Consider the following 57671-nt stretch of genomic DNA (forward strand, 5'->3'; position numbering starts at 1 on the left):
TTCAACCGTATGTACCAGGACATTAACATATACGATAATAACGTATCGCTGTTAAGCAACCAACTGCTGAGCCCTATTGCCGATCACTCGCCTGATTTTTACAAGTTCTTTATTACCGACACGCTTAAAGATCAGCAGCCTAACCTGATTGAGCTTAGCTTTACCCCAAGAAACACCAACGGTTTGCTGTTTGAAGGCAAAATGTACGTAACCATGGATGGCAACTACGCAGTTCAGGGGGCAGAGCTTACCGTAAATAAAAACATACAGCTGAACTTTGTTAGGCGTATGCAAGCGAATTTAGTGTTCGAAAAAAACAACGACGGACGTTACCATTTAAGCCAAAGTAATCTCAAAATAGACTTCGGCTTGAACAAGGAAAAAGGCGGAGGTGTATTTGGCGAACGTTTGGTAACCATCAACAACTTTGTTACTAATTCACCACGTACTGATGCTACTTACAAAGGCCCTGCACAGGTTTACGCTACTAACAGCGAGGATAAGGACGATACTTACTGGATGCAAAGCCGCCCTGACACACTGGACGCTGTAGCTGCCAAAATATATAAGAACATCGATAGCTTGCAAACCATTCCATCTTTCAAGAAAACGATGGACATTGCAACCCTGTTGCTTGCCGGCTATAAAAACTATGGCAAGTTTGAGGTAGGTCCGGCAAATACTTTTTACAGCTTTAACCCTGTAGAAGGGTTCCGCGGCCGTTTGGGTGGCCGTACCACGCCGCAATTAAGCAAACGTTACTACTTTGAGACCTATGGTGCTTACGGTACCCGCGACCAGCGCTGGAAGTATTTCTTTAGCAGTACTTACTCGCTTAATAATAAGTCTATCTACTCTTTCCCTCAAAATTACGTACGGGCAAGTTTCCAGCACGATACCAAAATACCAGGACAGGAGCTGCAGTTTGTACAGGAAAGTAACTTCTTGCTATCCTTTAAACGTGGCGAAAACGACCAGTGGTTGTACAACGATATATTCAGGCTCGACTACGTTAAGGAGTTCCTTAACCACCTTTCTTATGGCTTTGGGTTGAAGAAATGGAACCAGAGTCCTGCAGGTTCGCTGCAGTTCCAGAATCTATTACCCGGTGGTGTTATCAATAATGTGAACACTATACATACTACTGAATTGTCTGCACAGCTGCGTTGGGCACCACATGAAAAATTCTACCAGGGTAAACTTTACCGCACCCCAATACCTGACCGTTACCCGGTGTTTACGTTGAATTACGCACAGGGTGTTAAAGGCCTGTTAGGTGGCGATTACAACTACCAGAACGTTACCGGTAACATCAGCAAGCGGTTTTATATGTCACAGCTAGGCTTTACCGATGTAAGCACCGAAGGTGGTTATCTGTTTGGTAATGTGCCTTTCCCATTGCTTGACATCCACCATGCTAACCAGACTTACGCCTTTCAGTTATACAGCTATAACCTGATGAACTTTCAGGAGTTTGTGAGTGACCATTACGCCAGCATAGCTATAGATCATAACTTTAACGGATTCCTGTTTAACCGCGTGCCTTTGCTTAGAAAGTTGAAATTACGCGAGATAATAGACTTTAAAGCCCTTTGGGGTGGTGTGCGCGACGAGAATAATCCGGCATTGCATAATGATCTGTTACGTTTCCCTAATGGTGCTTCAGGTGGTACATATTCACTTGGTTCTACACCATATATGGAAGGTAGCGTTGGTGTGGGGAACATCTTCAAAATATTGCGTATAGATATGGTAAAGCGCTTTACCTACCTGGACCACCCCGGTGCACCGGAGTACGGCGTTCGGTTTTTTGTTAAGTTTGATTTTTAACCTAAATTCGTCTAAACCAGTTAGACCCAACTATTGTTAATATCTTATTATGGCAGCAGAGAGTATAGATAACCTCGATGTTTCTAAGCGTATTACCTGTAAACTGGTGTACCTGCTTAAAAGATCGATTGACGAATGGAGCATGAAAAAGCTCTGCCGTATGGATAATCCTGATTTCAACAACGCTCATATACCTTTCTTTATGAGTATTGGCACCACGGGTATTACTAATAACTCGCTGGCCTCCAAGCTGAATGTAAGTAAGCAGGCTGCCAGCAAGATAGTTAAAGAACTGGAAGCTACCGGTATGGTCAGGAGCGAGAAAAGCCCCGAAGATGCACGCGCGGTGATGCTATACCTTACCGATAAAGGCGAGAAGTTCTACAACCATCTTAAGAACCAGGTGGAGCATCTCGAAAACGAGTACAAGAAAGTAGTAGGGGTAAAAAACTATGAAGCAGCCATAGACGTGATGCTGAAACTCGTGAAGTTTCATGAAAATTATAACTGCGGGGGCGAGTAAAAAACTTGCCCTCGCGTTTTATGCAAACCTCAATAATAGCATCAATAAGGCGGTTTTTGGCCTGAAATCTTAGCATAAATCTGCAAAAACCACATTTTTTCATTTGCCTAACTCAAACATTTTTCTGTGTTGATGTCGTTTGTGTTTTCAAGGGTCGACGCCGGTCCACTGCCGCTATTCGTCCTGTACTTTGCCGCGATGTAATTTAGAAATCTTAAATTGCGGCATGGATTTTTCACCTATCCTCGCAAACGTTTCTAAGCACATAGCTCTTACCCCGGAGGAGACCGATCTGTTCACTTCCATTATCCATTACAAAAAAGTAAAACGCCGCCAGTATATATTGGAACAAGGCGAGATAAACAACCGGGTAACTTTCGTTACCAGCGGTTGCCTGCGCAGCTATGCGGTAGATAAGAATGGCGGCGAACACGTTTTACAGTTTGCACCCGCAGGCTGGTGGATAGTAGACATGCGTAGCCTGCTTAACCAGGAACCTGCCCGACTGAACATTGATGCGATAGAGGAGAGCGAGATCTTTTTTATTTACAAAAAGGACATGGATGAGCTTCGCGAAAAGATCCCCGCGTTTGAACGTTTCGGGCGCATTATTGCAGAAAAAGCAATGGCCACTTACCAGCACAGGCAGATTGATAACATGATACTAAATGCAATGGAACGCTATACCAACTTCTGCCAGTTGTACCCTTCACTTATTGTGTCGTTGCCCCAAAAGCAGGTAGCCTCTTACATTGGTGTTACGCCGGAGTTTTTAAGCAAGATGCTGAACACCGTGGTAATGAAGTAGGCGTAGAGCTTACCATAGAGCTTTGAGGTTAGCTTTGCCGCCCCGGTAAACTCTTAATCTACATTAAGTATTTCCCTTAATCAACCTTATAGCTAAAGGTCTGCCGCCGATATACCTTTGTTTTACACCATAAAGGTTCATCAACATGAAGAAGAAGATACAGCACATACTTGCCGGCCGTGAAAAACAGATCACCAAAGAAGAGTCTGTGTTACAGCCGCTGCCACACCAGGATTTTAGGTTTGCTAATCCCTTTATCGTGTTGCATCACATGCGGCCAAAGCAGATAGAGCCGGGGCAGCAGGTACGCCTGCACCCGCATCCGCACCGGGGTTTTGCGCCTGTTACATTCATGCTGCAGGGCGAAGGTTATCATAAAGACAGCATCGGCAATAATGAGTTGATCAGTGCCGGCGGGGTGCAGTGGATGTTTGCCGGTAAGGGCATTCTCCACAGCGAGGGCCCGTCGGAACGTGTTTCGCGTGACGGAGGCATTAACGAACTGCTGCAGCTTTGGATAAATGTACCAGAGGTACACAAATTTGATGAACCTTTTTATCAGTCGGCCACAAAAGAACAGCAGCCTGCAGTATTGCAGCAGGATGGGGTAGACCTAAGGCTTGCAAGCGGCAGCTTCGATGGGCAAACCGGTCCGCTAAACAGTTTCACACCGGTTGTTAGCATGGCAGGTAATATAGCCAGAGGAAAAACGGTACAGCTTACGGCAACTCCCGGCTACTGGACACTGTTATACATTGCCAAGGGCAGCCTTTGCATTAACCAGGAAAGTATAAAAGCGTATAACCTTATTGTATTTGAGAAGGACAACGACGAGATCATTCTTACTGCAGAAGAGGATGCTACTATACTTTACCTCTCCGGCGAGACAATTGAAGAACCAGTATCTGCACGCGACAACTTTGTAATGAACACACCTGCCGAGATAGATCAGGCAATTGCCGATTATAAAAGCGGGGTGTTTGGTACGCTGGAGTTTTGATGATCTACTTCTTCTTCCGGATCAATCTCTTTTAATAGTTCGTCATAGGTATAGCACTTCTTTTCGGGCAGGCTGCTTTCATAACATATTTTTACACGCAGTGCTTTCAGGCCCGAAATACCCTGCAGGTCTTCAACGTCCAGCATTTCTACCTCACTGTCCAGCATGCCTTTTTTCTGTAGAAAACGGATGTAGTTAAGGTATTCCTTTTCCTCATCCTTGTTGGTATAAACAACGGTGAGTTTACCAATAGAAGTTATGCGTTCGTGTGTACCTTTAATGCAAGCCTTGTCTATTCTTTTCTTAACTATTTCAAAGCGCGCGTTATAGGTTCCATCAACATCAAACCGCTTTTCGTCCATACGGAAGCGAATGGAGAGTGGGTTGCTAAAGGCCAGTATCAGCGATGTAACTTCCAACGGATACGGCAAAATTTCACGGTTGAAATGATGCTCCAGTTCCATTTCGCATAAGACCTGTATTTGCCACAGGCGCAGGTTGTAAACCTGTTTCATATCAAAGTCCACAGTAGGCGCTATTTCTTTACCTATATACAGGTTGTGCTCTACGCCGTCTGTTTTAAAACGCTCGAAGTAATGCGGATAGGTTGCTTGTGCTTCTACCTGCCACCTGTCGAGCATGGCCGACATGCGCGAATTAATAATAGCTACCGTAGTCTCGTATTTACGGCGCTGCAAATGGAAATCGCCCATTTTGCCTGCATCTTCAAAATATTTTTCAATGCGTGCGCAGTGTTCTGTTTTAAGTATCAGCGCCTGCTCAAAAATAGGGTGCACCTGCTTTTCAAAGTAGTTTTGTATCTGTTGTTCGGTATCTGCTTTAACGGCAGTTTCCAGTTCAATCCGGTAAGCTTTAAGCCGTTGCGCCACTGCTGCCAGCAAATCTATCCCCGATGATTTTTTTAGTTTCTCTATCAGGCTTATTGCCGATTTGAGCTGGTTCTGCAGGTCGGCCTGTAAGCTGTTGTTTCGTGTTTCAGACGATCCTTTGATATCTATCTGCCCGTACAGCGGATACACGTTGTTAAAGGTGATCTCCTTTAAGTTATATGGTTTGTGCTGCCGTTTAAATTGCAGGTACTTGTTTACCTCGTTCTTAAACTTCCAGTGTACGCTTGGGTGTATACTGGTGTATTCGTCCTGTATAATGGCCTGCACCTGGTTTTGCAGCTCGGTAAACTTGCGGTCGATGGTATCTGTTATAAACGGCATTACCACATCAAGCTGGTTAGCGTTTATGCTGTTCAATTCGCCCTTATGGCTGGTAACAAGCTCCAGTATGCCAAGCATCTTTCCGTCTTTAATAACGGGTGCAAGTATAAAGCTGTTAATGTTTTGGCTCTTAAACCGGTGCGCCAGGATACTGGTAGGATTTTGCGCCAGAAATTTGGTCACATCAGAAACCGCGAAGTAAACTTTATCGTCTACCACGTTCCTGAGCGAGTTCATACAAAGCGAATCATTGCAAAATTCTTCCTCCAGATCATCTGGCAGCAAAAAGCTGGTCATCTGATCACTAAAAGTTGGCAGGCTAAACTTGTGTTCGTCCGGATCAAAGCATATAAAGCCCACCCGCAGATCGGGTATACGGTAAATAGAGCGGAATACGCTTTGTACTTCGTCGTAAGCGCTGTTGCCGCTGTTTATGCCTTCGCGCCCAAGCAGGGTGCCTTTTAATGATGATACGGCGCTTTCTACAGTGGAGTCGTACAGGTTAACTATAGCAAACCCATTTAACAACCAGCTGTTGGGCGGGAACTTTTCTTTCCAAAGGTCAATATTGTTGTAATTGTCCCTAAGCGTCTCTATATCCTCCGGTGTAAGCGTTACAGCTTTTTCAGTGGGGGTAATTTCAAGAAATTCGGCATTGTAAAGTATGCGGTAATGTTTTATAATGCCGTCACCGGTTGGTATATCAAAATACAGGGGCTTGGAAAAGTTAAAGTGCGTACCGTAAAATTCATCCAGTATAATACAGCACGAAAGGATGTAAAACTCGTGGTCGTTCAGTTCTCTGAAATCAATCTTGAATTCTGTACCTGCGTTTTTCAGAATATTTTTGAAACGTTCGGATTGGTTGAATAGAATATCCTGAAAAGGAATACTTACTGCCTTTATCTCGTTATTGCTTAACACAGGCGGGAACAAGCTTTTAAGAAGCTGTTCAATAACATCAATGTTTTTAACAATTTGATCTTTATGCGTAATGCCGTCGCGTAGTTCAGGGTAAGGGGCTATCTCTTTCAGTATAGCCCGGGCATAATCTGCCGAAGCACCGCTTTCTTTAGCGGCAATCTCCTCAAAGTGCTCAATAACCTTGTGAAAGGATATTTGCAGTTTAAAAGGACTTTCTGATCTGAGATTGAGATTCATACTATGTAAATGTTCGCTCAATAGAGTACCGTAATTTCTAATTTGTTACAACAATAAAACATCTATGCGGTGGGCGTGTACCATCTGCATGTCTTCAGACCATGCAAATACCGTGAACTGCCCATCCTGCGAAGCTACCAGTGCAATAGCATCGTTCTGGTCATACACAAATTGTGCCGCAGCCAAATGCCGTGTGCCGCCGTTTTGCGCCGGGTGCAGTTTTGTCGCTTTGGCACCCGCAACCGGTTCCGTCACGACAATTTGTCCAACCGGCATGCTGTTCTCTGCCCTGGCTATCTTTGCGCCAAAAGCCAGCAGGTCATAATCATTGGTAATGATGGTTGCACCATCTACCGCTGTAAAGCCACCTATAAGATCAATAGCCTGCAGCAATGCTTCCTGCCACTCCAGGTTTTTCTTTTCACTTTCAGGCCGCATCATCAGGTCGGGTATGGCACCGTAAGGCGGCAATACCGGGTACTTTACCGGGTGCACAACAGATTCTTTCCACTTGTTTGTACCTGTAGGGACTATGCCCACCAAGCCGCCTTTACCATGCACGCGCATAGATGCGGCAAGCTGTACCAGCACGTTAAAAGATTCGCCCATGAACGAGGGCAGGGGCATATTCGCCAGTGATTTAAGCAACACGGGGCAATCTGCAACGCCCATGGTTACTTCATCCAGTACCTTTATCTGATCGCCCTGCAGCACGGCCACGTTTACATACTTGCCAAAGCCGCCAATGCGCTTGTGTTTAACAACCAGCAAGCCGGGTTCTACCACTTCCAGCACAAAACAAATTGCGGGTATGCTGTGCGTAGTACCCCAAATAAACAGGTCGTCACCTTCGGGCCATACCCCAAGGTGGATGCCGGGCTGCTCTACCGCCGGCGCAAGCTTTATGAGGTTTTGTGGTGTAAGCCTTAGCTTTTGGCCAAAAATAAGCGGCTTTTCCGACTGATCAGGACTTAACAACGCCAGCGAGATCTGTGGGGAGTGGCCCTCCTCACGACGAAGGCTGGCCCAAAAACCAATATCTATTACTGCCTCTATTATTGTACTATCCGGTGCGGTAGCAATATTAACGGCGTCAGTACCAACGGCCTTATCAAGATGTGTTTTAAAGTGGTCCTCTATAACAGATGCCACCATGCGGGCAGGAAGATAAGTAGGTTCAGACAGCATGCAGATGTATTACGTTGATACAAAAATAAGTATAATGAGGGCGTAACGCTTGTTAAAATATTCTTTATGACTTAATTGCGAAGAAATCGTTTAAGGCTGCTTTAGCGGCCCCTTAAGCAATAAGGCCGAGCCTGTACCCAATACCGCTCCGCCCAGTACATCGGTAGGGTAGTGCACACCCAGGTACATGCGCGAGTAACTGGTTGCACCTGCCCAAAGGAACGATGGAGCTATTACATACCACTTAGGGTAAGCGCTGGATAGGGCCGTTGCCGTAGCAAAGCTGCTGGATGTATGGCCGGAAGGAAACGAGCTTTCGCCGGCAATGTATACCGGTACTATACGCAGGTTACGCACAAACGGTCGGGGCCTTTTTACTAATGTTTTAACCAGCATGGTAAAGCCGTAGCTAATAAGCGTACTGCTGGCAACGTAGCCGGCATTCTCGCGCATGTTGCGGTCGTTGCTCAGTATGCCGCCTATAAGCAAACCGGCCGGTACCCCAACTTCAAAATAGCGGTAGTTTGTAGACAAAAAGCGCATTACAGGTGTTTGAGCCGGTGTTCTGCTCAGTGCAAGGCTTATCAGCGTTCGGTCATCAAACCGTTGTATATAATTATCTTTAGGTGCAACCACAACGGCGGGTTTATTAGTAGGGATGGTATCTGCCTGTGCCCGGGCTTTGCTGTAAACTGCTGTAAGTACAACGGCCTGAACAACAAGTTGCAGAAAAAAGGAGCGGATGCGAAAAGTAACATTCATTGGTAAACAGCGGTGTTTTATCTACATTTATAGCAAAACCTTTACGCCTTAAGCAAAGTACTGCAAAAAAATGTTTGCACGCTGTGCTATTTTAACACATTTTAAGGCGATGGTTGTTTAGACAGCATCTTTTATATGAATTACCAACATCTGTTAAAACAGGTTAACGAGTATGTGTTAGCCTATTATAGTGCCCATGCCGATCCCCGCCTGATCTATCACGACCTGAAGCACACCGAAACTGTGGCCAGCCGCGCCATTGAAATTGCTAACCATTACCAGCTTAACGACCGCGACTATTTTGTAGTTGCCACCGCTTCGTGGTTTCATGATACCGGTTATATGCTGGACATAAAACAGCACGAAGAACACAGCGCGCTGCTTGCAGAAACCTTTTTGAAAACCATAGGTGTAAGTGATAGCGATATTAAGGATGTTAAGGGTTGCATAATGGCTACAAAAATGCCGCAATCGCCTAACAACCTTATGGAAAAGATAATTTGCGATGCGGACCTTTATCATTTAGGCACAGCCGAATTTGATGAGACCGATAAACTACTGCGCAAAGAAACCAACATTTTGCACGGTACCGACCTGAGCAAACGCGAATGGCGACGTAAAAGTATTGGCTTTTTGGCCGCCCATCATTATCATACCGATTACGCCCAGGTGTTGCTTAACGGTGCAAAGCAACGCAAGATTGAAGAGCTTAAAGAGAAAGTAGCACTAGCTGATAAAAAATCCCCCGAAGAAAACATAGTAGAAGTGGCAAAAAAAGACGATAAGAAGGACGACAAAAAGGACGATAAAAAAGAAGATAAGAAGAGCGACAAACCTAAGGTTACCGTAGAGATTGACCCGGTGACCGGCCTTAAAAGGAGGCTGGAAGAACCTAAAAAAGGTATAGAGACAATGTTCAGGATCAGCTCTACTAACCACCAGCGTTTAAGCGATATGGCCGATAACAAGGCACATATCATGATAACAGTCAACTCAATTATCCTTTCTGCCATTATCAGTTTGGTGCTGCGCAGATTGAGTGATAACCAGTTTCTTATTGTACCAACCTTTATATTGCTGGCTATCAGTTTACTAACCATCATATTCTCCATACTGGCTACCAGGCCATCTATCCCTGAAGGAGTTTTCTCCCGTAAAGATGTGGACAACAGGAGCGTGAACCTGCTGTTCTTTGGCAACTTTTACAAAATGTCGCTGGAAGAGTACAATTATGGCATGGAAAAGATGATGGATGATAAAGAGTTTCTGTACGGCAGCTTGATTAAAGACCTTTATGCCCAAGGTGTTGTGCTGGGGAAGAAATATCGCCTGTTGCGCATCGCTTATAATATATTCATGTTCGGGCTTATCGTATCCGTACTGGCCTTTATACTTTCCTCAACGTTTTTTGCTGATAAACCTATTATATAAGGTTAGCTATGCATAAGTATTTCGACCGCGATCTCAGCTGGCTCAAGTTTAACGGGCGCGTGCTTGAAGAAGCGGCAAACCCCGCTGTGCCTTTGCTGGAGCGCATTAAGTTCCTTGCGATATATTCATCCAATCTGGATGAGTTTTACCGGGTGCGCATGCCGGTGCTGCGTGCGCTCCGCAAAATTGGTGAGAAAAAAAGCAACGACATAGATGCCGAAAAGCAGGAAGACCTGTTGCAGCAAGCGTCGGATATGATCCTGGCTCAGCAAAACCATTTTGGCCATTTGCTCACCACGGAACTTATACCACAGCTAAGGGAGCGTAAGATAGAATTGTTGTATAATCAGCCAATACCGCAGCAACTGCAGCAGGAGGTAAGCAGTTACTTTCTTGCGGAGGTGCTTGCGTTCCTGCAGCCGGTGTACCTTAAAGATGGCGGCAGCTTTTTCCCGGAGAACAACAAGCTTTATTTCCTGGTAGAACTTGAAGAAGAAGGTAAGGAGAAGCTGGTGCTGTTAAATGTACCGTCTGAAAGTTTGCCCCGCTTTTACTCGCTTAAGGCTGATGGCACACAGTACATCTGTTTCCTGGATGATGTTATCCGCACCAACATGGACAAGCTGTTCCGCAAAGCGGAGGTGAAAAATTGTTACAGCTTCAAGATCACCCGCGATGCCGAGCTGGATATTAAAGATGAATACCCAGGAGATTTATCTGAGCAGATAGAGCGGCAGCTCGCCAAACGCGATCAGGGTTACGCTACCCGGTTTTTATACCAGGCAGATATGCCTATGCGTATTATAGATGCGCTAAGTAATTTCTTAAACCTTAATAAGCCCACAGCTGTAGAAGGCGGACGGTACCATAATCTAAAGGACTTTAATGCGCTACCTATTAGTGACGGTGATTTATCCTACCCTAAATGGCCCGCAGCAGCCGTCGCCGATGTTTCCACTGAAGAGCCGCTGATTGATGTGATCTCAAAGAAAGATCTGCTGGTGAGCACGCCTTACCAATCTTATGACATGGTGCTGCGTTTTTTTAACGAAGCGGCAAACAACCCCGATGTAGAGGAAATAAGCGTTACGCTATATCGCGTGGCAAGCAACTCCCGCATCGTCAATGCCCTTATCAGCGGAGCTAAAAATGGTAAGAAGGTGCGTGTAGTAGTGGAGCTAAAAGCCCGTTTTGATGAGGCGAACAACCTCCGTTGGGCCAAGAAAATGAAAGCCGCCGGTGTGGATATCATCTACAGTGTTACTGCTTTAAAGGTACATGCAAAGATAGCCCTGGTGAAAACCCGTAAAAACGATCGTACACAATATTCCGGTTTGCTGGCCACCGGTAATTTTAACGAGGGCACCGCAAGATTTTACACAGATCACATTCTATTCACCACCAGCCACAAGCTGCTGCGCGAGATGGAGTTGCTCTTCATTTTTTTGGCAAAGAGAGAAAAGCCGTCCAAAGAAAACTTTATAAAATTCGAACATTTGCTGGTTGCTCAGTTTAATCTGCAGGACCGCTTTCTGGAGTTGATAGACCGCGAGATAGCCAACGCTAAAAGCGGTTTACCTGCAGGCATCGTCATCAAGATGAATAACCTGGAGGAGGCGGATATGATCAAGCGGCTGTACAAAGCCTCACAGGCAGGAGTGAAGGTGCAACTTATCGTACGCAGTATATGCCGGCTTATACCAGGTGTAAGCGGTTTCAGCGAGAATATTACGGTTACCCGGATTGTGGATCGCTACCTGGAGCATGGCCGTGTGTTTTTGTTTGAGAACAATGGTATGCCTGAGCTTTATATGGGATCTGCGGATTGGATGAACCGCAACATTCACAATCGTATAGAGGTGTGTTTCCCCGTACTTGACGAAACAGTTAAACAGCAGGTAATCGATCTTATTAATCTCCAACTGAATGATAATGTACAGGCGGTATCAATAGACAGTAATTTAAATGATGTAAAGCCATCTGCAGGTACTGAAATGGTTCGTTCGCAGGAAGCCATATATCATCACCTTAATAGCAAGATATAAACAAAGACTCATGAAGAAGTCAGTATTATTTTTACCCGTACTGGTAGTTGCCATTGCAATTGGCTCATGCAGCCAGGGCGACGGTAAGGGAACAGATAAAAAGAAAAAAGATAAAGAAGAAACCGAAGGTCCGGTTTCGCCGCCGGGATACGATTTATCGAGCGGAGTGGATTACAATATGCCTAACGAATTGCTCGAGATCTCTGGTATAGCCTTTAACAACGGCGACAAAAACCGTATTTACGCCGAGCAGGATGAGGATGGCAACATCTATTACATGAAGCCCGGTGATAAAGACGCAAAAAGTGTTAAATTTGGTAAACACGGCGACTATGAAGATGTAGCTATAGGCAATGGCCAGGCTGTGATACTCAGAAGCGACGGCGAGATCCGTACATTTTCGTTACAACAGGTAGAAGCCGGTACAATTACAGGCCAGCAAGTATTTAAAGGCCTTTTGCCCGAAGGTGAATACGAAGGAATGCACTTTGATAACATCACCAAAAAGCTGTACATCATATGTAAACAGTGTCAGGACGAAAGGACGTTAAAAGAAGATGGAGGCTTTATCTTCGATCTCGGTACTGATGGTAAGGTCACCAAAGCCGGTGAGTTTAACATTAATGTAAAGGAAATAAGCAAAGAAGAAGGCAAAAAGATAAAATTCCGCCCGTCAGCGCTTGCAAGAAACCCGCTCACAAAAGAGTGGTACATTGTATCATCCGTAAACAAGCTGTTGGTTGTTACGGATGCCGGCTGGAAAATAAAAACCTCTTACAAGTTGAACAAGGGATTTCTGCAGCCAGAAGGCATAGCTTTCGATAGCGAAGGCAATTTATATATATCTAACGAAGGAGACGAAATAAGCAGCGGGAACATACTGTTCTTTAAATATCTCAAATAATACGATCAAACTAAAGCACATAGCGCAGGCCATTTGCTTTGCCATACTTAGACCCTACTATAATGATTAAACACCTACTTATCTTATCGGCCCTCGGGTTGACGGCTTCGAGCGCCGTTGCGCAGAAAACTGCCGACAAGCCGTTGCCAGATCCGCAAATTAAAGACAGCATTACTGTTAAAGTACATCCATCATATAACAATGTAACCGGTATTCACCGCTGGCTCTTTGGCGAAAATTACCGTACAGACTGGGCGGCGCCCGTAAAGCTGCCTGTCATCAGGATATCGCAAATTTACGGCGGTCTTAAACCCACTAAAGAGGGTGGCGGCATGCAGTCTAAATCACTCAGGCTGGTTGATAAAAATGGGCGCGAGTATGCTTTGCGCAGCGTAGAAAAAACCCCTGATAAGTTACTCCCCAAAGAATTGCAGGGTACCTTTGCTGTGGACTGGCTGGATGATGCACTTAGCGGACAGCACCCTTACTCGGCACTTATTGTACCGCCGCTGGCAAAAGCCGCTAATGTTCCGCATACTCATCCAATAATAGGTATGGTGGCGAACGATCCCGCGCTTGGGGAGTTTAGCAAAAAGTTTGCAAATACCGTTTGTTTGCTGGAGGAAAGGGAGCCGCTGGGCGAATCTGACAATACGGAAAAGGCGTTAAACAAGCTGATTGAAGACAATGATAACCACTTTGATGGACCGGAGTTTCTCCGCGCGCGTTTACTCGACCTTTTACTTGGCGACTGGGATCGGCACGAAGACCAGTGGCGCTGGACAGATACAAAAAAGGGCGATGGCAAAATGTATGAAGCCATCCCCCGCGACCGGGATCAGGTGTTTCACGTGGTACAAGGCTTATTCCCGAGCATCGCTTCACTGCCATATGTAAACCCGGCTATTGATGATTTTAGCGGCGGCCTACCTCATGTTAAATATTCGTTGTTCAAAACTCGCTTCATTAAATCTTATACAGATGCACAGATGAGCTACGATGAGTGGATGCGCATCACCAACGAGTTTGTTGCGGCTGAAACTGACGCGGTGTTAGAAGAAGGGCTGCGCCTGCTCCCTAAAGAAAGCTACAAGCTTAGGCATGATGAATTGCTTACCAAACTCAAGAACCGCCGTAACGCTATCCCCAAAGCAATGGATGAATACTACCGCTTTATTTACAGGCTGGTAGACATACAGGCAAGCGACAAGAATGAATTGGTGACCATTACCGACGGGCCGGACAAAGGTATGCTGGTTACCATCAAGAAAATAAAAAAGGACGGCAGCACCGGCGACGTACTGATGGAAATGAACTATAAGCCGGAGTTTACTGAAGAGGTAAGGCTTTATGTATCTGGCGGAGACGACCATGTAGTAGTTAATACCTCATCAACCCCGGTTAAACTGAGGCTTATAGGCGGGCACGGTACCAAAACATACGAAGGGATAAAGGCCTCAAGCTCGGTAAAACTTTACGATAAGCCCGATAGCCTTAACTTCACAGGCGATGCGGGTGTTTTCAGCAAGCATTTATCACGCGATACCAACAACATACGTTTTGTGCCAACATTCCCTTACAACGTATGGATGCCGCTTGCCACGGCGGCACTTAACCGTGATGATGGTTTCTTGTTTGGTGCAGGTGTACAGTTCCTTAAGAAGGATGGGTTCCGCAAACTGCCTTATACCAGTTTACAGCAGTTAATGATTACTCACTCTTTCTCTACCGACGCGTTCCGCATCAGGTACAGCGGCGAATGGATAGATGCGCTGGGTAGTGCCGATATAACCATGAAGGCCTATATACAAGCGCCTGATAACACGCTTAACTTCTTTGGTTTTGGTAATGGTACCCCGCTGGTTAAAGTGGGCGATTACCGCACCTTTTATCGCACCAGGTTTGATACTTACCAGTTTGATCCTGCAGTGCGCTGGCGTGTAAACGATAGTACCTCTACCATAAGCATCGGTCCGTCATTCCAGTATTACCATATGGATCCTATGGATAATGTGGGGCGCTTAATTCAGCAGCCGCTGCTGGTGAACTCTTATGACAGCCTTACTGTTGCTAATGATAAGATGCACCTGGGCCTCGCGTTCAACTACACCGATAATCACCGTAAGGGCGGCATATTTGTAAGCGGTGGTTACTACTTCACCGTAAGTGTAACCGGTTACAAAGGCTTAAACAATTATTCAAAGTCATACGCGCAAATACGCCCGGAGTTTACCTTTTATACTAAGCTTACCTCGAACGGGAGGTTAATCCTGGCTAACCGTACAGGCGGCGGTGTTACTATTGGCCAACCGGCATTTTACCAGGGCATGTACCTAGGCGGGCAGGGTAATTTACTAGGCTACTTGCAAAACAGGTTCGCAGGCAAGCATATGGTGTACAACAACCTGCAGGCAAGGCTTAAGCTGGCTAATATAAAAGGATACATTTTACCAGGACAATTAGGACTAACCGGGTTTTATGATGCCGGTCGTGTCTGGTCTGGCAACAATACCAACGACTCCGACAAAATACACACCGGTGTTGGTGGCGGCGCCTATTTCTCGCCGGCAGCACTTGTTGTTGTGCAGGCTCTGGTGGGCCACTCTAATGAAGGCTGGTATCCTTATATCTCTTTTAACTTCAGGCTCTGATAAAACCATTTTATGGTATATAGCCCGCAACGTTTACCAGGTAAGCCTTGCGGGCTTTTCGTTTGGAGTGTTTTGTGTACTACTCTTAACCTACATTAACTTTTCGCTTTAAGGTAGGTTAAGTGAGATTTTGCAGTTTGTACCGACATTTGAAGTATCAAAACAAACAACATGAAATTAATATCAAACATCATTGCCTTAATGCTTCCGGATGCTAAACCCCTCCAGATAGCGGCAGTGCTGGCAATAGTGCCATTATACATAAAAGCAGGAATCAGCTTTTTGAAGGATAGTCATAGGGAAAGTGAGACAAATAATCATCAGTTCCCATGCTATATGCAGGCATGTTAATTTCAGTTACAAAAAACACAAACCACTAACATATTAAACAAACAACATCATGGAAAATACAATAAACGGCATACACCACATCACTGCGATAGCAGGAAACGCCAAACGTAATTATAATTTTTATACTAATGTATTGGGATTAAGGATGGTTAAGAAGACCGTTAACTTTGATGACCCTAACACGTACCATTTTTACTACGGTGACGAGCAGGGTACTCCAGGCAGCATTTTGACCTTTTTTCCTTGGGAAGGTATACAAACCGGAAGAAGAGGGGCCAGGCAGGTAACAGAGATAGGTTACTCTGTACCCGAAGGCAGCTTTGATTTCTGGTTGAAACGTTTCGAAAAACACAACGTCATCTTTAACAAACCTGCCGAGAAGTTTGGCGAGCAATATTTGACTTTCTTAGATCCGGATGGATTGAAGTTTGAGCTGGTGGCATCCAAAAACGCTGACGATCGCTTACCATGGGAAACTGACGAGGTAAAAGCTGAAAATGCAACTAAAGGCTTTCACGGTATAACGATTACCACCAACAAAATGAAACCTACAGCCGATATACTTACAAATGTATTTGGTTACAAATTGCTGGAAGAGCATGTTAACCGTTACCGGTTTGTAACTGATGCAGTTGATAACGCTAATATAGTTGATCTGGTAGAAGTTGCCGGCGAGGTAGCCGGGCACGTTGCCGGCGGTAGTGTTCACCATGTGGCATTCAGAGTTAAGAACGATGAAGTATTAATGCAATACCGCGACAAAATTGCCGCGTTGGGCCTGCACATTACCGAGAAGATAGACCGCAACTATTTCTACTCATTATACTTCCGCGAACCGGGTGGCGTTTTGTTTGAGATAGCAACTGATAATCCGGGCTTTGCAGTAGACGAGTCATTAGAAGAATTAGGTACAAACCTTAAGTTACCTGCACAATACGAAAGCCGTCGTGCCGATATTGAAAAGGTGTTACCAAAATTAGTTTAAAGATGTACACACACGATAAAGAAATTTTGATGGCCGGTGTTAAGCCGGCAGATGCTAAGGGTGCTTTGATCATGTTACACGGCAGGGGGAGCTCTGCCGGTAACATTGTCGGGCTTGCTAATAACCTGAATGTTGGTAATATGGCCATTTATGCTCCACAGGCCACCAATAACAGCTGGTATCCATATAGCTTTATGGCACCTGATGAAGACAACCAGCCGGCACTTAATTCGGCATTGGAGATGGTGAACAAGGCTGTAAATACCGCTTTAGCAGATGGTATTTCTCAGCATAAAATTTACTTTTTGGGTTTCTCACAGGGAGCCTGTTTAACGCTGGAGTACCTGGCACGACACGCGCAGCCTTTTGGCGGTGCAGTAGCCTTTACCGGCGGCCTTGCAGGCGAAAAATTGAATATGGATAGCTACAAAGGCGACTTTATAGGCATGCCAGTCTTGATAACCACCAGCAACCCCGACCCGCATGTGCCGCTTACGCGTGTACAGGAGAGTGTAAAAGTGCTAAAAGTGCTGGATGCGGCTGTTACTTTAGAAGTTTACAACAACAAATCGCATAGTATTAGCTATGAAGAGATTGAGCTTGCAAACAAAATCATTTTCGCATGAACAAACTAATCGCGTGGCTGTTGGCGGTATGGACAGCCAGAAATTTTAAGAAAATACGCAGATAATGAACTACGACGATATTAAACTGATCAATAACACCGCATTACACAACTTTGAACTTTTTGTAGATGAGCACCGCTCATTTATAGATTACAAACAGAAAGGCGATAAAATGTACCTGGTACATACCGAAGTGCCCAAAGAATTGCAGGGGCAGGGTGTAGCAGAGGCCTTGGTAGCTAAAGCATTCGAGTATATAGAACAACATCATCTTACGCTAGTGCCGCTTTGCAGCTACGTGCAGGCGTTCTTACAAAAGCACCCCGAGTGGGACAGGATATTGGCAGCCTAACTAATGAAAGAATTTAAAGTAACCCGGGTGTACGCTGACGAAAATGGCGATAGTCGTTTCGGTGAGATCAGCTATCCTTTGACTGATGGCGGACCAATTGGTTTTCTTTCACAAGGATTGAGCGTTAGCAAACTTGTTTTCAGAGAGGTGCCTGCAGGTTATAACGATCTGCATAATGCCCCCGCAAAACAATACGTGGTACTGCTGGATGGCGGTGTAGAGATTGAAACGTCCTTGGGTGAGAAAAGGACATTTCAGCCGGGAGAGATATTGCTGATGGAAGATACAACCGGCAAAGGGCACCGCAGCAGCAACATTGAGCCGAAGCCTCGCCGCTCCTTATTTATATTGGTTTAGTGAGGGTTTAAAACTCCTGAGCAATCTTTCGCGCCGGGTTATCTAACCTGGCGCTTTTGCGTGTGCCGGCTACTGTCATGTGTACAATATTAAGCTGATCGTTATACAAGCTTTGCAGGATGGTTACATCCGCCTCAATTTTTTTAGGAGTAGCAATCTTGGCTGATTCCAGATACACGTTAACAGCTTCCCGGTTTATCTCAAAACCAATATAATTTAATCCCACGTTTGCATTGCCTGCTTTAACCTGCAGATGCGATGCTATATAGCCCTTCACCAAAGCATCCATAGCAGTATGCATCTCCGGTTTGCTCAGGTCAACCTTCGTTTTAAATTGCTTCTCCAGCACTGTTTCAAAATCATCTGTAAATATGGTGCAGATCACCTCCATTTGCCCGTCTTTAGCGTTATAGCTAATGTCGCTTGTGCTTACGTGCAGCGGGTGAAATGCAACTGCAGCAGGTTTATCTGCCGATAGCGAATTCAAAAAAATGTAACAATATAGTAGCGGTTTAAACAGAATAGCAATCATCTTTAAGCACAAGTTTTATTAATTATTAAAACCTGCTAAATTTACGCTTTCAACCCCTGATTATTGTGATGTCTGATCTGGTTTTTTATTTCTCGTTAGGGTGGCAGCATATAATCAGTCTGGACGCGCTCGATCACCAGTTGTTCATCCTTGCGCTTGCAGCTGTATTTACCTTTAAAGATATCAAGCAGGTACTTATACTTGTAACCGCTTTCACCATTGGGCACAGCCTTACCCTTGCACTTAGCGTTCTAGACATTATTCGTTTCAGCAGCAAATGGGTGGAGTTTTTGATACCATGCACCATCTTTATTACCGCGCTGAACAATATATTTCAGTTAGATAAACAGGGCAGGAGCGCACGTATAAACTATTACCTGGCGTTGGGTTTCGGGCTTATACACGGGATGGGTTTTGCCAATTCTATTCGTATTATGCTCGCCCAGGATCAATCGGTAGGGATGGGGCTATTTGGCTTTAACATAGGGCTGGAGGCCGGGCAGATTGTAGTAGTAGCTGTAATACTTTTACTGTCACAGCTATTCATCAATATGCTTAAAGTGCCGCGCCGCGACTGGATATTTTTTTTATCTTCGGGAGTATTTGCACTCGCCGTTAAAATGGCTGTAGAACGGCTCCCATTAAACTGAACAACACAAACACCAAAAAGCAATATGAAGCGAATATTTACCGCACTATTATTTACCGCAGCTACTTCCGGAGCGGTCTGGGCGCAAGACATCCAGAATAACCCCGGCAGCAACCACGGTAACAAATTTGAGCAGTTGGGCACTATTTTGCCAACCTCAAATGAGCAGCGTACTGCCAGCGGCGCCCCCGGCGTTAAGTACTGGCAGCAGCGCGCCGATTACAACATTAAGGCCGAACTCGACGAAAAGAACCTGCAGTTAAAAGGCAGCGAAACCATTACCTACTTTAACAACTCGCCGGATCCTTTGGATTATATCTGGCTTCAGTTGGACGAGAACGAGCATAGCACGCTAAATAACGCTAATTACCAGAGCAGCTCGGGTATGCCGAAGAATTCTACCATCCAGAACATTGACAGGGTAGAAGGCCGCAATGGCACTGCTGATAATGGTTTGGGTGATATGATTACCAAACTAACCGATGCAACCGGCAAAAAGTTAAGCTACACCATCAACAAAACAATGATGCGTATAGACCTGCCTACACCATTAAAACCAGGTGCGCAGTTTATCTTCAATATCGACTGGACTTATAAGATAACCGACCGTATGACGGTTGGCGGCCGTGGTGGTTACGAATACTTCCCTGAGGATGGCAACTACCTTTTCACCATGACACAGTGGTACCCGCGCCTTTGCGTATACAGTGACTTCCAGGGCTGGCAAAACCACCAGTTCACTGGCCGTGGCGAGTTTGCACTGACTTTCGGTAACTTCCGTGTGCAGCTTACTGTTCCTGCCGATCACGTGATTGGTGCTACCGGCGAGTGCGTTAACTACAGCGCGGTATTAAGCGCAGATAAACTTGCCCGTTACAACAAAGCAAAAACATCAAACGTGCCTGTGGAGATCGTCACCCTTGCCGACGCAAAAAAGGCAGAGAAAGCGCCTGCTACAGCTAAGAAAACCTGGGTATTCCAGGCGAACAACGTACGCGACTTTGCATGGGGATCATCACGTAAATTCGTTTGGGACGGCATGAATCAGAACGTAGCCGGAAAGAACGTGATGTGCATGAGCTATTACGGGAAAGAGGCTTACAACCTGTACAGCAAATATTCTACAAGGCTGGTTGCGCATACTATTAAAAGCTACTCTAAGTTCAGTATCAACTATCCTTACCCAGTCGCACAATCTGTAGAAGCATCAAACGGTATGGAGTACCCGATGATCTGCTTTAACTATGGCCGCACAGAAAAAGACGGAACTTATAGCGAAGCCACTAAGAACGGTATGATAGGTGTTATCATCCACGAGGTTGGTCACAACTTCTTCCCGATGATTATCAACAGCGATGAGCGCCAATGGACATGGATGGACGAGGGCTTGAACTCTTTTGTTGAATACCTTACAGAAGAGCTTTGGGACAACAAATTTCCAAGCAAAAAAGGTGCTGCGTACACCATTGTTGATTACATGAAGCTGAACAAGAACGAACTGGAGCCGGTAATGACTAACTCTGAGAACATTGTTCGCTTTGGTCCAAATGCATATAGCAAGCCTGCCACTGCCCTGAACATTCTCCGCGAAAGCATCATGGGCCGTAAATTGTTCGATCATGCTTTCAGGGAATATGCTAAACGCTGGGAGTTTAAACACCCTACACCTGCAGATCTGTTCCGCACAATGGAAGATGCCAGTGGCGAGGATTTGGATTGGTTCTGGAGAGGCTGGTTCTACGGAACTGATCCCGTAGACATTTCTCTTGACTCAGTTAAGGTTGCCAGAGGTGATCTGAAGGATGAATACAAAGCACAAGGTGGTGGCAACCGCATTGCGCCTAGAGTTGCAGCTCCTGCTGTGAATTCATTCGAGGACATTTCTAAAGTGCGTAACCGCGAGGACAAAACCATTAAATTCCAAACAGACATTGATACCGCGACTCATGATTTCTACTGGAAATACGACAGGGGAATGGCATCAGTAGATACAGCTAAGTTTAACTCACTTGTAAAAGCGCAAACTCCTCCAACGTTTGCTACCGAAGCCATGACTGCGGAAGACAAAGCCAAATATGGCAGCAAGTGGTTCTACGAATTAACCTTCACCAATAAAGGTGGTTTGGTAATGCCGATTATAGTTGAGTTCACCTTTAAGGATGGTACTAAATTGATCGACCGTATGCCGGCACAGGTTTGGCGTTTAAACGAGAAGACTGTTACCAAGTTCTACATACAGGACAAAGAAGTAACCTCAATTAAGCTGGACCCAATGCGTGAGACAGCAGACATTGATGAAAGCAACAATTACTGGGGTAAATTGCCTGAGCCAACAAAGTTTCAGCTGTTTAAGCAGAAAATGGCAAATGGCGCGCCAGTTAGAGGTCAATCTACAGGTGTAAGCCCAATGCAGGCAGGAAAATAACGTCTGCTGATATTAAACAACAAAGGCCCGGAAAAAACCGGGCCTTTGTTGTTTAAATGCGCTTAGAGAGAAGCAGGTATTATTTAATGATAGTTACGTCGCCAGTTAGCACAGGCTGCTTGTCCCTTGTATCAATAACGTAGTAGTATACTCCTGCAGGTAACGGCTTCCCGTTGTAGGTGCCATCCCACGGCTTGTTGTACCCGTTAGATGACATGATCTGAGTTCCGTTCCGGTTAAAAATACTTACCAGGCAATTTGGATACGATACAAGAGCCGGGATGCGCCATACATCGTTTATGCCGTCGCCATTTGGCGTGAAGGTGTTAGGTATCGATATAGTTGTTGGAGTGGGTAATACTGCTACTATAACCGGCCCACCTGTAGACGGAACAATACATCTGTTTGTAAACGTAACAACACAGCTCACGCGGTCACCGTTTTGAAGGGTGTTGGTTGTAAACTTTGAAGCATTATTGTTTACGGACAAGCCATTTACCATCCAATCATAATTACTTACCTCACCGGTAACACTTGCATTAAAGGTGACGCTTTGGTTTTCGTAAATTGCTGCAGGTGATGTTATTGTAACTTTTGGCCCGGGTAGGGTGCTTCCTGTACCAACAACCAATTGCTTTTCCACCACAGGTGCTGCATTGTATAGTGCAGAGGCATCCTGATAAGCACTTAATGTAGTGTTGCCTGCCGAAAGAATCTGTACCAATCCGTTTGGAGAAATGGTAGCAACTAACGGATTGCTGCTGTTGTATATAACGGGTGTTTGGCTATTAAGGCTTGTTGCAATTAGCGTAAAATCTTCACTACACGTAGTTTTGTCTGCTAAATTAGCAATGGTAAGCATCGGTGCTGCTTTTTTTACTACTACTTGCCTGGCAACCGGCTGGGCTGGCAAATAGTTGTCGCTGCCTTCTTGTGTGGCTGTAATGGTTACTTCACCAATGTTGATGATGTGTAATTTATTGTCGTTATTTATCGTCACTATACTTTCGTCGCTGCTTTTCAGCGTGACAGGAGTTTCATTCTGGGTACTCTTAACCTCCGGATCATAGTTGTAATTCTTGTCCCATACCAAAGGCGTCGTAGGCTCGGGGAAAGTTATAACAGATGGTTGCTTTACCTCGCTTATCACCACTTTTAGATTGAGGGTAGTTGTAGAACTACCGCCGGAGTTATAGGCAGTTATGTGATAGTCTGCAGCCGGGCTGAGGACAGTGGGCTTACCCGATATTACACCTGTGAGCTTATTAAAAATTAACCCTTGCGGCAGGGGCTTATCAATTGTAAACCTGTCGAACGACAATGATTGTATAACATTATTAGACGAAGGCATATAAATAAGGCCGTCGGCAGAAAAGGTTATAGAGTTTGGGCCGGATAGGTACACTTCATTGCCGCTTGCGTTTACTATATGTACCGTTGATACAATGTTGTTTTTATCTATTCTTCGTAAAATGGCATTACCCTCGTTAAGAACATTGTTGCCTATATCAAGAATGTATATATCTCCGAATTCGTTTATCCCAATGCTTACGGCATTGCCGAAAGTAGCTGATGATGCAGGCCCGTTTGTTACACCGCTGTTGCCGTTACCCGCTAGTGTTGTAACCTCTCCTGCCAGGGTAACTTTCCTAATGGTAACATAATCTGCTACGTAAAGGCTGCCACCTTTGTAAAATAATCCCTGCGGTGAGTTAAATTTTGCGGTAGGGCCCATGCCATCTGCATTGCCCCGTGAGCGGTTACCGGCAAGTGTGGTTACTATACCCTGTGGTGTTATTTTCCTGATAGTGGAATTATTTAGGTCCGCAACGTAAAGATTGTTATTCTCGTCAATCACAAGATCGGCCAGTCCGTCGAAGCGTGCTTTGCTGCCTGTATCGTCAACATAACCAGCGGTAGCACCGCCTGCCAGGGTTATTACTTTTCCGCTTGGGTCAATCTTTTTCACTGAGACCTGATCGGTGATGTACACATTCCCCTGATTATCGGTGACAATACCTGATAGGCCATTTAAAAAAGTGTTGATCCCGGGGCCAACTACTGTGCTCACGATGCCTTGTGGTGTTATCTTTCTAACAGAATAATTGTTACGATCGGTAATGTACATATTGCCCGCCGTGTCAAACGTTACTTTCAGGGGCGAATCAAATTGCGCATTTGCTTTAGGCCCGTCCTCCCGCCCTGCCTTCCCGCTGCCCGCATAGTTGCTTATCAAGCCATAAGAGTATTGTTCCACACTTCCCCCTGTATTATATGGGGCCAAGGTAACTTCGGCATTGAGGATTAGCTTCTGCGGTGTATCGTAGGAGATTGCGGGCGCTGCCGGTATATTTAATATTTCACTGGCAACTTTAATGTTGATTGTAGCCTGGCTGGGCCCTCTAGCGTTTACTGCTGTTACCGTATATATGGTTGCCGGCGAAACGGCAGTTGGTGTACCGCTTATAATGCCTGTATTTGGGTCTAAGTTTAGCCCTGCAGGTAAAGGTTGGTCAACACTATAGCCATTTGGCTGCACGGCACCGCCTGAGTTTGTTGGCTGTAGCGGCGCTATAGCGGCATTCAGGATGTAAATTTTAGGTGTTGGATAACTTATTTTTGGAGCTTCGGCAGGAGGTGGCAGGTCAATGTCTTTAACTACTATTTTAACTGTGGTGCTGCTCGCACCGTCTTTATTTACAGCTGTAATAATGTAATCTGCAGCAGCAGACGTTTCTTTTGGGGTACCTGTAATTTCACCAGAAGAAGAATTAAAAGTAAGCCCTTGAGGCAATGGTTTGTTGATAAAGTAACCATATAGATTTACCTGGTATATCCGCCTGACACCCCCTACAAACAAAATCCCCGAAGGCCCTATACTAATATGATAACATTCTGAGGTTGAGGCAACGGTGCTTACCGTCAGATCCGTTGCAATCTTCCGTATCCCTCCAAAAAGCTCGCCCACGTAGATATTTCCTGCAGGGTCACAGGTTATTCCAACCGGATATTTAAAAGAAGCTGATAACCCAACACCATCAACAGAATTTTGAGTGCCATTGCCTGCAAGGGTGGTTACATCGCCGGCAGGGGTTATCTTCCTTATCAGGCCGTTAAAATAGTCCGCAACATAGATATTGTCAGACTTGTCTGTAGCAAGCGCTATCGGAGAATTAAACGCTGCGTTTTTGCCGTTGCCGTTTGTGTACCCTTTCAGGCCGTTCCCAGCCATTGTTGTTACATTGCCATACTGGTCAATTTTACGTATTCTGTTACCTTCTGTTTCGGCGACGTATATGTTGTTTCTTGTATCAACCGCAAGGCCGGATATTTCGTTGAAAGATGCCGTAACTCCGGGGCCATCCTGATAACCTTTCGTGCCATTACCTGCCAGAGTAATGACGATACCTGCGGGCGTTATTTTTCGTACCAAACCGTAAAAGTTGTCGGCAACGTATACATTCCCGGCATCATCAATCGCTGTAGCCCTGGGGTAAGCAAACTGTGCTGTTGCTTTGTCTCCATCTTGCATGCCGGCTACCCCACTTCCTGCAAAGGTTATAACATCACCGTTTGCCGATACTTTTCTTATCACATTGTTAAAGTAGTCAGCAACAAACAAAGTTCCTTTTCTGTCGGCGGCAACACCATATGCACCATTAAAGGAGGCGACATCAGCTGCACCATCGTTTTTACCTATGTCGCCGCTTCCGCTAAAATTTTGCACCGTTCCCGGCCCGCCGGCAGGAACATTACCACCTTTGTTACCAGGCAATAGCGGCGTAATGGCGGTGTTTACGGTATAGCTTTGAGGTGTTTGATAGGTTATAACAGGCGCCTGTGCATTACTTAGCTTATACATGACCGACAAAAACAACAGCACTGAAGCCTTTGTAAATACTCTGATCATGATGTGTGCTAAATGCATTTATATTGGTTCGCTAAAATAACTTTTTTGCACCACGTTCATCCACTTAATTCAGAAGAAAAATACTTATTAACAGCACTTTCGCCAATCAATCGAATGTGGTAAATTGCGCCTATGCCGGTGTATATTGCGTCATTGAATTCGGGGAGTAACGGCAATTGCTATTACGTTGGTAACGAGAGCGAAGCCATTTTGGTAGATGCAGGCATATCTTGCCGCGAAACCGAAAAACGTATGCTCCGGCTCGGGCTTTCCATGCAAAGGGTAAAGGCCATTTTTATTTCACACGAACATTCAGATCACATCCGCGGACTTGAAGTACTGTCCAAAAAGTACAACCTGCCTGTTTACGTTACCGAAGCAACATCAGCCTACTGCGGATTGATACCGCCGGGTTTGTGTGTACATCTTAATGCTTATTCGCCGGTATGGGTTGGCAGGTTGCAGGTTACAGCTTTTCCTAAACATCATGACGCTGTAGATGCACATAGTTTTATGGTAAGCGATGGTGACATCCGGATAGGGGTATTTACTGATATAGGTGCACCTTGTGAACATCTGGTCCGCCACTTCTCGCAATGCCACGCGGCTTTTTTGGAAGCCAACTATGACGAGCAAATGCTGGAGGCCGGGAGGTACCCTTACTTTCTCAAGCGCCGCATCAAAGGAGGGAAGGGGCACTTGAGTAATGCCCAAGCGCTGCAGCTTTTTATAGATCATCGCCCCCATTACATGACACACGTGTTATTAGCACACCTGTCCAGAGATAATAACGACCCCGAGCGTGCTTTAAAGTTATTTAAGCCACATGCAGGCAACACCCATGTAAGTGTTGCATCAAGAAATGTGGAAAGTGAAGTTTTTTGCATTGACCCGACCGGTACAACAAGGCATTTCGACCTTAATCAGGTAACCGGTCAGTTTCAGTTCGCCTTAAGCTGATGCTGGATATTTTGTATCAGGATGAGCACCTCGTTGCCGTAAACAAACCACATGGCCTGCTGGTGCACCGTTCATCTATCGCTGCTGACGTTTCGGAGTTTGCTATCCAAATATTACGCGACCAGATAGGGCAGCGGGTGTATCCTGCACACCGTATAGACCGAAAGACCGGAGGTGTGTTATTGTTCGCCCTTGATAAACCTACGGAAACACATATGCAACAGGCCTTTATGCAGAACCATATTAAAAAAAGGTATGTGGCTGTTGTGAGAGGCTATGCTCCGGTTGAGGGTGTGATAGATTACCCGCTGAAAAAAGAGAACGGTACTTTGCAGGATGCCATAACATATTATAAAACACTGAAATATGCGGAATTAGATGTACCACTTGGCAAGCATGCCACCTCCCGCTATTCGCTGGTAGAAGCGCAACCTCAAACCGGACGCATGCATCAGTTAAGGAAGCATTTTGCTCACATCTTCCATCCTATAATTGGCGACCGCACACATGGCTGCAACAAACAAAACAAGTTGTTTAAGGAGCGCTGGGATATGGACACCATGCTGCTGCATGCAAAGGAGTTAAACTTCACACATCCTGCAAGCGGAACAACCCTTACAATAGAAGCGCCGCTCCAGCCGGAGTTTACCGCTGCAATGGCGTTAATGGGCTGGTAAAAAAAATAACAAATACTCAAATACTGTGTTACTTTTGCATCGGCTATCTAGAGCCTATTATTGTTAATGAAAAGAGTTGTAGTTACCGGCATGGGCGTTTTCTCTGCCTGCGGCACCGACATCGCCGGATTTTGGAACACTATTGTTGAAGGCAGGAGCCCTGCTATACCGATTACCCGGTTTAATACCGAAAAGTTTAAGACACGTTTTGCTACCCAGATACCTGAGTTTAACGCTGCAAACTACCTTGACCGCAATGAGATAAAGCGAAGTGACCTTTACACACAGTATGCGCTTATTGCAGCCGATCAGGCTATAAAGGATGCAGGTGTAGATGTAAGCACCATGTCGCCGTTTGATATAGGCGTGATATTTGGAACGGCTCAGGGTGGTATGGACACCTTTGAACACCAATACCGCGAATTTGCCGAGAAGGGTTACGAACCACACTTTAACCCCTTCTTTATTCCTAAAACATTGGTGAATATGGCTGCCGGACTAATATCCATCAAGCACGGCTTTATGGGGGTTAATTTTTCGGCTGCCTCGGCTTGCGCCAGTGCAAATACAGCTATAATGGATGCTTTTAACTACATTAAGTGGGGTAAGGCGAAAATCATCATTACCGGGGGCTCTGATGCGCCTATTTCAGAGGCGTCAATCGGCGGTTATAATTCACTAAAAGCGCTGTCTACCCGTAATGATGACCCTACAAAAGCAGCGCGCCCGTTTGATATTGAGCGTGATGGTTTTGTAATGGGCGAGGGGGCTGGTATATTAGTGTTGGAAGAGTACGAGCATGCAAAAGCCCGCGGGGCGCACATCTATGCAGAAGTGGGCGGTGCAGCTATGACCTCTGATGCCTACCACATTACGGCAACACACCCGGAAGGTAAAGGGGCAATACGTGCTATGCATCTGGCGATGGAAGATGCGGGTATAAATACGACAGATATCGGCTTTGTTAATGCGCACGCTACGTCTACACCTGTTGGTGATATCAGCGAAGCTAAAGCAATTAAATCTGTTTTTGACGGACACGATGTTATGGTAAGCGCAACAAAATCTGTTACGGGGCACCTGTTAGGGGCAGCTGGTGCAGTAGAGGCTATAATTAGCGTAAAAGTAATTACCGACGGTATTATACCTGCAACCATTAACACAAAAACCATTGATCCGCAAATACCGCAGGATCTTCATATTGTTACGGGTGAGTCTATAAATAAGAAGGTAAATGCGGCATTAAGCAATACATTTGGCTTCGGTGGCCACAACGGTGTGGTAGTATTTAAAAAGATATAGCATGAGCAATAATGAAGTAATGAAAAAACTCCGCGTAGCGCTTCAGCTACGCGATGACGACATTATTGAAATTTTAAAGCTAGTAAACTTCAGGACGACTAAGACAGAGCTAAGCGCCATCTTCCGTGCCGATGATCATCCAAATTTTATGCCTTGTAAAGATCAGCTGTTACGTAACTTCCTAAACGGACTGGTTATTTACAAACGCGGCCCGATGCCAGACAAACGCGAGAAGCCAGCGCAAGAGAATTAGTGGCTGCTTACGTCTTTTTGTATCAGCCTGTATTTTCCTTGTTTAATAAGCTTTTGCTGTTCGGCAGAAAATGATTCGCGACCGCCGAAGTCCTGTACCCAGTACTTGTTTACTTCGGCAACACCAACTTCGTGAAAGCCCGGATTCATCAGGTTTTTGCAATGGCCTTCACTTTTAAACCAGCCAGCCATTACTTCATCAATACTGGTCTGACCAAAAGCAATGTTCTCACCGATCATAAAGCTTTTAAATCCTTTAAAGTAGTACCCAGCAAATACTATGCGGTCCTCCATGCTACGGCCATCTTTACTGGTGTGACTAAAATAGCCGCGTTTAGACATGTCTTTAGCATGGTCTTCTGCCGCTTTCTCCAGGTTGTCGTTCCACACCAACGGCGCTGCAGGCGGGTAGTACGTGTTACCGCAATTACACCCTTTTTGCCTTGTCTCATTTATCAGGCGTAAAAAATCCTGTTTAAAGTTGTCATAGCCATTATCTTCTTGCTGGTATGCAAAACTGCTTACTATTACCACAATGGCTAATAAAGTTAAACCTAAAATGTATCTTCTCATCACGTATATAGGACAACGTGAAACTTTTATGGTTTAGTTTAGAACAGCTGATTATGTATTCCTTTTTCTGTAGCTAAATATTACAACAAGGATAACAATGATAGAAAAGACTATAAAGATGCTACCAATTTTTTGACCGGAGCTTTGCGAACTGCTTTCTTTGTGGACGATGCGAGTAGTTTTTTTTTCGTTATCGGCTTTACTTTCTTATTAGCAGAGGTATCAGGTGCTACTTGCAGCGCAGTCAGTTTAGCTTCTTCATCTTTTTTGATGCTGTCAAGTATATCATCTGCACGCTTCATGGCAATGGTGCCTTTTTCATAGTCCTTCATTCTGTTGTACAGAAATCCGTAATTCTTTTGTACAAGGGCTTCCATTTGCGGTGTGCGGATCTTTATTGACATACCAAGCGCTTCGTTGAGGTCGCGCATTGCCAGCTTATAATCTTTAATAAGCATTTTTATGTTGGCCAACTTTACAAGAGACGAGATGATGTTTGTAGTGTCGTTCCTTAATCTGGAAATACTGTTGCTTTGCAGGATAAACCATTTGGCCTGTGCAAACTTACGCTGTGATGTGTATACCTTGGATAGCGCTTCGAATGCGGTACGCAACCCTAATGTGTCGTCATAACGGCTGTACAAGTGCAAAGCCATCATGCTGTAGTTTATAGCTTCGTTTTGATATCTCAACCTCATACCGCGGTTGGTTATCGTATCATATTTTAAATACTCGTTAGCTATTTCGGTATATACAGGAGCTTTTAGTGAATCATAGGCAATTAATTGCAGCTTTTGTTTCAAACTGTCAAGATCACTATGCTGCGCTGCTTTTAGGCTGGATACGGCAAATAGAAGTACGGTAAGGATAAATAGTTTTTTCATCTGGTTGCAGATATCATACATACACCATTGTTATTCAAATTGCATGCCCGAATAAGCGTAACAAGCTTCTAAGTTCATCCGGCGCTTGCAATCTGAGGTATGGATGATATAACCCGCTGATTTGCAGGTAAAAGTGCATAAATTATATTTATCAACAGTATGCTTAATGTAAATACTATTAAATAATTGTACACAATACTATTCACAATTGTGAATATAGCCTACTGGATGATCTTTTCGTAACGATCAAGTGACCTTTTGATAAGCTTAGAAGAAGAGAGAATTAAATTAAATAGTATTATACCCAGTATTGCGCATATAATGCCGGCGAGTACATCCAATACGTAGTGGTGACTGGCATATACAGCTGTAAACCAAATACCTACTGTGACTATGAAGAAGAAAATATTTGCCAGACCAAGCTTGTTCTTTATGCCGTAATAAAGCACTATAACTGGGTATGATGAATGTAACGACGGCATTGCCGCAAAAACATTAGACCCTTTGGAGTAAATGGATTTAAACACATTTACGTTGAAGTACTTGTCAAAACGGTCCAATCCGGCTGTGCTACCACGAGTTAAAGGGTGGAAGTTAAAACCATGTGCCTGTATATACCAGGGTGGTGCAGCAGGGTAGGTATAGTACACCACAAAGCCCAGCAAGTTTACCACAACAAACGTGAGAGAAAAGTATAAAAATTGCTGCTTATTTTTAAAGAACAAGTAGGTTGCAAAACCAAGAGGAACCGGTATCCAACACAGGTAAAAAAGACCGGCCATTACATCTATGAAAGATGTACTCCTGATCAAAAAGTATTCGTTTGGAGTTAACAGTTTACCGTCAACGTAAATGCCAAACAAACTTTTTTCTGCGTTGTACAGGTCATCAATAGCTACAGGATTATAATTGTAGTTTGGAAACGCCTTCATATAATCGAAGATGATCCAATAGACAATGAAGATAGTAAAACCCAGGATGAATTTACGGGTAACTACGGATGCATAAAAAAGTACATTGAAGATGCCTATAAGCACCAACTGATCGCTTTTGAAGCCGACCAGAAAATAGGAGATAATCAGGTATAAAACCGACAGCCCCGTTACAACACTTACACTTTTAAGATTGATACGGATGCTGCCATTAACAGCATCAGCCATTCTGCTTTTTGATAAAATCTGAATTGAACACTTTATCCCAAAGGGGAGAGCTCACACCGTAACCTTTGGTTGGATCCTGGTAATGGTGCAGCATATGGTGTTGTTTAATCCTCTTCCAAAAGCTTCCTTTAAAGTTGAAATGATGTATAGCGTAGTGCGATATATCATAAGCAAGGTAGCCCAGGATAAAGCCAGGGAAAAAGCCAAAAATGTAATTGGTAGGCAGTAAAGCATTAAACAACAGGTAAAAAGCGGTAGCCAAAGGTATGCTGGCAGAAGGCGGCATTACCAAACGCTTTGCGTCGCTGGGGTAATCATGATGTACACCGTGGAATATAAAATGCAGGCGTAGTGCCCAGGGCGCCTTTGGTACAAAGTGAAACACAAAGCGGTGCATAACATATTCGGTAAGCGTCCATATGAATAAGCCTGCTAAAAACAACCATATGTAGTTACCAACACCAATGTTGTTTGTGTAGGCAAAATAGCTGCAAACCAATATAACAGGTACAAAAATTATAATCGGCACAAAGTAGTGCACTTTAGACAACCCTTCTAAAAGGTCGCTTTTGAACATCCTTACGGATTCTTGCGAGTTAGAAACAAAATTCCTTGCCATAAAACATCAGGGTTTAAAACGTTCTGTAATTTCTTTTCCGGTTACCGGGTCGTTGCCCCTCATCTCCACATACACAATATTGGGCAACCAGAAAGAACCTCCCTCTATTTTAATAAATATATAACTAAGCGCCATTAACTTTTGCGCAACAGTTGCGAAGATATGATATTTTCCGTCAGCACCCTTCATAAGGGTAAGCGGAAATTTTTTGTATGACACAAACCTGATATCATACTTGTCTTCACCGGCTTTTTTCTGCACCAGCCCATAAGCAAACTTGCGTTGTACATAGTTCAGCTCTTCTTTCTGCCCTTTATCTGCATAACGTATCCAGTAGGGGTGTACCGGTGCATCCTCGTCGGGCTTGCCTGTTTTCTTGTCAATGTTAAGCTCGTATATCAGCGTGTTGGTGTTAGGCATACGCTGTACGTAGAACAACCTGCTGAGGTCTGCAGGAGGTGCTGGAAAAACAATCGGCTTGTCGCCTTCGTAAGCATTGTTCAGCCTTAAACGACTGTCCGGGGCGGTAATACTTGTCGCCTGTGTACGTGTTGCGCAAATAACTAACCCTACTAAAAGTAACGGTAATCTTAAACTTTTGTACCAGATCATTGCTCGTTCTCTGACAACGCCTTTTTGGCGTCTACTAACCTCTTAAAGGCAGTAAAATTTGTTAATACAGCAAGTATTGCAATAGGAAAGGTGAAAACCGACATGGTTTCAAATACATGGAAGCGGATTCCGGGTACAAACAGCTTATAATCGCCACCAATGTATGATGATGTAATGCCACAAGCTATAGCGAAAACACCTATAGTGATAACACGTTCGGGACGCTGCATTAAGCCACCTTTTGATTCTACCCCAAGGCCTTCTGCACGCGCTCTTACGTAACTCACCATCATAGACCCTATAAGCGCTATAAACGCGAATATAGAGCTCAGAAAGTAATGGTGGGCCACCAGGTAGTAACATATGCCCAGGAACATAATAAGTTCGCTATAACGGTCAAGCACCGAGTCGTATAAAGCGCCAAACACAGATTTCATATTACCCAAACGTGCAACCTGTCCGTCCAGCATGTCAAATAATCCTGCAAAAAGGATAAGGGCACCTGCCCATCCTACATAAGTAAAATCCCCCCGGTTTCCGTCCTCAGCTCCAATAATGAAGATGGCCGCAACGCCTACGTTCAATACAAAACCAATTGATGTAACCGCATTTGGTGTTAAGCCCAGTTTAATCAGCAGCTTAACAAACGGATCAATAATCTTGTATATCCCCAGCTGTAAACTGGTGCGTATTGATGTTTGCTGTTCCATTATATAATAAAAATAAAAAAATTCAACAATAATTAAAAATCGAACTTGATTTTGACCCTTAAGCCAATCTTCGCAATATCCGGGTGGTCCAGGTACGATAGTCTTTTTACAACGTCAAGCCTGATAAACTTGAAAATATTTTCTACACCAACACTGGCTTCCATATAAGGAGTATTGCCAAGTGTGTAGGTAATAGGCGCACCCGCAGCGTTAACCGGGAACTGAAAAGTATCCGGATTGGTGGCCGGGTTATTTTGCGTGCTTATTCCTCCCCATAGTGCCTTGAAAGATGCTGTTTCGCGCAGCTTTAAACGTTTTAGCAAAGGTACTTTATTAAAAAAGAAACCACCGAAATGCTGGTCGATATTTACACTTGCTGACCTGTCGCTTACAAATTCAAGAAAGTTCATCAGGTTATAAGAGTCGATAACATAGGCAAAGGTTTGATTTGCCCTATGAATATTTAATAACGGATAGGGTACATTGCCAAATATCCGTGAACCTTCAACAGTTACGTCTGAAAATCCAAATGGAGCTATATAAAAGCGTTTATCAAATCTTGCCTTTATGTCCTGGTAATTATATTCTCCGCCTAAAAAGTTCTTTAAACCTGCTGTAAAGTCGAGCGATACAATTGGATATTTGTTAATAATAGGTGTGCGGAACATTTTACCCTGGTAGTATTGCTCATTTGGTGCAAAGCGGATGCCTGCAGATACCTCTGACGTGGTAAGGTGGTAAATGATATTATTGCTGTTATCAACAAACGGGAACAACGTACCTGTAGGTGTTTGCACCCAGTTACGATAACCGAGTTTATAAGAAAAGTGGTTTTCAAACTCGCGCACGTAATCAATTTTAAACTGATCGTTATACAAGTACTTATCATTGGTGCCGCGTTTAAAGGATAACAATACGTTATCTTCCTGTATAAACTGCAGCTCCTGGCCAGGTATTTTGGTATCACGCTGATAACTTACACGCAGGTAGTTTTGCGGGAAACGGTAAATGCTTTTACTGTTAAGCGAGTATGTTGCCGCTAGAAAGTACTTCCAGCGTTCGTCTTTGAAACCGTACGCACCATATCCTTCAAAATAATAACGTTTGCTTAGCTCTGTTGTAGTACGGCCACCAACACGCAGCCTGAAACCTTCTATGGGGTTGAAGCTATAAAACGTACTTGCAGGTCCCACTTCGAATTTCCCAAAACCTTTATATCCTGCCAATAAAAGGGTAACTAGGTCGGCAGTACGGCGAAAGGATGGCATGTGGGTAAGGCTGTCGATATTTTTATACACCTTTGATTCTGCTGTGGTAAGTGTATCCAGCCTGTTCTCGCGCCAGAATTCTTCGCTTCGGTGCTTCACATCGTCGTTTACCTCCATATTTGGGGCGTACATAAATTCAGGCTCCTGTTTGTTTACAACATAGTTAGCAAACGTAACGGTGCGAACGCCAAAAAGCCCGCTTTTGCGCTTTTGTGTGATACCAAAATCCGCAAAAGTGTTGCTCCGGCTTAGGTGATAACGACCGTCTGGATTGGCCTCAAAGCTAAGGTCGACATGCATCATGCGAACAAAGTTCACATTAATGTTTTTGTTGATGGTGAGAGCTGCCTTTTGTACAGCATAATTGCCGTCAAGCGTAATATATATATCACCTTCAAACAAGATGTCGTTGGTATTACGTGGCGTAAAGCTTAGCTGTACCAGTTTCTTGTTGTCGGCAGTTGTAATTGTATCTGTGATGAAGAACTTGTAGTAAGATGGAGCAGCATCAGCAATAGGGCTCAGGAACTGTCGTCCTAGCAGGTAGGAGCTGTTAGCATAAATATCAACATCTGCATATAGGTGCTTAAAGTATTGACCCACGCCTTCGTTATCAACTGCAGGGCCGAAGTTTACGCTCTTTTCTCCCAAAGGTACTTCCTTTTTAATCTCCGGGCTTTTGCGATAGTATACCTGAGATAGCTTTTCTACCAGGTAAATAGGCAGTAACGATTTGCCAGGATAGCTTACGCTGTCTTTATTCTCGAAAAGGAAGTTATACTTCTTAAAGAATTTACGCTCTGTTATCTTTTCTGACAAGTTGCTGAGCGAGAACTGCATCTTATCGTATTGTTTATATTCTACAAAATTGTAAGCTTCGGGCCGGTTCCTATCTTTATTAGCAATAACCTTGCGTATTAGTTCTACCGCAGGATTCTCTTTATTGGTGTACCGGGCGTTCTTTTTCCCTTTTACTGTAACTTCAGTAAGCGATTTCGCAGACGGAAACATGCGGATGTTAATCACCTGCTGCTTGCCCGGCGTAACCTGAAGTATGGCATCCTTATAGCCAAGGTAACTGGCTTTAAGTTGAGTATACGGCTGAGAAGATCTTATAGAAAACTGGCCCTGGTCATTTGTGTTAACACCTATTGTGCTACCCGGGAAAGTAACGGTTACAAACGGAAGCGGTTGTTTATTCCCGGCATCGGTAACAGTGCCGGTGACAATGGTTTGAGCAGATAACGCTGAGCTTACAAACAAGAATAGTATTAGCAGTAAATACTTGGTATTGATCTTATTATTCATTTATAAACTTGCTGTTGGCGGATACAACCTACGTTGCTGATAATTTAACTTAAGGGGGATATTTTTATTTTACTGCTATCGATAATTAGTAGCAAGTAATAATTTGGAATTTGCGTGCTACTTAAGGTGCAAATGTAGCAAAAATTCGCTACAGACTATTGTGGTCAAAAAGTCAAATGTAATTGTTGCTTTTAATTCCAGTTGAATTGACTTTATTGTTTGTGATCTCATCTGTGTATCAAATAATTTAGCTTATTGCTGATGTAGACGTGCTAGGTTGGTAATTGTTACCATGTACGATAAAAATTGGAGGGTGGTAAGTTAAATACAAAATAAACTTGTATCTCAACTATTTATCGTAATATTGCGATATATATGGGAGTTACCAAAACAGAGATGTATACTAATGAGCAGAACCAATTGGCTGTTCAGTTAAAAGCTATTGCCCACCCGGCACGTATTGCCATTCTGCAAGAGCTAATCAAAGCCAATGCCTGCATATGCGGCGACCTGGTCACTGAACTAGGTTTAGCACAGGCAACTATTTCACAGCACTTAAAAGAGCTAAAAAACGCCGGCCTTATACAAGGGACTATTGAAGGTGTAAGTGTTTGTTATTGCATCGAACCAAAAGCATGGAAGAACCTTCAGGAGAAGTTTAATGTGCTGTTTTCTTCTTATCAGGAAAGCGGCACTTGTTGTTAATTTTCATTTGATAAAATCAATCGTAATATTACAATAATATGGAAACAGATCAGCAATTAAAAGAAATTGTAAGGCAGAAGTATAGCGAGATTGCTTTACAGAACAAGGAAACCAATCAATCGTCTTGCTGTGGTGCCGGAGGATGTTCTACGGAAGTATACAACATTATGACGGACGACTACACGCAGGTAGCTGGCTACAATGCTGAAGCAGACCTGGGGCTTGGTTGTGGGTTGCCAACACAATTTGCGTTAATAAAAAAGGGGGATGTGGTTATTGACCTTGGGAGCGGCGCTGGTAACGATTGTTTTGTGGCCCGAGCGGAAGCAGGGGAAACAGGCAAGATAATTGGAATAGATTTTACTCCCGCTATGATTGATAAAGCACGTGCCAATGCAGAAAAGCTGGGCTTTAATAATGTTGAGTTCAGGCAGGGAGATATTGAGAAGATGCCCGTTACCTCCAATATTGCCGATGTTGTTGTAAGTAATTGTGTGCTTAACCTGGTTCCAAATAAAGACGGCGTTTTCAAGGAGATTTATCGTGTGCTGAAGCCAGGTGGCCACTTTAGCATATCTGATGTGGTGTTAGTAGGAGATCTGCCCGAAGCATTACGGCGCGACGCAGAGATGTACGCGGGTTGTGTGTCCGGTGCTATCCAGAAAGACGCCTATCTCGATTTGATCGTTGCTAACGCTTTCACAGGTATGACGGTACAGAAAGAAAAACCGATAATTATCCCGGATGATATCTTAACTAAATATTTGAATGAACAGGAACTGTCATCATTTAAAGGAGGGAATACAGGAATATTCAGCGTAACAGTATTTGCTCAAAAGCCGATAATTGAATCCCAAGCCTGCTGTGCACCTTTTTGTTGCAGCTAAACTTAATAATCAGATGAAGAATATACTAGTATTATGTACAGGTAATAGTTGCCGTAGCCAAATAGCTGATGGCTACCTGCGCCATTTTACAAAAGGAAAAGCAAATATCTATAGCGCAGGCATCGAAACACATGGTGTTAATCCTAGAGCGATAGAAGTTATGAAGCGAGACGGCATAGATATTAGCAATCATACGTCAAATAACGTAAATGAGTATCTAAACATCCCGTTCGACTTCGTAATTACTGTTTGCGATAACGCTAAAGAAAGCTGCCCTCACTTCCCGACGAATGCTGTTAAGTTGCATGATAATTTTCCGGACCCGGCAAAAGCGAGAGGAACTGAAGAGGAGATTATGGAACAGTTCAGAATCGTGAGGGAGATGATCAGAAATTATATCCAGAACTTTGTAAACGAAAACCTGAAAGATAGCTGACCTAATAAATGCATTAAACGAATAAAGCCGGGTATTTACCCGGCTTTATTCGTTATTATAGATATGTAATGTTACTGTTGCTGACCTGCAAACATGTCATCATAGTAATCAAGACCCAGGTGTGTGATAAGGTCTTCGCCCATCAGGTAACGCAGGGTGTTTTCCAGTTTTATCAACTGTTTGAAGATGTCGTTTTCTGCGTGTAAACCAGGTGCAGTTTGAGGCGACTTCAAGTAGAATGATAACCACTCCTGTATACCGCTCATGCCTGCACGCTTAGCCATATCGCTGAAAATAGCAAGATCTAATGCAATAGGCGCGGCAAGAATAGAGTCACGGCAAAGGAAGTTGATCTTTATCTGCATTTTATAGCCTAACCAGCCAAAAATGTCGATGTTGTCCCAGCTTTCTTTGTTATCACCATGAGGAGGGTAGTAGTTGATGCGGATCTTGTGGAAGATCTCACCATACAACTCAGGGTTTTCATCCGGGCGAAGGATATCTTCCAATACGCCAAGTTTCGAAACTTCCTTAGTTTTAAAGTTATCCGGATCGTCTAATACCAAACCATCACGGTTACCCAGGATGTTGGTAGAGAACCAGCCATGTACGCCCAATGCGCGTGCAGCAAGGCCCGGAGCCAAAACGGTCTTCATTAAAGTTTGACCGGTCTTGAAGTCTTTACCTGCAATTGGGGTTTGTGTTAACTTAGACAGTTCAATCATCGCAGGGATGTCTACTGTAAGGTTAGGAGCGCCGTTAGAGAATGGTACACCTAGCTTTAAAGCTGCATATGCGTAGATCATACTAGGGGCAATACGTTTGTCATCGTCCTTTAATGCCTGCTCGAAAGCAGCAAGGGTTTCGTGTATTTCCGAACCTTCAAAGTAAACTTCCGTAGAGCCGCACCAAACTAACACCACGCGGTCAAGTCCGTTCTGCTCTTTAAAGTTTTTAATGTCTTCCATCACTTGCTCGGCAAGTTCCTGGCGAGTACCGGTTTTAACGTGGGTACCATCAAGGTTCTTTGCGTAGTTCTTATCAAACGCGGCTTTCATCGGTTTAATAGACTCTAAGCCTTCACGTACCTGGTTCAATAATGTTGGCTCAAGTACTTTTGCGTTCATTGCCGCTTCGTACACGTTATCTTCATATACGTCCCAACCACCAAAAACAATGTCTTCTAACTTAGCCAAAGGCACGAAGTCTTTGATTTTTGGGTGACGGTTCTCAGTCCTTTTTCCTAAACGGATGCTTCCCATTTGTGTAAGTGAACCCACAGGCTGAGAAATGCCTTTCTTAACGGCTTCAACGCCGGCAATCAGGGTTGTAGCTACCGCTCCTAAACCTGGTATTAAAATACCAAGTTTACCTTCGGCAGGTTTAATGTTGATCTTCATTATCGTAATTAGTGTTAAATGTATAATGAAACTATCCTAAGCCGGCTGAAGAAGCAACCCACGATAGTTATCATTTTCTTGTTTTTCATAATGGTTAAAGCCATGTCTGATGTGTAACCGGTATTAGTTGACCGGTCTGCGGCGCAAAGAACTCGTTTTTACCTTCACGCAAGCAATAATATTTATAAAGTTTACAGGCAGATGAAACTAGGATGTATGCCTTGCAGTATCAAAAATGCATTGGGCTTTGGTGATTGCCGCTGCATGGCTATCGTGTCTAATTCTTTTACCCTCTGAAATTCAGAATGGCATCTCTTATATTTCCTTTTCGTAAATCCTGTATGTTTTGTATTGGTCGCCGCCGATAGCCTCAATAGCACGGTTTACCATGTCGTTCTTTTCCAAAGTCCATGATGCTTCTGCATATTTCAAGCCCTTACGTCGATATTCTTTTATAATGCTACCATAAAGGCAAGCCTCTATGCCCATCTTGCGATACCCGTCTATAACTCCTAAAAGCATAATACGGATGCCCTGTATCTTACTTTTATTCAAAAGAAGCTTGAAAATACCGATAGGCAATAAGCGGCCTTTTTTTATTGTTTTTAGTATTTGGTTAATGTCTGGTATGGCAACACCAAAACCTACTATCTTCCCATTCTGCTCAGCAACAAGGGCGAAATCCGGGTCAAGTATCATCTTAAGATCTTTAGCCGTATAATCAAATTCCTCGTTGGTCATCGGGAAAAAACCAAGGTTTTTATCCCATGCCTTGTTATATACGTCACGCAGGGCGTCAGCTTCCTGCTTAAATTTTTTAAGGTTTATTTTCCGTATAGTAATGCCGCTGTTGCGTGTCAGGCGCTCCTGCAGCCTGTCCAACATCTGTAACGACTTATCGTTGTAATTTCCGCCTTCCCAGTACCAGGCTAGTAAGTCTGTCTGTTTCTGCAGACCTGCTTGCTCTAGCAACGTAACATAATACTGGGGGTTGTACGGCATCATAACAACCGGCGGCTTATCAAAACCCTTGATCAAAAGCCCGCAGGTTTCGTTGGTAGACGGGTTTACCGGGCCTACTAACTTAGTAGCACCTTTTTCTTTAACCCACTTAACCGCAGTAGTTAACAGCAGATCGGCAGTTTCCTGGTTGTTCTCACAATCAAAAAAGCCAAAAAAGCCATCGTTAACATTGTTGAATTTGTTATGATTGGTGTTGTAAATAGCAGCAATACGCCCAACTATCTTGTCTCCGTCATAAGCCAAAAATGTTTGCAGTGATGAGTGCTTGTGAAAAGGGTGCGTGGTTAGCAAATCCTTTTGAGCTATAAATAATTCCGGTACGTAGTTTGGATCGTTTTTGTACAATTCATGCGGAAAATCAATAAAAGAAGCAAGCTCCTTTTTTGATTGAACCGGGACTATTTTTTTCATCATGAGGTATTAACTCCGGGACACAGCTGGGGCAATGAACAGAAGCAGGGCTTTTACAGAAGGTTGATAATTGGTTATATATTTTCTTTAATGGTGTTTACACCAACTTCTTTACATACCGCTATCAACTTTTCTACAGCTTCATCTATCTGCTCAAATGTGTGCGTAGCCATTAAAGAAAAACGCAGTAAAGATGAGTCGGAAGGTACAGCAGGAGAGACAACCGGGTTAACAAAGATACCTGCCTTTTGCAAGTAATTTGTCACCAGGAAAGTCTTTGCATTGTCGCGTATATATATAGGTATGATCGGGCTTTCGGTAGCGCCTACATCAAAACCTTCGTCGGTAAGCAGTTTCATGGCATAATTTGTATTATCCCAAAGCTTCTGTATACGTTCAGGTTCAGATTCTATAATATCCAAAGCAGCAATAACACTGGCAACTGAGCCAGGGGTCATGCTCGCACTAAACATTAACGAACGCGCACGGTGTTTAATGTAATCTATAGTTTCGTAGTCGGCAGCAATGAAACCGCCAAGAGATGCCAGAGACTTGCTAAAGGTGCTCATTATCAGGTCTACCTGGTTTGTCAGCCCGAAGTGAGAAGCAGTGCCAGAGCCATTTTTACCAATAACGCCTAAACTGTGGGCGTCGTCAACCATAATGTTAACACCGTATTTATCAGCTAGCTCAACAATTTCAGGCAATTTAACAATATCGCCTTCCATGCTGAAGATGCCATCCACCACAATAACCTTTACCGCTTCTTCCGGCAGAATGCTAAGCTTGCGCTCCAGATCTGCCATATCATTGTGAGCGTATTTAATTACTTTAGAGAAAGACAGACGGCTGCCGTCTATGATAGAGGCGTGGTCGTATTCATCAAGTATCAAGTAATCGTTACGGCCCGTAATGCATGATAGTACGCCCAGGTTCACCTGAAAACCGGTGCTGAAAAGCACAGCAGCTTCTTTGCCGACATAATTTGCCAAACGGTTTTCCAGCTCAATATGGATATCAAGTGTACCGTTCAAAAATCTCGATCCGGCACAGCCAGATCCATACTTATCAATGGCTTTTTTTGTAGCTTCTTTGATTTTGGGGTGGTTGGTTAATCCCAGATAGGAGTTAGAACCAAACATTAAAACACGCTGGTTATTTATAATAACTTCTGTATCCTGGCCGCTTTCTATAGGCCTAAAAAAAGGATACAGTCCCTGTGCCCGGATCATATTCGCATCCTGGAACTGGGCTATCTTCTCGTGTAACTTTTTAACCATTTATTAACACTTCTTTAAATTTTTGTAAAAATACCATGAATAAGCAAAACTCGGGCATACAACGTGCAAAAAAATTTACACACATTTCATTAAAGCCACGCCACGGCATACTACTTCATCAGGCAAATTAATTAAATTTTTATTTAATCAATGTCACCAATTTTCAATTTCTATCAAAAAGATGAACAATTATGCTGTTTTAAGCCTAAATATCTTTACTAAGTAAAAATTCTGTTGCCAACTTTATATTGTTTTATAATTGTTTCATCTTCGCAGCGCTATACTTAATAAATCAAAAATCAATGGGAACTTTCGGTCCCTATTTTGGTTGTAATATTCGAACTGTATTCCTCTATGAAAAAATTCTGCTTTCTATACCTTACTAATATACTATTTTTTTTACCAATTGCGGTATTTGCTCAAAGTTCCTCAGTTGATACGGGAGTAGCTGTTGTAACATTAAAACAAAGTGTACAGTACGCGCTGCGCAACCAGCCTGTATTAAAGCAGGCTTATATTGATGAGCAGATCAACGAGCGCGACATCCGTATAGGTTTGTCAGGATGGCTGCCACAGGTGAACAGCAGTAATAGTGTTCAGCATTATTTTCAGCGTCCCAACATCATTGGGGGCGGTGTTGCAACAGGTGTTGGTACCGGCACCGGCGGTACCGGTACGGGTGGAAACGGCACAGGTGGTACAGGTACAGGGGGAACAGGCACCGGCACTTCACAGCAGAACCTGGCTATAGCTAAAAATGTATCTACACTTGGTGTATCTGCTAGTCAAACTATATATAACAATGATGTGTTGCTAGCTTCGCGTGCATCTAAATATTCAAGGCAGTACTACAAGCAAAATACCGAAAGCAACAAAATAGACCTGGTATCTGATGTAAGTAAGGCGTTTTACGATGTGTTGCTTTCACAGCGCCAACTGGATATTATTAAGGAAGATATTGTACGGCTTCGCCGCAGTTTAAAGGATGCTTACTCGCGCTACCAGGCAGGTGTAGTTGATAAAACAGATTACAAACAGGCAACTATCGCCTTAAACAACGCCCTCGCATCACAAAAGCAAACTCAGGAAGCTATTAAAAGTAAAACTGCATTCCTAAAACAAACGATGGGTTTCGACCCAAACAGACGGATAGTACTATCTTATGATTCTGCACGACTTCAAAACGATGCAGTGGCAGACACCACTCAGATGTTGAATTACGGCAATAGGGTTGAATACCGTTTGTTAGAAAGCACTAAAAACCTGCAAAACCTCAATGTGTCTTATTACCGTTGGGGTTTCTTGCCTTCATTATCTGCTGTAGGCGCTTATAGCCTTGCTTATTTTAATGATAGCTTTAGTGGTTTGTACGATAAAGGCTACCCAACATCTTACGTTGGCCTCTCATTAAACATTCCAATTTTTACCGGTACAAAAAGGTTACAAAACTTAAGCAAGGCCCGCTTGCAGGTTAAACGTACAGACCTCGACCTTGAAAATACCCGCAACGCCATTAACACCGAGTATGTGCAGGCGCTTGCAAATTATAAAAGCAATTACACCAACTGGCAGCTGCTAAGCCAAAATGTGCAGCTTGCGCAGGATGTGTATAAGGTAGTGGATCTGCAATATCGGGAAGGCATTAAAACTTACCTTGACGTTATTGTTGCTCAGGCCGACCTTCGCACCGCCGAACTTAATTACTACAACGCCTTATTCCAGCTGCTGTCAGCAAAAATTGATCTTCAAAGAGCTTTAGGAACCTTGCCACTTGAATAGAATATGACCATGATAAACAAATACAATTCGTTTTTAGCCGCTGTTGCGTTACTTGCTGTAACGGCCTGCGGTGATAAAAGTAAAAAAGATGCTGCCGCGGCTGCACCGCCGCCTACGCCTGTAAACGTTGTTGCTGCCGAAAAAGCATATGCAACCTATTACGATAACTACCAGGGCGTGGTAACAGCTATTAATACCGTAGAGCTTCGCAGCCAGGTAAGCGGCTTTATCACCGGCATATTCTTTAAAGAAGGTGATGTGGTTACGAAAGGAGCACCTTTGTACGAAATAGACAGGCGCAAGTATGTTGCTGCTTACGAGCAGGCGCAAGCTAACGTTTCCAGCGCAAAGGCTAACCTGGTAAAAGCACAAAAAGACGTAGACAGATATAACATGCTGTTGAAAAATGATGCTGTTGCCCGCCAAACTGTTGACCAGGCTACCGCGGCTTATGAAACCAGCCGCAGCCAGGTGAGCGTAGCGCAAGCAGCACTTGCATCTGCAGCTACTGATCTTTCTTATGCTACAATCCGTGCGCCATTCACCGGCCGTATCGGCATCTCACAGGTAAAGCTAGGCGCACAAGTGTTACCGGGTACAACCTTGCTGAACACCATCTCTGCAGGCAACCCTATAGGTGTTGATGTTGTAGTAAACGAACAGGACATCGATCGCTTTTATAAACTTCAAAAAGCAAGCAGCGATTCTACTTTTAAGTTAACAATGGCTAACGGAGATGAGTACCCTTACCATGGTAAGGTGTCCGCAATTGATCGTGGTGTAAGCGATCAGACCGGAAGTATTAAAGTACGTATACAGTTCCCCAATCCTAAAGATGATCTTAAGGACGGTATGAGCGGTGTACTTAAGGTACTTAACACGGCATCTGGTGATAAAGTGCAGATACCTTACAAAGCTGTAATTGAGCAAATGGGCGAGTACTTTGTATTCATTTCTCAGGATACTATCGCCAAACAACAAAAGGTAACGTTAGGCCCGCGTGTACAGGCTAATGTTATTGTGCTTGACGGTGTTAAACCCGGCGATAAAATCGTGACCGAAGGTTTCCAGCGGTTAAGAGACGGTGGTAAGATAACTTTGGGCCCGCCTCCGGCTGCAACAGGGGCAGGAGCTTCAGGTGCAGGTGCCCCAGCTGGCGGAGGTAAACCTGCAACTCAAAGCAAATAAACAGACCAATAAGCAGCAGGGTAGTACCCTATTTTAAAGCTTAAAGAATTTAATAATGATCGCAGACACCTTTATACGACGCCCAGTAACCGCCATTGTGATATCACTGGTGATAGTTATCGTGGGCATCCTTTCCATCCTGAGCCTGCCGATAGGGCAGTACCCAGAAATTACACCACCTACTGTACAGGTTACCGGTAACTACACCGGTGCCGACGCGTTAACTGTAGAGCAAACCGTTGCTACACCTGTAGAGGTGCAGGTGAATGGTACGCCAGGCATGACCTATCTGCAAAGTAACAGCACCAGCAACGGTGCTATGAGCATGACGGTAAACTTTGAAGTAGGTACTGATATTAATATAGCAGCGCTTGACGTACAGAACCGTGTGGGTATTGCACAACCAACCCTTCCGCAAGAAGTACAGCGACTGGGCTTGATCGTGCGTAAACGTAATCCAAGCATCCTGATGCTGGTTGCTATGTTCTCTCCTAAGGGAACCCACGACGTAACCTTTGTAGATAACTATACCAACGTATTTATTAAAGACGCTTTGCTGCGTACCAAAGGGGTGGGTGACGTGTTTACCCGTGCTGACGACTTTAGTATGCGTATTTGGCTGAAGCCTGATAAACTGGCGGCACTCAACATGACAGCTGCTGATGTGACGCAATCATTACAAGAGCAGAACGCTCAGGTAGCCGCAGGTACCGTTGGTGCCACACCGCAAATGAAGGGGCAAACGTTTGAGTATACTGTGTTGGTAAAAGGCCGTTTAACCAGCAAAGCCGAGTTTGAGAACATCGTTGTAAAAACCCGCCCAGAAAACGGCGCGGTTGTGCACCTGAAAGATATAGCCCGGGTAGAGCTTGGTAAATTTAACTACTCCGGTAACTCATTTGTTGACGGTAAACGTGCCTCGTACCTGCTAATATATCAGGCACCAGGTAGTAACGCAATCGAAACAGCAAATAACGTTGTGGCTACCATGAACCAGTTGAAAGGTACATTCCCTGCGGATGTGGACTTTGTAGTGCCGTTTGAGTCGGTTACTGTGGTTAAGGTTTCATTGGAGGAAGTAATTGAAACCTTAGTTATCGCGCTGGCGCTGGTAATCGTGGTGGTATTCCTGTTCTTGCAGAACTGGCGTACTACACTTATACCTGTACTGGCTATTCCGGTATCCATCATAGGTACGTTCATCTTTTTTATTCCGCTGCACTTTACTATAAATACACTAACGTTATTTGGCTTTGTGCTTGCAATTGGTATTGTGGTGGATGACGCCATCGTGGTGGTAGAAGCAGTTCAGCACTACATGGATGAAAAGGGTATGGACCCGCGTGAAGCTACAGAACACGCAATGCGTGATATATCCGCTCCGGTTATTGCTATTGCGCTTATCCTGGCGGCAGTGTTCGTGCCGGTGGGTTTTGTGCCGGGTATAGTAGGCAGGTTGTATCAGCAGTTCGCAATTACCATTGCTATCTCTGTATTGATATCTGCTTTTGTTGCTTTATCACTTACCCCGGCATTATGTATTCTTTTGCTTCGTCCACATAAAATAGATGAGAATTCTACCGGTATCAACAAGTTGTTTTACAAGTTCAACTTGTGGTTTGACAGGGTTACCGGTCGTTACCGTAACGCGGTTGATAAAGGTATTAAGCACTCCAAGTTTGTTATCGTCATACTAATATGTGTGGTAGTTGGCACGGTGCTGTTGTTTAAAGGTAAACCATCAGGCTTTATCCCGTTGGAGGACGAAGGCCGTGTTTATGTAACCTACGATTTACCTGAAGGTTCATCTACCGAACGTACCGTAGCTGTATTACACGAAATGATGGACACGCTGAAGACAGTAGGAGCTATAAACCACTTTGCAGCCTTAGGCGGTTTGAACGCGGTTAACTTTGCGACAAAGTCTAACAGTGCCACTATATTTGTGCAGCTGAAGCCATGGGAAGAGCGTAAGGATGAAAAAGATCAGCTGAATGGGGTAATTGCAACTATCCAGAAGAAGCTGCTGAAATTTAAAGAGGCCAGCGTTGTAGTTATCTCTCCTCCGGCGATACCTGGTTTAGGTAACACAGGTGGTTTCTCGTTCATCCTGCAGGAAAAAGAAGCAGGTGGCGATATCAAGAATTTCGAGAAGGTGCTTAACACGTTTGTAGGCGCCGTGAACCAGCGACCGGAGATAGCCAAAGCATTCTCTTTCTTTGGTGCGCATACACCGGCCTATCAACTCACTATAGACAGGGAGAAAGCTAAAAAACTAGGGGTAGCAATATCAGACATAAACAATGCCTTGCAAACGTACATGGGTAGTGCTTACGTAAACGACTTTACTATTTACGGCCGTAACTTCCGTGTGCTTACGCAGGCGGATACAAACTACCGTACCAGTATACAAAATATAGGGCAGTACTTTGTGCGTAACTCGCAGGGAAGCATGGTGCCACTGAGTACGCTTACCTCTTACAAGGTTATTGAGAATGCACCTTTGATATCGCATTATAACCTCTTCCGCTCTGCGGAGATAAACGGTGCAACCAAACCTGGGTATAGCTCGGGTGACGCTATCAAAGCGTTGCAGGAAGTTGCAGCGCAAACGCTTCCTCAGGGCTACGGATACGAATTCTCTGGTTTGAGCCGTGAGGAGATCCTGTCAGGATCTAAGACGATATATATATTTGCTTTATCTATAGGATTCGTATTCCTGTTCCTTGCCGCGTTGTACGAGAGCTGGTCTGTTCCGTTCTCCGTACTGCTTGCCGTGCCGCTTGGTGCCTTTGGTGCCATATTATTTCTATCGTTTAGTAGTAGCCTTACTAACAACGTTTACGCGCAAATTGGTCTGATAACACTTATAGGTTTGGCAGCGAAGAACGCCATCCTTATTGTGGAGTTTGCCAAAGAACGTGTGGATAGGGGTATGGAACTTGAGAAAGCCACGTTAGAGGCGGTACGGCTTCGTTTACGTCCAATCATCATGACGTCGCTGGCGTTTATACTTGGTGTGTTACCGTTGTTGTTTGCATCAGGTGCTGGTGCGGAGGCACGTAAAACAATTGGCTTTACGGTATTTGGCGGTATGCTCACGGCTACATCGCTGGCAATATTTATCGTACCGGTATTGTTTTATCTGATCACTAAGGTGGCTTACGGCAAAGAAAAGCTGGCTGAGTTGGAAAAAAACTATGACCCCGACGCTGAAGAAAATCATTAAGAATCGACATATTGAGAAGCCCCGCCAAGGGGCTTTTTTAATGGGATAAACGGCTGTAAACTGTTAAATAACGTTAATGAAATGTTAAGCGGCACGGCAAAGCAGCCACTTTGCCGGGGTTTCATTAAACGTTTTTATAGTATTAAGCATACACTTTTGTATGCTAACGGGAACGAATTTTACAATTTCTTAAAATTGTGGCACACCTTATCTCCCGATCATTATGCGCCATCATAACAGTGTACAAGCTTGTTGATTATCAGTGCATCTATGTTCAAAAACAGTGTTGCTGATTATCAAAATGGCAATTTTATTTTAAAAAAGTTGTAAGTATTAACGTGTTGATTGGCATACACTGGCAAAGTATTTGATTATGCCGGGTTATCACAATTAAATTGTTTACTACTAAAAACACGACAATGAAAAAAATGACAACATTAGTAGCGGCAGCTTTTACAGCCGCAGCTTTATTTATCGGAACTACTACAGCTAGTGCACAGTCAACTCCAAAAGGAAAATGGCGCTTCGGTATCGGTGTGGAAGGTTTATTGCCAACTGGTAACTTGAAAGACATTTCAAGCTTTGGCCTTGGTGTTTCTCCACGCCTGCAGTATGGCCTAGCTGACAACCTTGCTTTAACCATCACATCTGGCTACAATGGCTATTTTGGTAAAGAGATAGGCAATACCGGTGTTGACTACAAATCTTACGGTTTAGTACCAGCTAAAGTAGGTATCAAAGCCTTCATTTCTCAAAATGTTTATTTGAGCGGTGAACTGGGTGCAGCTTTTGAAACTTCCGGATTTGGTGAAGTTAAAGGCGGTCCGGACTATGACACAAACACCAAGTTTCTTGCTTCACCTGGTATAGGCTGGGCAAACCAAAGCTGGGATGTTGGTGTGCGTTATGAGAACTACACTGGCCAGAGCAACAACTTCGGTACAGTAGGTCTTCGTATAGCTTACGGTTTCGGTTTGTAAAACATTACAAAACAAAAGCCACAACAAAACAGAAGCTTCCTGCGAATAGCAGGGGGCTTTATTGTTTTATAATCCCGTTGACATCCTTACGAATGGCTTTAATAACTTCATCTGTAAAGCGATGGGCTCCGTTAACGTTCATGTGCCTTTTATCGGAAAAGTTGCTGGCAGAGGATAATATTGTACTATCGTTAAGATAGGACAAAAAAGGTACGCCTTCAGCATCGGCTATATTTTTGGCAAGTGCATCGTAGTTAGCCGGCTTTTTATAAACCCCGAAATAAGGTGACATTATTACATACAACTTGATGTTGTTCTGTTTACAATACCTGATTGCCGAACGGTACAACCGCACACAACTAGTGTCAATTGGCCGCTTATCGCCGCTAAGCTCCGATACTTGCAGCGGTTCTTTCAGCGTGTTTTTTAATGGTAAAAACCCCTTATCATAAATCCCGCCATTATCACCCTTGTGGAGGCCCATTGTTTTGTTTATGCCGTAAAGCAATGTTGAATTAAACGGGTAAACCCTTGAAAACATCTTGAACTTTTTATACGGATCAGCAAAATATAACATCTTTTTCACCTCAGGGTGCCTGTCGTCATAAAAAGGGGCAAGGTCAGACAGTTCCATGTAGGCTATATCATTAACTCTTAGGCCCTCCCAATAATCCCAAATAATTATTTTAGGCTTATACCTGTCTGTTATTGTACGCAGTGTTGCATACTGGTGTAAAAAATGGGTACCCCACATACCGGCATTGTAGCAGCTTACTTTCAGGCTATCTTCCAGTTGTTGTGTTACATAGCTGTGTGATGCCCTGGAAGAGCCTACTATAATAATATCTGCCCTGGTAGAGTCTAAGCCGTAACTCAGGTTGTGGTATTTGCCTTCTGAAGGGGTAAAATAAAGATACCTGAGCCCGGCGCCCGCAGCACGGTCGAGCAGGTAAACAAACATCAGGCATATAATAAGCTTGGTTACATTGTTAAACATGCCGGGTTTGGTCTCATTATTTATCAAAATTGAAAGTAGATGAATTGTCCGCCATCAAATACCCCTAAGCCAATTATCAGTATAATTATTACTGAATAGGAAAAGCACCTTACCAGCGGGTAATTACTGCGTGTAAACCAACTATGTTCGGGGTGGTATTCTTCCATGTACTCTGCCAGGAACATTATGAAAGAGCCTATTAAAACATAAAGCAGGTTCTCATGCACAAACAAGTGCCCCCATGAAGTAAAGATTTTTGTGAAGGCAAATAAGGCGCTTTGAATATCATGAGCCCTGAATATTACGAAGGCCAAACCTACCAACATAATTGTAGTAGCAATTTTTATCAGATTAAGCAAACGTGGCAGGCGGGTAAGGCCAATTGCTTTATGGAACTTCTCCAACGGTGCTTGTAAAATAATGCCTGTTATTAAATAGCAGCCGTTAACACCACCATAAACTATATAGTTCCAGTCCGCACCATGCCATAGCCCGCTTATCAGGAATATGATCATAATATTAAGGTACCACCTTGATACTTTTACACGGTTGCCACCCAGGGGTATATAAATGTAATCGACAAACCAGCTGGATAATGAGATGTGCCACCTGCGCCAAAACTCTGAAACCGTTCTTGAAAAATAGGGACGTCTGAAGTTCTCCATTAACTTAAAACCCATTATTTCAGCTGCGCCAATTGCTATATCTGCATAGCCGGAGAAATCGCAATAAATTTGTATACAGAAAAAAAGGGTTGCTAAACTAAAATCTATTCCCGAGTGGTGGGTGGGATTGTTATAAACAGCATCAACATACAGCGCAGCCCTATCTGCCACCACCAACTTTTTAAAAAAACCCCATAACATTCGCTTTACGCCGGCACTTGCGTTACCCCAGTTAAAATCATGTCGCTCATAAAACTGGTGCAACATGTTTTGAGGGCGTTCTATTGGCCCGGCTACCAATTGCGGGTAGAACATTACATATAGCGCATAGATGCCGAAATTACGTTCGGGGGGCTGATTACGGCGATACACCTCAATGGTGTAACTCATGGCCTGGAACGTGTGGAACGATAAACCTATGGGCAGTAGTATCTTTAGTACGGGCAGCGAGTGTTGCCAGCCCAAGCTATGCAACAGATTGGTTAGGTTCTCACTGATGAAGTTGAAGTACTTGAATACTGCCAGGATACCCACATTGGCAACAATGCTTATGGTAAGCAGCATTTTTCGCCGTGTGCCCTCAGCATCGGCAATGTATATGCCCGCAAAGTAGTCTATAACGATAGTAAAACCCAGTATCAGAATGTACACCGGTACAAAAGCCATGTAGAACACACAACTCGCAGCCAACAACAAAAACCAGCGGAAGCGGTGAGGTAATAAAAAGTAGAGCGGCGTTACAATCAGGAAAAATATAACAAACTCTACTGAATTAAAAACCATATAAAAGGATAAAGAGAGGCAATGGCTAATAGCAGCCACTAATATAATCAATAATTATTCAGGATATAAATTTACAGCATGTTGGGTAATAGATAACAAGAAAGACCGGTCGGGATCCCGACCGGTCTTTATGCTCATTCTTGAATTCTGTAAATGCTGATTCAGATAATATTACACCAGCTTGGCCAGTGCTTCTTTTATCCTGCGCACGGCTTCAACAAGTTTATCTTCTGCAGCTGCGTATGATATACGGATAGATTTTTTGTCGCCAAAAGAGTCGCCGCCTACGGTTGCTACATGCGCTTCTTCCAGCAGGAAGATAGAAAGCTCATCGGCGTCATTAATGGTTTTTCCATTGTAGCTCTTACCGAAAAATGAAGTCACGTTAGGGAAGAAATAGAACGCTCCATCAGGAAGGTTCACGGTAAGTCCCGGTATTTCTGTTAATAACTTGTAAACAAGGTCACGGCGTTTTTGGAACTGCTCGCGCATGGCGTGCACACTTTCCAAGCCGCCAGTGTACGCTGCTACACCTGCTTTTTGTGTGATGGAGCAGGTACCTGAAGTGATCTGTCCCTGCATTTTGTCGCAGGCAGCTGCAATAGCGCTGTTGCTGGCAGTATAACCAATTCTCCAGCCTGTCATAGCAAACGCTTTAGACCAACCGTTAATGATAACTACGCGGTCCTTAATGCTGTCAAACTGGGCTATGGATTCGTGACCGCCTATAAAGTTAATGTGCTCGTATATCTCATCACTCAAAATATAAACGTGCGGGTATTTCTCAAACACCTTTGCCAGCGATGCAAGTTCGTCTTTGCTGTAAACGCTCCCGGTAGGATTACACGGAGAAGAGAACATGAACAACTTGGTTTTTGGCGTAATAGCAGCCTCTAGTTGTTCGGCTGTTATTTTAAAGTTGCTTTCTACAGTAGTGTCAATAAAAACGCTTACACCTTCGGCAAGTTTTACAACTTCCGAGTACGATACCCAGTACGGGGTAGGGATGATCACCTCTTCGCCGGGGTTTACCAGGCATAGCACCGCGTTAGCAATGGCCTGCTTGGCACCGGTAGATACAACAATTTGCGTGTCAGTATAATCCAGGTTATTCTCATCCTTTAACTTGGCTACTACAGCCTTACGCAGGTCGGGATAGCCGGCTACGGGTGTGTAGTAAGTAAAGTTTTTGTCCATAGCTGTTTTAGCAGCTTCCTTAATGTGCTCCGGTGTATGAAAATCCGGTTCGCCAAAGCTAAGGCTGATCACATCAACGCCTTTGGCCGCCAGCTCGCGACCCATTTTGGCCATCTTAATGGTTTGAGATTCCGACAGGTTGTTTATCCTGTTACTTAATGCGCTCATTGTTATGTGTTTTGTTGCGCGGCAAATATAGAAAATTAGTCGGGGCGAAGGCAAGCAAACAGCAAATGCAGTGTTCTGAAGCCGTTTATTTTGCACGGCGGCCACCACTAAACTCATCATAGTGTATCTGTAATACAATATAATTATCAGCAGTCGATGTTTGAATTACGAAGAGTAAAGAAACAATGAGGGCCACTGTTTTGCAGTGGCCCGTTATTTTAAAGTGCTGTAGTTATAGCATGCAAGCTGCCGACATCAGATTTCGGGCGCTTCTTTTCTGCGTGATCCTGGTGATATGGAAAGTTATGCACCTCTTCGGCAATTTCCCCACCTTTTCTCTTGAGGTAGTACCATGCAGCTGCACCTGCAGCGGCAGTGCCCAATGCTATTGCAGCAACCCAAAGGCCGCCATTACTTTTGTGTTCAAACGGGTTTTTCAGATTATCAAGTAGGTTTTTCATAGTAGTATTTTCTTTAAACAACACCTTATTAACTATTTGGTTGCAATTATTTTAAATTGGGTGTATTGCCCGCCATCAGCCACGAGAAAGCTTGTAACAGCCATTTAATAAGTAACAAATACCAATACTATCTGTTGCAGATAAGATTAATAACAAACACAATTATGAGTATTACAATTGAACAAGCCGAAAGAATTTCAGAAGCGGCAAAAGCCAAAGCAACAGCTATAGGTGTCGCCATGAATATTGCCATTGTTGACGAAGGTGCCAACCTGAAATCTTTTCACCGGATGGATAATGCGTGGCTGGGCTCTGTAGACATTTCTATAAAGAAAGCTAAGACAGCGCGCTACTTTGATATGGCTACGGGAGAGATTGGCAAGCTATCACAGCCGGGTGGGCCGTTATACAACATTGAACATTCTAACGGAGGCTTGATCTCTTTTCCGGGCGGCGTGCTGTTAAAACAAGATGGAAAAATTGTTGGCGCAATAGGCGTGTCAGGCGGATCAATAGACCAGGACCACGAAGTTGCCACCGCAGGGGCCGAAGCTTTTACAAACGGTTAACAGGTACTATGTAAAAAAATTAAAAGCTGGTTAGCCGGCTTTTAATTTGAATGGCTGTTTATCGCCGCCTTATTAAAGTGGTTATAGTTGTCCCACCAGAATGTCTTTGAATTTGCTGTAATTGTATAACTCCTTATGCAATAATGGCTTATGTTGTTAACCTTAAGCTTTTGTACTGTCCCGCACTGTCCCGCTTGTGTTAGTTAAGTCGCTGTAATCTAAATGTTTAGTGCAAACAGGTGTCCCGGGTGTCCCGCTTACAAAGCGGGACACTTGTAACTGTATAGAGATTTGCTAACTTTGTTAGTATGAAGCGATCCGGTAGCGCCGATCTTCCTTTACACCACGGGCATGTACCACTTTGGCTTGCCGAGCGTATGGCTAAGCTTGGTCTTGCTGTTGTTGAGAACATCATACTTGATTACGGTAAAGATGAAGTGCTTTGCCGCCTGAGCGATCCGTTCTGGTTCCAGAGCCTCGGTGCAGTTATGGGCATGGACTGGCATTCATCGGGCATCACCACATCTGTTATGGGCGCTCTCAAGAAGGCTGTAAACCCGTACAGTAAACAACTAGGTATTTATATATGCGGCGGTAAGGGCAAGCACAGCCGCGCCACGCCGCAGGAACTTATAGCGATAAGCCAGCGTACAGGGCTAAATGGTGACTACCTTGTAAAGTGCAGTAAGCTAAGTGCCAAGGTAGACAATACCGCAATCCAGGACGGTTTTCAGCTGTATATGCACAATTTTATCCTGAGCGACACCGGCAAGTGGGCCGTGGTACAGCAAGGCATGAGCGATACCAGCAGCACCGCAAGGCGCTACCATTGGCATTCCGAACAACTGACATCCTTTGTAGAGGAGCCGCAAACTGGTATATACGGCAAGAACAATGGCTTTATACTAAACATGGTAGCTAAAGAAGCCAACACCAGCAGGAGCGGCGTTATGCAAATAGCACATGAACATCCCGAGAAAATGCTGAGGGAAATAAAGCTGATAATGCCTAATCATCATGACGTTAGGGAGAAAGATGTAGACCTTAAGCGCCTAGGCGCTGTGCTTTGGCTGGCACATGAAAAACAACCAAAAGATTTTGAAGAGCTATTGCAGTTAGAAGGACTTGGCCCGCGTACGCTGCAGTCGCTAGCTTTAGTTAGCGAAGTTATACATGGCACACCTTCACGCTTTAAAGACCCGGCGAGGTTTTCGTTCGCTCATGGTGGTAAAGACGGGCATCCGTTCCCTGTACCTACCAAGGTTTACGATGAGACGATCAGCACACTTCAAACCGCGATTGAGAAAGCGAAGCTTGGCAACAGCGACAAGAACGACGCTATACGCCGCCTTACCAACATTGCCCAGGCAGCTGAAAAAGACTTTACGCCTAATACCAATTTCGACAAGGTTATAGAACAAGAACGCCGTGACTCCTGGAAGTACGGCGGTCAAACTGTGTTCGGGAAAGCAAAGCCACCGGCAGAGCGGCAGCTTAAATTATTTTAATTTGGCACAAATAGCGTTTGCTTCTTTTAAATGCTCGCGCAATTTTGGCAACGTTTTATCGGCAAGGTCATTTATTTTTTTGTCGGTGTTATCGGTAACGGTCTCAAACAGGCCAATGGCTTTTTCATGATCATGAACCATTACCTGCATGTATTCTCTATCAAAGTCTGCACCTGTTTTGGTAGTAAGGCTGGTCATGATACGGTTGTGTTCAGTATCAATCCCATCGGGGATGTTAACTTTTCTTTTGCTGGCCAAATCTGTAAGCTCTTTGCCATTTTGCGTATGATCGTTGATCATCATCTGGGCAAATTGCTTTATTTCGGCATTTTGAGAGTTCTTTAATGCTAGTTCTGAAAGTTTAACTTCGGCGTTACCGCTTTGTATACCCTTCTGTAAAAATGGCAGTGCTTCGTCGTCAACTTGTGTTTTCTCGTTGTAGTTCTTGGCTTTGCGCTGGTCGTTACATGCGTAAACGCTGAATATTAAGCAAGACAGAAGTGCTATGCGGGTTAGTAGTTTCATTGTAAAATTGTTAAGCGTGTGGTTAATTTCTTAACAATAAATGGGGCATCATGTTTACATCGCCTTCACTTATTTTACTTGGAACTTATACCAGGCTTACGTTCTACGTTGTGCCTTCTCCCAAACAGAGCTTTGCTTTTTTGTAAAATAACGAATGATGCCTGCCATAACAGCATAGTTCATCACGCAGAAATAATAGGGTACAAACAAAGCCTTAATGCGTGTTTGTCTTTTTTCCATTATATAGCCAAGAAGCGCCAGCAAATAGAAAAAAACCTGTCCGGCAAACAATAGCTCGTAGATCCAGCCTTTTTCTGCAAACGCAAGCGCCAAATTAGTTATGAATGCAAGGATTATGAAAAAAGGAGTAACTGTCCACCTTAAAACACGATGGCTAACATATTGAAAAGAAAGCAACGGATATTTAAAAGAGAATAGCAGAGGCTTTAAACGCAATATAGACTGCACGCCACCTGCCGCAATCCTTATTTTGCGCTTAAGTTCTTCCGAAACGTTTTCAGAAGAAGTTTCCAGAGCGTATGCGTCGGGTTCATAAACTATCCGGTAACCTTTTGCGGCTATCAGCATCGAAATCATGAAGTCGTCCAGTACAGTGTCGGCCGGCACGTCTTCATATAAATCCCTCCGTACGCTGAACAGTTCTCCGGCTGCGCCCACTACCGAGTATAATTCTGAGTCCCACTTTTTCAACGCCGATTCATACTTCCAGTAAAAACCTTCACCGGCAGCGCTTGCATCTGCACTGGCATCAATATGTACACGCTTTTCCCCGGCAACAGCTCCCACAGTGGCATCAGAATAGTGCCTGCAAATGCGAATGATTGCCTCTGGGTTTAAAAATGTATTAGCATCAGTAAATACAACTGCTTCAGTGTCTACAAACTCCATTGCGCGGTGCACTGCTGCGATCTTGCCGGACCGTTCAGGTTTATGCAGCAATTGAATCTGCGGGTAAGTAGCAATAATATCGGCGGTACGGTCAGTAGAGCCGTCGGTCACAAAAATAAACTTTAGCTTACCAGCAGGATAACGAAGCAGCAGGCTGTTTGCTATTTTCTCTGCTATGAAATGTTCTTCGTTATATGCCGCAACTACCAGTGTACAGCGGGGAAGAAGCTCGTCTGCTACATCAAGTACAACTTTTCGGCCTTTAACGGCGCGCTTTATTTTAATAATTATATATAAGAAGATGCCGTAGCCAACAAATGTGTAGAAGGCAATAAAAAGGCTGAACCAGAATGCGAACTTCATGAAACTTTATTTACGGTAAAGCCTAGTTCTTCGCTATGCTTGTTATGGGTAACGTTCCACCAAATTGCACGAAACAGTATGCTGATAAAATTATATTTTTTCTCTTTTACGTAGCTGATAATGTTACGGGGTACTACCGTAAGCATGAAATAGATGTAAAA

General features: G+C 44.1%; 50 protein-coding genes (2 of these 50 only partly in view). 28 read left to right on the top strand and 22 right to left on the bottom strand.

Annotation, left to right across the window (positions count from 1 at the left end):
• The 4 genes from AC59GT_RS06605 to AC59GT_RS06620 form a co-directional block, all read left to right on the top strand.
• On the top strand, window positions 1-1830 hold the 3' portion of the coding sequence (locus AC59GT_RS06605; protein ID WP_497236886.1) for a DUF5686 and carboxypeptidase-like regulatory domain-containing protein. Its footprint begins 735 nt before the window's first position; the window shows 1830 of its 2565 coding nt (coding positions 736-2565); its start codon lies beyond the left edge, outside the window; it ends in the stop codon at window positions 1828-1830.
• Between the two features lie 49 nt (window positions 1831-1879).
• Window positions 1880-2353, top strand: a complete 474-nt coding sequence (locus tag AC59GT_RS06610; protein WP_497236887.1) for a MarR family transcriptional regulator — start codon at window positions 1880-1882, stop codon at window positions 2351-2353.
• 226 nt (window positions 2354-2579) lie between these two features.
• Complete coding sequence (locus tag AC59GT_RS06615) at window positions 2580-3161, top strand: Crp/Fnr family transcriptional regulator (RefSeq protein WP_497236888.1); 582 nt, start codon at window positions 2580-2582, stop codon at window positions 3159-3161.
• A 145-nt stretch (window positions 3162-3306) separates the two neighbouring features.
• Window positions 3307-4161, top strand: a complete 855-nt coding sequence (locus tag AC59GT_RS06620) for a pirin family protein (protein ID WP_497236889.1) — start codon at window positions 3307-3309, stop codon at window positions 4159-4161.
• On the opposite strand, the gene AC59GT_RS06625 is transcribed toward AC59GT_RS06620, so the two are convergent.
• The 3 genes from AC59GT_RS06625 to AC59GT_RS06635 all read right to left on the bottom strand — a co-directional run bounded on the left by AC59GT_RS06625 (window position 4125) and on the right by AC59GT_RS06635 (window position 8504).
• Window positions 4125-6554: a GAF domain-containing protein gene (locus tag AC59GT_RS06625; RefSeq protein ID WP_497236890.1), complete on the bottom strand. Its 2430-nt coding sequence runs from the start codon at window positions 6552-6554 to the stop codon at window positions 4125-4127. The two genes, AC59GT_RS06620 and AC59GT_RS06625, sit on opposite strands and share 37 nt — an antisense overlap.
• A 45-nt stretch (window positions 6555-6599) precedes the next feature.
• Window positions 6600-7742 carry a putative sensor domain DACNV-containing protein gene (locus tag AC59GT_RS06630; protein ID WP_497236891.1) on the bottom strand — a complete coding sequence of 381 codons (1143 nt, stop codon included), beginning with the start codon at window positions 7740-7742 and terminating at the stop codon, window positions 6600-6602.
• A 90-nt stretch (window positions 7743-7832) separates the two neighbouring features.
• On the bottom strand, window positions 7833-8504 hold the full coding sequence (locus AC59GT_RS06635) for a phosphatase PAP2 family protein (protein WP_497236892.1): 672 nt from the start codon (window positions 8502-8504) through the stop codon (window positions 7833-7835).
• A gap of 135 nt (window positions 8505-8639) precedes the next feature.
• Between AC59GT_RS06635 and AC59GT_RS06640 the strand changes: the two genes are divergently transcribed.
• The 9 genes from AC59GT_RS06640 (at window position 8640) to AC59GT_RS06680 (ending at window position 18206) form a co-directional block, all read left to right on the top strand.
• Entirely contained in the window at window positions 8640-9935 is a 1296-nt protein-coding gene (locus AC59GT_RS06640) for a Pycsar system effector family protein (protein ID WP_497236893.1), read from the top strand.
• A gap of 8 nt (window positions 9936-9943) precedes the next feature.
• Window positions 9944-11980, top strand: coding sequence for a polyphosphate kinase 1 (gene ppk1 / locus AC59GT_RS06645; protein WP_497236894.1), 2037 nt, complete (start codon window positions 9944-9946; stop codon window positions 11978-11980).
• Window positions 11981-11990: 10 nt separating this feature from the next.
• Window positions 11991-12884 (top strand): SdiA-regulated domain-containing protein, encoded by an 894-nt coding sequence (locus AC59GT_RS06650; protein WP_497236895.1) that lies wholly within the window; start codon window positions 11991-11993, stop codon window positions 12882-12884.
• 62 nt (window positions 12885-12946) lie between these two features.
• Window positions 12947-15535 carry a BamA/TamA family outer membrane protein gene (locus tag AC59GT_RS06655; protein WP_497236896.1) on the top strand — a complete coding sequence of 863 codons (2589 nt, stop codon included), beginning with the start codon at window positions 12947-12949 and terminating at the stop codon, window positions 15533-15535.
• A gap of 171 nt (window positions 15536-15706) precedes the next feature.
• Window positions 15707-15886: a hypothetical protein gene (locus tag AC59GT_RS06660; protein ID WP_497236897.1), complete on the top strand. Its 180-nt coding sequence runs from the start codon at window positions 15707-15709 to the stop codon at window positions 15884-15886.
• Window positions 15887-15935: 49 nt separating this feature from the next.
• The gene (locus AC59GT_RS06665; protein WP_497236898.1) at window positions 15936-16871 is read left to right on the top strand and encodes a ring-cleaving dioxygenase; all 936 of its coding nucleotides are present in this window, start codon (window positions 15936-15938) and stop codon (window positions 16869-16871) included.
• Window positions 16872-16873: 2 nt separating this feature from the next.
• Window positions 16874-17497 carry an alpha/beta hydrolase gene (locus AC59GT_RS06670; RefSeq protein WP_497236899.1) on the top strand — a complete coding sequence of 208 codons (624 nt, stop codon included), beginning with the start codon at window positions 16874-16876 and terminating at the stop codon, window positions 17495-17497.
• A gap of 64 nt (window positions 17498-17561) precedes the next feature.
• Window positions 17562-17849: a GNAT family N-acetyltransferase gene (locus AC59GT_RS06675; protein WP_497236900.1), complete on the top strand. Its 288-nt coding sequence runs from the start codon at window positions 17562-17564 to the stop codon at window positions 17847-17849.
• A gap of 3 nt (window positions 17850-17852) precedes the next feature.
• Window positions 17853-18206 carry a cupin domain-containing protein gene (locus tag AC59GT_RS06680; RefSeq protein ID WP_497236901.1) on the top strand — a complete coding sequence of 118 codons (354 nt, stop codon included), beginning with the start codon at window positions 17853-17855 and terminating at the stop codon, window positions 18204-18206.
• A gap of 7 nt (window positions 18207-18213) precedes the next feature.
• Here AC59GT_RS06680 and AC59GT_RS06685 read toward each other — a convergent pair whose 3' ends face one another.
• Window positions 18214-18693 carry a DUF6702 family protein gene (locus AC59GT_RS06685; RefSeq protein ID WP_497236902.1) on the bottom strand — a complete coding sequence of 160 codons (480 nt, stop codon included), beginning with the start codon at window positions 18691-18693 and terminating at the stop codon, window positions 18214-18216.
• Window positions 18694-18806: 113 nt separating this feature from the next.
• On the opposite strand from AC59GT_RS06685, the gene AC59GT_RS06690 reads away from it, so the two are divergent.
• The gene (locus tag AC59GT_RS06690; RefSeq protein ID WP_497236903.1) at window positions 18807-19388 is read left to right on the top strand and encodes a HupE/UreJ family protein; all 582 of its coding nucleotides are present in this window, start codon (window positions 18807-18809) and stop codon (window positions 19386-19388) included.
• A 24-nt stretch (window positions 19389-19412) separates the two neighbouring features.
• Window positions 19413-21812 (top strand): M1 family metallopeptidase, encoded by a 2400-nt coding sequence (locus AC59GT_RS06695; protein WP_497236904.1) that lies wholly within the window; start codon window positions 19413-19415, stop codon window positions 21810-21812.
• Window positions 21813-21891: 79 nt separating this feature from the next.
• Here the strand turns inward: AC59GT_RS06695 and AC59GT_RS06700 are convergent, their stop codons facing one another.
• Window positions 21892-25740 carry a putative Ig domain-containing protein gene (locus tag AC59GT_RS06700; RefSeq protein WP_497236905.1) on the bottom strand — a complete coding sequence of 1283 codons (3849 nt, stop codon included), beginning with the start codon at window positions 25738-25740 and terminating at the stop codon, window positions 21892-21894.
• A gap of 114 nt (window positions 25741-25854) precedes the next feature.
• Between AC59GT_RS06700 and AC59GT_RS06705 the strand changes: the two genes are divergently transcribed.
• From AC59GT_RS06705 to AC59GT_RS06720, 4 genes are all read left to right on the top strand, one after another.
• Window positions 25855-26682, top strand: a complete 828-nt coding sequence (locus tag AC59GT_RS06705; RefSeq protein ID WP_497236906.1) for an MBL fold metallo-hydrolase — start codon at window positions 25855-25857, stop codon at window positions 26680-26682.
• Window positions 26682-27359 carry a pseudouridine synthase gene (locus AC59GT_RS06710; protein WP_497236907.1) on the top strand — a complete coding sequence of 226 codons (678 nt, stop codon included), beginning with the start codon at window positions 26682-26684 and terminating at the stop codon, window positions 27357-27359. The genes AC59GT_RS06705 and AC59GT_RS06710 overlap by 1 nt, the downstream gene beginning before the upstream one ends.
• Before the next feature lie 66 nt (window positions 27360-27425).
• On the top strand, window positions 27426-28661 hold the full coding sequence (gene fabF / locus AC59GT_RS06715) for a beta-ketoacyl-ACP synthase II (RefSeq protein ID WP_497236908.1): 1236 nt from the start codon (window positions 27426-27428) through the stop codon (window positions 28659-28661).
• A gap of 1 nt (window position 28662) precedes the next feature.
• On the top strand, window positions 28663-28914 hold the full coding sequence (locus AC59GT_RS06720) for a DUF1456 family protein (protein ID WP_497236909.1): 252 nt from the start codon (window positions 28663-28665) through the stop codon (window positions 28912-28914).
• Here the strand turns inward: AC59GT_RS06720 and AC59GT_RS06725 are convergent.
• From AC59GT_RS06725 to AC59GT_RS06755, 7 genes are all read right to left on the bottom strand, one after another.
• Window positions 28911-29486: a CAP domain-containing protein gene (locus AC59GT_RS06725; protein WP_497236910.1), complete on the bottom strand. Its 576-nt coding sequence runs from the start codon at window positions 29484-29486 to the stop codon at window positions 28911-28913. The two genes, AC59GT_RS06720 and AC59GT_RS06725, sit on opposite strands and share 4 nt — an antisense overlap.
• Before the next feature lie 110 nt (window positions 29487-29596).
• The gene (locus AC59GT_RS06730; protein WP_497236911.1) at window positions 29597-30370 is read right to left on the bottom strand and encodes a hypothetical protein; all 774 of its coding nucleotides are present in this window, start codon (window positions 30368-30370) and stop codon (window positions 29597-29599) included.
• A gap of 221 nt (window positions 30371-30591) precedes the next feature.
• Window positions 30592-31530, bottom strand: a complete 939-nt coding sequence (locus tag AC59GT_RS06735) for a phosphatase PAP2 family protein (RefSeq protein WP_497236912.1) — start codon at window positions 31528-31530, stop codon at window positions 30592-30594.
• Window positions 31523-32149 (bottom strand): sterol desaturase family protein, encoded by a 627-nt coding sequence (locus AC59GT_RS06740; RefSeq protein WP_497236913.1) that lies wholly within the window; start codon window positions 32147-32149, stop codon window positions 31523-31525. Before AC59GT_RS06740 ends, AC59GT_RS06735 begins: the two co-directional genes overlap by 8 nt.
• Window positions 32150-32155: 6 nt before the next feature.
• Window positions 32156-32761, bottom strand: a complete 606-nt coding sequence (locus AC59GT_RS06745) for a DUF4833 domain-containing protein (protein ID WP_497236914.1) — start codon at window positions 32759-32761, stop codon at window positions 32156-32158.
• Window positions 32758-33471 (bottom strand): CDP-alcohol phosphatidyltransferase family protein, encoded by a 714-nt coding sequence (locus AC59GT_RS06750; protein WP_117381919.1) that lies wholly within the window; start codon window positions 33469-33471, stop codon window positions 32758-32760. The genes AC59GT_RS06745 and AC59GT_RS06750 overlap by 4 nt, the downstream gene beginning before the upstream one ends.
• Before the next feature lie 32 nt (window positions 33472-33503).
• Window positions 33504-36047, bottom strand: a complete 2544-nt coding sequence (locus tag AC59GT_RS06755; RefSeq protein WP_497236915.1) for a DUF5686 and carboxypeptidase-like regulatory domain-containing protein — start codon at window positions 36045-36047, stop codon at window positions 33504-33506.
• Window positions 36048-36422: 375 nt separating this feature from the next.
• Between AC59GT_RS06755 and AC59GT_RS06760 the strand changes: the two genes are divergently transcribed.
• The 3 genes from AC59GT_RS06760 to AC59GT_RS06770 are packed head-to-tail and all read left to right on the top strand — an operon-like array spanning window position 36423 to window position 38075.
• A complete protein-coding gene (locus AC59GT_RS06760; protein ID WP_117381917.1) occupies window positions 36423-36752 on the top strand; it encodes an ArsR/SmtB family transcription factor in 330 nt (109 codons plus the stop codon).
• Between the two features lie 38 nt (window positions 36753-36790).
• Window positions 36791-37639: an arsenite methyltransferase gene (locus tag AC59GT_RS06765; protein ID WP_497236916.1), complete on the top strand. Its 849-nt coding sequence runs from the start codon at window positions 36791-36793 to the stop codon at window positions 37637-37639.
• A gap of 13 nt (window positions 37640-37652) precedes the next feature.
• Window positions 37653-38075, top strand: a complete 423-nt coding sequence (locus AC59GT_RS06770) for an arsenate reductase ArsC (RefSeq protein ID WP_497236917.1) — start codon at window positions 37653-37655, stop codon at window positions 38073-38075.
• Between the two features lie 71 nt (window positions 38076-38146).
• Here AC59GT_RS06770 and AC59GT_RS06775 read toward each other — a convergent pair whose 3' ends face one another.
• The 3 genes from AC59GT_RS06775 to spt all read right to left on the bottom strand — a co-directional run bounded on the left by AC59GT_RS06775 (window position 38147) and on the right by spt (window position 42189).
• Complete coding sequence (locus AC59GT_RS06775; protein WP_117381914.1) at window positions 38147-39475, bottom strand: inositol-3-phosphate synthase; 1329 nt, start codon at window positions 39473-39475, stop codon at window positions 38147-38149.
• 315 nt (window positions 39476-39790) lie between these two features.
• Window positions 39791-40909, bottom strand: coding sequence for a GNAT family N-acetyltransferase (locus AC59GT_RS06780; protein ID WP_497236918.1), 1119 nt, complete (start codon window positions 40907-40909; stop codon window positions 39791-39793).
• A gap of 74 nt (window positions 40910-40983) precedes the next feature.
• Window positions 40984-42189 (bottom strand): serine palmitoyltransferase, encoded by a 1206-nt coding sequence (spt, locus tag AC59GT_RS06785; RefSeq protein WP_117381912.1) that lies wholly within the window; start codon window positions 42187-42189, stop codon window positions 40984-40986.
• A gap of 354 nt (window positions 42190-42543) precedes the next feature.
• Here spt and AC59GT_RS06790 point away from each other — a divergent pair, with 354 nt between their 5' ends.
• From AC59GT_RS06790 to AC59GT_RS06805, 4 genes are all read left to right on the top strand, one after another.
• Window positions 42544-43968: a TolC family protein gene (locus AC59GT_RS06790; RefSeq protein ID WP_497236919.1), complete on the top strand. Its 1425-nt coding sequence runs from the start codon at window positions 42544-42546 to the stop codon at window positions 43966-43968.
• Between the two features lie 3 nt (window positions 43969-43971).
• Window positions 43972-45156, top strand: coding sequence for an efflux RND transporter periplasmic adaptor subunit (locus AC59GT_RS06795; RefSeq protein ID WP_497236920.1), 1185 nt, complete (start codon window positions 43972-43974; stop codon window positions 45154-45156).
• Between the two features lie 55 nt (window positions 45157-45211).
• Complete coding sequence (locus AC59GT_RS06800; protein WP_497236921.1) at window positions 45212-48385, top strand: efflux RND transporter permease subunit; 3174 nt, start codon at window positions 45212-45214, stop codon at window positions 48383-48385.
• 419 nt (window positions 48386-48804) lie between these two features.
• Window positions 48805-49365, top strand: coding sequence for a hypothetical protein (locus AC59GT_RS06805; RefSeq protein WP_497236922.1), 561 nt, complete (start codon window positions 48805-48807; stop codon window positions 49363-49365).
• A gap of 58 nt (window positions 49366-49423) precedes the next feature.
• Here the strand turns inward: AC59GT_RS06805 and AC59GT_RS06810 are convergent, their stop codons facing one another.
• From AC59GT_RS06810 to AC59GT_RS06825, 4 genes are all read right to left on the bottom strand, one after another.
• On the bottom strand, window positions 49424-50389 hold the full coding sequence (locus AC59GT_RS06810; protein ID WP_497236923.1) for an SGNH/GDSL hydrolase family protein: 966 nt from the start codon (window positions 50387-50389) through the stop codon (window positions 49424-49426).
• Window positions 50386-51810 (bottom strand): MBOAT family O-acyltransferase, encoded by a 1425-nt coding sequence (locus AC59GT_RS06815; RefSeq protein ID WP_497236924.1) that lies wholly within the window; start codon window positions 51808-51810, stop codon window positions 50386-50388. The genes AC59GT_RS06810 and AC59GT_RS06815 overlap by 4 nt, the downstream gene beginning before the upstream one ends.
• Before the next feature lie 171 nt (window positions 51811-51981).
• A complete protein-coding gene (locus tag AC59GT_RS06820; RefSeq protein WP_497236925.1) occupies window positions 51982-53175 on the bottom strand; it encodes a pyridoxal phosphate-dependent aminotransferase in 1194 nt (397 codons plus the stop codon).
• A gap of 218 nt (window positions 53176-53393) precedes the next feature.
• Window positions 53394-53636, bottom strand: coding sequence for a hypothetical protein (locus AC59GT_RS06825; protein WP_117381906.1), 243 nt, complete (start codon window positions 53634-53636; stop codon window positions 53394-53396).
• A 164-nt stretch (window positions 53637-53800) separates the two neighbouring features.
• Here AC59GT_RS06825 and AC59GT_RS06830 point away from each other — a divergent pair, with 164 nt between their 5' ends.
• Together AC59GT_RS06830 and AC59GT_RS06835 are read left to right on the top strand one after the other, a co-directional pair.
• Window positions 53801-54205 carry a GlcG/HbpS family heme-binding protein gene (locus AC59GT_RS06830; protein WP_497236926.1) on the top strand — a complete coding sequence of 135 codons (405 nt, stop codon included), beginning with the start codon at window positions 53801-53803 and terminating at the stop codon, window positions 54203-54205.
• 308 nt (window positions 54206-54513) lie between these two features.
• Window positions 54514-55713: a DUF763 domain-containing protein gene (locus tag AC59GT_RS06835; RefSeq protein ID WP_497236927.1), complete on the top strand. Its 1200-nt coding sequence runs from the start codon at window positions 54514-54516 to the stop codon at window positions 55711-55713.
• Here the strand turns inward: AC59GT_RS06835 and AC59GT_RS06840 are convergent.
• The 3 genes from AC59GT_RS06840 to AC59GT_RS06850 all read right to left on the bottom strand — a co-directional run.
• Window positions 55705-56238, bottom strand: coding sequence for a DUF4142 domain-containing protein (locus tag AC59GT_RS06840; RefSeq protein ID WP_497236928.1), 534 nt, complete (start codon window positions 56236-56238; stop codon window positions 55705-55707). The two genes, AC59GT_RS06835 and AC59GT_RS06840, sit on opposite strands and share 9 nt — an antisense overlap.
• Before the next feature lie 96 nt (window positions 56239-56334).
• Window positions 56335-57510, bottom strand: coding sequence for a glycosyltransferase family 2 protein (locus tag AC59GT_RS06845; RefSeq protein WP_497236929.1), 1176 nt, complete (start codon window positions 57508-57510; stop codon window positions 56335-56337).
• Window positions 57507-57671 carry the end of a glycosyltransferase family 2 protein gene (locus AC59GT_RS06850; RefSeq protein WP_497236930.1) on the bottom strand. It continues 759 nt past the right edge of the window, so 165 of the gene's 924 nt are visible here — the last part of the coding sequence; its start codon lies beyond the right edge, outside the window — the gene reads right to left on this strand; it ends in the stop codon at window positions 57507-57509. Before AC59GT_RS06850 ends, AC59GT_RS06845 begins: the two co-directional genes overlap by 4 nt.

The sequence above is a fragment of the Mucilaginibacter sp. 320_HR genome, from assembly GCF_059691875.1.

Bases quoted from the DNA above. Each gene is read 5' to 3' on its own strand.
- AC59GT_RS06665 (WP_497236898.1), top strand. From the start codon at position 15,936: ATGGAAAATACAATAAACGGCATACACCACATCACTGCGATAGCAGGA.
- AC59GT_RS06740 (WP_497236913.1), bottom strand. From the start codon at position 32,149: ATGGCAAGGAATTTTGTTTCTAACTCGCAAGAATCCGTAAGGATGTTC.
- AC59GT_RS06770 (WP_497236917.1), top strand. From the start codon at position 37,653: ATGAAGAATATACTAGTATTATGTACAGGTAATAGTTGCCGTAGCCAA.
- AC59GT_RS06730 (WP_497236911.1), bottom strand. From the start codon at position 30,370: ATGAAAAAACTATTTATCCTTACCGTACTTCTATTTGCCGTATCCAGC.
- AC59GT_RS06755 (WP_497236915.1), bottom strand. From the start codon at position 36,047: ATGAATAATAAGATCAATACCAAGTATTTACTGCTAATACTATTCTTG.
- AC59GT_RS06790 (WP_497236919.1), top strand. From the start codon at position 42,544: ATGAAAAAATTCTGCTTTCTATACCTTACTAATATACTATTTTTTTTA.
- AC59GT_RS06650 (WP_497236895.1), top strand. From the start codon at position 11,991: ATGAAGAAGTCAGTATTATTTTTACCCGTACTGGTAGTTGCCATTGCA.
- AC59GT_RS06690 (WP_497236903.1), top strand. From the start codon at position 18,807: ATGTCTGATCTGGTTTTTTATTTCTCGTTAGGGTGGCAGCATATAATC.
- AC59GT_RS06700 (WP_497236905.1), bottom strand. From the start codon at position 25,740: ATGCATTTAGCACACATCATGATCAGAGTATTTACAAAGGCTTCAGTG.
- AC59GT_RS06750 (WP_117381919.1), bottom strand. From the start codon at position 33,471: ATGGAACAGCAAACATCAATACGCACCAGTTTACAGCTGGGGATATAC.
- AC59GT_RS06775 (WP_117381914.1), bottom strand. From the start codon at position 39,475: ATGAAGATCAACATTAAACCTGCCGAAGGTAAACTTGGTATTTTAATA.
- AC59GT_RS06735 (WP_497236912.1), bottom strand. From the start codon at position 31,530: ATGGCTGATGCTGTTAATGGCAGCATCCGTATCAATCTTAAAAGTGTA.
- AC59GT_RS06620 (WP_497236889.1), top strand. From the start codon at position 3,307: ATGAAGAAGAAGATACAGCACATACTTGCCGGCCGTGAAAAACAGATC.
- AC59GT_RS06625 (WP_497236890.1), bottom strand. From the start codon at position 6,554: ATGAATCTCAATCTCAGATCAGAAAGTCCTTTTAAACTGCAAATATCC.
- AC59GT_RS06840 (WP_497236928.1), bottom strand. From the start codon at position 56,238: ATGAAACTACTAACCCGCATAGCACTTCTGTCTTGCTTAATATTCAGC.
- AC59GT_RS06805 (WP_497236922.1), top strand. From the start codon at position 48,805: ATGAAAAAAATGACAACATTAGTAGCGGCAGCTTTTACAGCCGCAGCT.
- ppk1 (WP_497236894.1), top strand. From the start codon at position 9,944: ATGCATAAGTATTTCGACCGCGATCTCAGCTGGCTCAAGTTTAACGGG.
- AC59GT_RS06820 (WP_497236925.1), bottom strand. From the start codon at position 53,175: ATGAGCGCATTAAGTAACAGGATAAACAACCTGTCGGAATCTCAAACC.
- AC59GT_RS06725 (WP_497236910.1), bottom strand. From the start codon at position 29,486: ATGAGAAGATACATTTTAGGTTTAACTTTATTAGCCATTGTGGTAATA.
- AC59GT_RS06680 (WP_497236901.1), top strand. From the start codon at position 17,853: ATGAAAGAATTTAAAGTAACCCGGGTGTACGCTGACGAAAATGGCGAT.
- AC59GT_RS06835 (WP_497236927.1), top strand. From the start codon at position 54,514: ATGAAGCGATCCGGTAGCGCCGATCTTCCTTTACACCACGGGCATGTA.
- AC59GT_RS06615 (WP_497236888.1), top strand. From the start codon at position 2,580: ATGGATTTTTCACCTATCCTCGCAAACGTTTCTAAGCACATAGCTCTT.
- AC59GT_RS06745 (WP_497236914.1), bottom strand. From the start codon at position 32,761: ATGATCTGGTACAAAAGTTTAAGATTACCGTTACTTTTAGTAGGGTTA.
- AC59GT_RS06710 (WP_497236907.1), top strand. From the start codon at position 26,682: ATGCTGGATATTTTGTATCAGGATGAGCACCTCGTTGCCGTAAACAAA.
- fabF (WP_497236908.1), top strand. From the start codon at position 27,426: ATGAAAAGAGTTGTAGTTACCGGCATGGGCGTTTTCTCTGCCTGCGGC.
- AC59GT_RS06800 (WP_497236921.1), top strand. From the start codon at position 45,212: ATGATCGCAGACACCTTTATACGACGCCCAGTAACCGCCATTGTGATA.
- AC59GT_RS06825 (WP_117381906.1), bottom strand. From the start codon at position 53,636: ATGAAAAACCTACTTGATAATCTGAAAAACCCGTTTGAACACAAAAGT.
- AC59GT_RS06845 (WP_497236929.1), bottom strand. From the start codon at position 57,510: ATGAAGTTCGCATTCTGGTTCAGCCTTTTTATTGCCTTCTACACATTT.
- AC59GT_RS06720 (WP_497236909.1), top strand. From the start codon at position 28,663: ATGAGCAATAATGAAGTAATGAAAAAACTCCGCGTAGCGCTTCAGCTA.
- AC59GT_RS06610 (WP_497236887.1), top strand. From the start codon at position 1,880: ATGGCAGCAGAGAGTATAGATAACCTCGATGTTTCTAAGCGTATTACC.
- AC59GT_RS06815 (WP_497236924.1), bottom strand. From the start codon at position 51,810: ATGGTTTTTAATTCAGTAGAGTTTGTTATATTTTTCCTGATTGTAACG.
- AC59GT_RS06670 (WP_497236899.1), top strand. From the start codon at position 16,874: ATGTACACACACGATAAAGAAATTTTGATGGCCGGTGTTAAGCCGGCA.
- AC59GT_RS06705 (WP_497236906.1), top strand. From the start codon at position 25,855: ATGCCGGTGTATATTGCGTCATTGAATTCGGGGAGTAACGGCAATTGC.
- AC59GT_RS06630 (WP_497236891.1), bottom strand. From the start codon at position 7,742: ATGCTGTCTGAACCTACTTATCTTCCTGCCCGCATGGTGGCATCTGTT.
- AC59GT_RS06830 (WP_497236926.1), top strand. From the start codon at position 53,801: ATGAGTATTACAATTGAACAAGCCGAAAGAATTTCAGAAGCGGCAAAA.
- AC59GT_RS06795 (WP_497236920.1), top strand. From the start codon at position 43,972: ATGACCATGATAAACAAATACAATTCGTTTTTAGCCGCTGTTGCGTTA.
- spt (WP_117381912.1), bottom strand. From the start codon at position 42,189: ATGGTTAAAAAGTTACACGAGAAGATAGCCCAGTTCCAGGATGCGAAT.
- AC59GT_RS06655 (WP_497236896.1), top strand. From the start codon at position 12,947: ATGATTAAACACCTACTTATCTTATCGGCCCTCGGGTTGACGGCTTCG.
- AC59GT_RS06780 (WP_497236918.1), bottom strand. From the start codon at position 40,909: ATGAAAAAAATAGTCCCGGTTCAATCAAAAAAGGAGCTTGCTTCTTTT.
- AC59GT_RS06660 (WP_497236897.1), top strand. From the start codon at position 15,707: ATGAAATTAATATCAAACATCATTGCCTTAATGCTTCCGGATGCTAAA.
- AC59GT_RS06675 (WP_497236900.1), top strand. From the start codon at position 17,562: ATGAACTACGACGATATTAAACTGATCAATAACACCGCATTACACAAC.
- AC59GT_RS06635 (WP_497236892.1), bottom strand. From the start codon at position 8,504: ATGAATGTTACTTTTCGCATCCGCTCCTTTTTTCTGCAACTTGTTGTT.
- AC59GT_RS06640 (WP_497236893.1), top strand. From the start codon at position 8,640: ATGAATTACCAACATCTGTTAAAACAGGTTAACGAGTATGTGTTAGCC.
- AC59GT_RS06695 (WP_497236904.1), top strand. From the start codon at position 19,413: ATGAAGCGAATATTTACCGCACTATTATTTACCGCAGCTACTTCCGGA.
- AC59GT_RS06765 (WP_497236916.1), top strand. From the start codon at position 36,791: ATGGAAACAGATCAGCAATTAAAAGAAATTGTAAGGCAGAAGTATAGC.
- AC59GT_RS06760 (WP_117381917.1), top strand. From the start codon at position 36,423: ATGGGAGTTACCAAAACAGAGATGTATACTAATGAGCAGAACCAATTG.